This window comes from Streptomyces sp. NPDC028419 (genome assembly GCF_055565515.1).
In genome coordinates this window covers 170,713-226,705 of the sequence record NZ_JBVHUE010000001.1, presented here as the reverse complement: position 1 = coordinate 226,705, position 55,993 = coordinate 170,713, and the positions used below count along the sequence as shown (strand labels likewise).

Sequence of the window (55,993 nt, the reverse complement as noted above, 5' to 3'; positions counted from 1 at the left end):
GCGCGGTCTCGATCACGGCGACGGAGTTGAACTCGGTCGGGAAGAGCGTGCGGTACTTCGGCAGGTCGCCTTCGAGCAGCCGGGTGGTGGTGCGGCGGCCCGCGCCCTCGAAGCCGATCAGGCCCTCGCCCTTGCCGGAGCCGGAGAGCGCCAGGGTGACCGTGTCGCCGCTGGTCAGCGACTTGGCGGTGTCCAGGAGCGTCTTGGCGGGCACCAGGGCCACGGCCGAGGCCTCCGGGTCCTCGGGCTTCCACAGGAACTCGCGGACCGCGAAGCGGTAGCGGTCGGTGGAGGCCAGGGTGACGCGCTCGCCCTCGATCTCGATGCGCACACCGGTCAGCACCGGCAGCGTGTCGTCACGGCCGGCGGCGATGGCCACCTGCGCGGCGGCGGAGGCGAAGACGTCACCGGGAACGGTGCCGGTCGCGGTCGGCATCTGCGGCAGCGCCGGGTATTCCTCCACAGGCAGGGTGTGGAGTGTGAATCGCGAGGAGCCGCAGACCACGGTCGCCCGTACACCGTCTGTGGAAATCTCCACGGGCCGGTTGGGGAGGGCGCGGCAGATGTCGGCGAGCAGCCGGCCGGAGACGAGGACGGTGCCGTCCTCCTCGACGTCCGCCTCGACCGAGACGCGGGCCGAGACCTCGTAGTCGAAGCCGGAGAGGCTCAGGGAGCCTTCCTCGGCCTTCAGCAGAAGGCCCGCGAGAACGGGCACCGGCGGCCGGGCCGGGAGGCTACGGGCGGCCCAAGCCACCGCCTCCGCGAGTACGTCGCGCTCCACCCGGATCTTCACCGGAAACCGCCTCCTGCTGATTGCTGGCCTTCGTCGTCGGCTGGAGGCTCTCTGGCCCCGATGCCGAAGACCAGTCTGACGTACGGCGCCGACAGGCGTCGCTGCTGGCGGTCAAGTCGGGTGGGAGGTGTCGGGAAGCCGCTCTCGACGAGTTGTGCACAGGCCCTGCTTGAAAACCAGACCAGGCCTAACTGTCTATGGGGGTAGTAGTAGGGGCTGTGGATACGGTGGATAACTCCCTTTCCGCAGGTCAGCACCCCTTTTTTGTCCACCGACCCTGTGGGCGGAGCCGGTGGAAAACCCCTGGTGTCTGTGGAGAACAAAAACTTCTGCACAGGCCGTCCCCAGGAGGGCCCTGTTACTCCACAGGTGCGTCCCCAGGTTTCCCCCGGTACTCCACAACCCAAACGTCTACATCGGTGTGACGGCTTTCACTCGGGCCGGTGAGAAGGCCCCTCTTGTTGCCGAACAGTGGACAACGGTGTGGAGAAGCTCCCCGATCCTGTGCACGGCCGGTTCAAACCTGTGGGTTGCCGGTGGACAGAGCCGTGGATGAACCTGTGGACAAAAAGTTGTCCACAGCCTGTGGACAACGATTGCGCACAATTCCACAGGGTCATGACCTGGGCTGATGATCGCTCAGGCGGCGCCCCTGTGGACAGATTGTGGGCGACGGGAGCGGTCCCCAGGCTGTGGACGACCGAAAGTCCCCCGATCTGTGGATGAGTTGGCCCGCCGGGGGCGTATTCGAACAACTTGGGGGCGCACGCACGAAGAAGGGCGCCCCCGGTGTGGTCCGGAAGCGCCCTTCGAGGGTGCTCGCTGGCGGGCCAGAGGCCCGGAATCAGGCGTTCTTGATGCGGTTCGTCAGCTCCGTGACCTGGTTGTAGATGGACCTGCGTTCGGCCATCAGGGCGCGGATCTTGCGGTCCGCGTGCATGACGGTGGTGTGGTCGCGGCCGCCGAACTGCGCCCCGATCTTGGGCAGGGAGAGGTCCGTCAGCTCCCGGCAGAGGTACATGGCGATCTGCCGGGCCGTGACGAGCACCCGGCTGCGCGAGGAGCCGCACAGGTCGTCCACGGTCAGCCCGAAGTAGTCGGCGGTGGCGGCCATGATGTCCGAGGCCGTGATCTCGGGGGCCGAGTCCTCGCCGCCCGGGATCAGGTTCTTCAGGACGTCCTCGGCGAGGCCCAGGTCCACCGGCTGCCGGTTCAGGCTGGCGAAGGCCGTCACCCGGATCAGCGCCCCCTCCAGCTCGCGGATGTTGCGCGAGATCCGCGAGGCGATGAACTCCAGCACCTCCGGCGGGGCGTTGAGCTGCTCCTGGACGGCTTTCTTGCGCAGGATCGCGATCCGGGTCTCCAGCTCGGGCGGCTGGACGTCGGTGATCAGGCCCCACTCGAAGCGGTTGCGGAGCCGGTCCTCCAGGGTGACGAGCTGCTTGGGCGGCCGGTCGGAGGAGAGCACGATCTGCTTGTTGGCGTTGTGGAGCGTGTTGAAGGTGTGGAAGAACTCCTCCTGCGTCGACTCCTTGCTCGCGAGGAACTGGATGTCGTCGACGAGCAGGATGTCCATCTCGCGGTAGCGCTTGCGGAAGGCGTCGCCCTTGCCGTCGCGGATCGAGTTGATGAACTCGTTGGTGAACTCCTCGGAGCTCACGTAGCGCACCCGGGTGCCCGGGTAGAGGCTGCGCGCGTAGTGCCCGATCGCGTGCAGCAGGTGCGTCTTGCCGAGGCCCGACTCCCCGTAGACGAAGAGGGGGTTGTAGGCCTTGGCCGGGGCCTCGGCGACGGCGACCGCGGCGGCGTGCGCGAAGCGGTTGGAAGCGCCGATGACGAAGGTGTCGAAGAGGTACTTGGGGTTCAGCCGGGCCGTGGGCTCCAACGGGCCGGAGGAGGAGCCGCCGGAACCGCCGGTCGAGCCCGACTGCCGGCCGGTGCCGCTCTGTCCGCCGGGGCCACCCGGGCCGCCCGGGCCGGTGCGTCCCGGCGCGGGGCGGGGCGCGGGCTGCTCGTACTGCTGCTGCTCGTAGGAGGACTTGTCGTAGGACTGCTGCTCGTAGCCCTGCTGACGGTTCGACTCGTACTGCTGCTGTTCGTACGAGGGCTCGTAGCCCTGGGGTTCGGGCTGCTGGAGGTAGCCGGGCTGCGGGGAGGCGTACGGGTCGCGCTCCGGGTAGCCGCCGAGGCGGGGCTGCTGCCAGCCGTACTCGTCCTGCTGTCCGCCGCGCGGCCAGGCGCCGGGCTCGGGGCGCTGCTGCTGGTAGTCCGGGTAGGCGGGGCGCGCGGTGGGGAGGTGATCGTCGGTGGGGCCGGTGGGGCCGGAGTGCCCGGTGTGACCGCCGGTGCGCTGGCCGGGGTAGGGCCCCGGCTCGTAGGAGTCGTGCTGCGGAGCCTGCGGCTGGGGCGCGGGCTCGCCCGCCGAGTCGTCCACGGTGATGGCGATCCGGATGGGGCGGCCGCACTCGCGGCTCAGCGCGTCACTGATCAAAGGGGCGAGACGCCCCTCCAGGACCCGCTTTCCCCATTCATTGGGAACGGCGAGCAGCGCGGTGTCGGCGACGAGCGCCAGCGGCTGGCAGCGTTCGACCCACTGCTTGTCCTTGGGTTCGATGCCCTGCTGACCTTCCCCGAGCAGCTTCTCGAGCACGCGCGGCCACACTGCGGCAAGATCGGCAGGTACGTCAGCCACAGAGCACGCTCTCTCACGGGGGTCCCACGAATGTGTGGTTCTTTGGGACGGTCGGGACAAAAAATCAGGGGTCGAGCAACGGTAGTCAGGCCGACGGGTACGGTTCAAGTCGTTGTCCACAGCCTGTGCACAGTGGACCACGTCGCCAGCTCGGTTTGACCGGATGGCGTAGCCGCGCGTACCGTAACGAGGTCGAGTTGTCGATGGCTGCTGCCGCCTGCCTACCGATGGGCGAAGATCACTGATTGTGATCATGTAGCGGTGCCACTCGGGCGAACACGCGAGTTTCCTCGTGGGCGCACGGTGACAGCCAGGCGATGTCCCGCCACAACGATTCATTCTCTGGAGCCCCCGAGTGAGCAAGCGCACCTTCCAGCCGAACAACCGCCGTCGTGCCAAGACCCACGGCTTCCGTCTCCGGATGCGTACCCGTGCCGGTCGCGCGATCCTGGCCAACCGCCGCGGCAAGGGCCGTTCCGCCCTCTCCGCGTAACCAACGCACACAGGTCGTGACGTCGTGCTGTCTCCCGAAAATCGGCTGAGGCGGCGCGAGGACTTCGCGAGCGCGGTACGCCGAGGTCGCCGGGCTGGTCGCCCGCTCCTCGTCGTTCACCTACGTACCAGCGGTGCCACGGACCCGCACGAGCCGGGGGAGATCGATCCCTCGACGCGTGCGGGTTTCGTCGTCAGCAAGGCCGTGGGTGTCGCCGTCGTCCGTAACCGGGTCAAGCGCCGACTCCGCCATCTGGTCCGCGAGCGGCTCTCCGAGCTGCCCGCCGGTAGCCTGGTGGTGGTGCGTGCGCTGCCCGGAGCGGGTGATGCCGACTATGCCGATCTGGCCCGGGACCTGGATGCCGCACTGGCGCGGCTCCTGGGAGGCGTGGCTCGATGAAGTACCCGCTGCTCGCCCTGATCAAGCTGTACCAGTGGACGATCAGTCCGCTGCTCGGACCGGTGTGTCGCTATTACCCGTCGTGCTCTCGCTACGGGTTCGCGGCCATCGACCGGCATGGTGCGGTGAAGGGGACAGTACTGACCGCCTGGCGGATCCTGCGGTGCAATCCGTGGAGTCCTGGCGGTGTGGATCATGTCCCACCTCGTAAACGCCCGCGTTGGCACGAGCAGCTGCGCAGTGCGTTGCGTCGATCTCGCAATGCTCAAGGAGCCTGATTAGTGGACACGATTGCCAGTCTGTTCAGCTTTATCACCTATCCCGTCTCGTGGATCATCGTTCAGTTCCACAAGGTCTACGGCGCGGTCTTCGGTGCGGACAGTGGGTGGGCCTGGGGCCTGTCCATCGTGTCCCTGGTGATCCTGATCCGTATCTGCCTGATCCCGCTCTTCGTGAAGCAGATCAAGTCGACGCGGGGCATGCAGGCGCTCCAGCCGAAGATGAAGGTGATCCAGGAGCGCTACAAGAACGACAAGCAGCGTCAGTCCGAAGAGATGATGAAGCTGTACAAGGAGACGGGTACCAACCCGCTCTCCTCGTGCCTTCCCATCCTCGCGCAGTCGCCGTTCTTCTTCGCGCTCTACCACGTGCTCTCGAGCATCGCCAATGGCACGACCATCGGCGTCATCGACCAGTCGCTGCTGGAGAGCGCCCGCAAGGCGCACATCTTCGGGGCGCCGCTCGCCGCCAAGTTCATGAACAGCGCCGAGGACGTCGCGAAGCTCGGTGCCTCGATCGTCGACGTGCGCATCGTGACCGCGGTCATGATCGTCCTGATGTCGTTCTCGCAGTTCTACACCCAGCGCCAGCTGATGGCGAAGAACGTCGACCTCTCGGTCAAGACGCCGTTCATGCAGCAGCAGAAGATGCTGATGTACATCTTCCCGCTGATCTTCGCGGTGATGGGCATCAACTTCCCCGTCGGCGTCCTCGTCTACTGGCTGACCACGAACGTGTGGACCATGGGCCAGCAGATGTACGTGATCAGCCAGAACCCGACGCCGGGCAGCAAGGCGCAGGACCAGTACCTGACCCGCCTGGTGAAGCACCTCGGTTCGCACGGCGAGGTCAAGGGCCGCGGCAAGAAGAAGATCGTCGCGGCGATCGTGGCCAAGGGCCCGGACCGCAACGACAACGAGCGCAAGTTCATCACCACGCTGGCGAAGCAGGGGCTGGCCGCCCAGGCGGACGGTTCGGTGATCAAGAGCTCCGAGGCCACGGCGGACGCGGACGCGGCGAGCGGTGGTGCCGCGAAGCGGCAGCAGCCGAAGCGGCAGTCGAAGTCGCAGCGGCAGAGTCCGCCCCCCAGCAAGCCCTCCACCAAGAAGTAAGAAGGAGTCCATCCCGTGACGGAAGGCACCATCTCCGCCGCCGCTGCCGAGGGCGGCGACACCCTGACCCGCCTGGAGCAGGAGGGCGAGATCGCGGCTGACTATCTTGAGGGTCTGCTGGACATCGCGGACCTGGACGGCGACATCGACATGGACGTCGAGGCCGACCGGGCCGCGGTGTCGATCGTCAGTGACTCGGCCGGCCGTGAGCTGAGCAAGCTGGTGGGGCGTGATGGTGAGGTGCTGGAGGCTCTGCAGGAGCTGACGCGTCTGGCCGTCCACCGGGAGACCGGGGACCGCAGCCGGCTGATGCTGGACATCGCGGGCTTCCGCGCCAAGAAGCGCGAGGAGCTGGCGATCCTGGGCGCGCAGGCCGCGGCCGACGCGAAGGCCTCGGGCGAGCCGGTGAAGCTGGCTCCGATGACTCCGTTCGAGCGCAAGGTCGTGCACGACGCCGTGGCGGCGGCCGGCCTGAGCAGCGAGTCCGAGGGCGAGGAGCCGCAGCGCTTCGTCGTTGTGCTCCCGGCCTGATCGCAAGCGTGAGTGTTCGGCCCCGTCTGTGTCGCAGGCGGGGCCGAAGTTTGTCAGCCTGACTGTTGAACTACACGATTTTTAGTGCGGTACGGAAGGACGGTCCCCGTGACGGAGACAGCGGAGCTTCCCCCGGCGCCGGAAGAGGCGCACGCGGTATTCGGTGAGTACTTCCCGGAAGCTGTCCGCTACGCGGAGCTGCTGGCTGACGCGGGAGTGGAGCGCGGCCTGATCGGGCCGCGCGAGGTCCCACGGCTGTGGGAGCGGCACCTGCTGAACTGCGCGGTGCTGTCCGAGGTGGTGCCCGAGGGCGTCACCGTGTGCGATGTGGGTTCCGGGGCGGGGCTGCCGGGGATTCCGCTGGCCCTGGTGCGGCGGGACCTGAAGATCACCCTGCTGGAGCCGCTGCTGCGGCGCACGAACTTCCTCCAGGAAGCCGTGGAGCTGCTGGGCCTGGACCACGTGACCGTGGTGCGCGGCCGCGCGGAAGAGGTCCTGGGCAAGGTGCAGCCGGTGCACGTGGTGACGGCGCGCGCCGTGGCCCCGCTCGACCGGCTGGCCGGCTGGGGCGTGCCGCTGCTGCGTCCGTACGGGGAGATGCTGGCGCTGAAGGGCGACACGGCCGAGGAGGAGCTGGTGGCGGCGAAGGCCGCGCTGACGAAGCTCGGTGTGGTGAAGACCTCGGTGCTGCACGTCGGCGAGGGGGTCGTGGATCCGCTGTCGACCGTGGTCCGGGTCGAGGTCGGAGAAAGCCCCGGCGGGGTGAGGTTTGCGGCCAAGCGGGCTAAGGCGGCCCGGGTGTCCCGGACGCGTCGACGTCGCTGACGGGTGGTCCCAGCGGGCTTGCCGAGTCCATCCATGGGTCCGTTGCGCCCTATAGGTATGGATTTCGGAGTGTCGTAGCGGGCTGATGACTCCGTCCGGGCATCGTGTTTCACGTGAAACGTCGCTCTCTGCTGCACGGAATCATCAGCCGCGGCCGCGCGGCCACCTCCCCGCGTGACCGCAAGGACAACCCGAGGGTGATCGAGTTGTCCACAACGGGGGAATCATCCACAGGAGTACGGGCCCCGCTGGTTCGCGACCCCGATGGCATGGCAGGCTCTGTTCATCGCGAGCCTGATGTCGAGGAGAGTGAACCCGTGCGGTCTGACGCCAACCTCGCGGGGCCGATGGCCGACCCGGTCCCCGGTCCCCGCTCAGAGTCGGCGGGCGACGATGTTTCACGTGAAACATCGCCTCCGCCCCTTGTAGACAATGACACCCCCATCGGTCGTGCCGCCCAATTGGCGGTAGAGGCGTTGGGCCGGGCCGGTGAAGGTCTGCCACGACCTGACCAGACCCGGATCATGGTGGTCGCCAACCAGAAGGGCGGCGTCGGTAAGACCACGACGACCGTGAACCTGGCGGCGTCACTGGCACTGCACGGCGCGCGCGTCCTGGTCATCGACCTCGACCCGCAGGGCAATGCCTCCACCGCGCTGGGCATCGACCACCACGCCGATGTTCCGTCGATCTACGACGTGCTGGTCGAGAGCAGGCCGCTGCTGGAGGTCGTGCAGCCGGTGGCCGATGTCGAGGGCCTCTTCTGCGCTCCGGCCACGATCGATCTGGCGGGTGCCGAGATCGAGCTGGTGTCGCTGGTGGCCCGCGAGAGCCGGCTCCAGCGGGCGATCCAGGCGTACGAGCAGCCGCTCGACTACATCCTGATCGACTGCCCGCCCTCGCTGGGCCTGCTGACGGTGAACGCCCTGGTCGCGGGCGCGGAGGTGCTGATCCCGATCCAGTGCGAGTACTACGCGCTGGAGGGTCTGGGACAGCTGCTGCGCAACGTGGACCTGGTACGGGCGCACCTCAACCCGAATCTGCACGTCTCCACGATCCTGCTGACCATGTACGACGGCAGGACCCGGCTGGCCTCCCAGGTCGCCGAGGAGGTGCGCAGCCACTTCGGCAACGAGGTGCTGCGGACGAGCATCCCGCGGTCGGTGCGCATCTCGGAGGCGCCGAGCTACGGCCAGACGGTGCTCACCTATGACCCGGGCTCCAGTGGCTCCCTCTCCTATCTGGAGGCGGCGCGAGAGATCGCGCTGCGGGGGGTCGGAATCCAGTACGACGCCCGGCACGCCCATCTGGGCGCCGGTGTGAACAGCACGCAGAGCATGTCGGAGGGGATCCAGTGAGTGAGCGACGTAGGGGTCTGGGGCGGGGACTCGGTGCGCTGATCCCCGCGGCTCCGCAAGAGAGGACTCCGGCGGCCGTGGGCGCCGGATCGACGTCACCGTCGGCCGTACCGCTGCTGCCGTCGGAGCGGGGGATCGCGGCGGCGAAGCTGGCGTCGCTGGCGCAGGCCGATGTTTCACGTGAAACGGAGCGGGCCGCGGCCGCCGCCGAGCCGGAGACGACCGGGCTGTTGGAAGCGACCCCGGTGGCCGGGGCGACGTTCGCCGAACTGCCCATGGACGCGATCACGCCCAACCCGCGTCAGCCGCGCGACGTGTTCGACGAGGACGCGCTGGCGGAGTTGGTGACCTCGATCCAGGAGGTGGGCCTGCTCCAGCCGGTGGTCGTGCGGCAGTCGGCTCCGGGTCGCTACGAACTCATCATGGGCGAGCGGCGCTGGCGGGCCTGCCGCGAGGCGGGGCTGGAACGCATCCCGGCGATCATCAGGGCGACCGATGACGAGAAGCTGCTGCTGGACGCGTTGCTGGAGAACCTGCACCGGGCGCAGCTGAATCCCCTGGAGGAGGCGGCGGCGTACGACCAGCTGCTCCAGGACTTCAACTGCACCCATGACCAGCTGGCGGACCGGATCGGACGTTCGCGTCCGCAGGTCTCCAACACGCTGCGGCTGCTGAAGCTCTCGCCGCCGGTGCAGCGGAGGGTGGCGGCCGGCGTCCTGTCGGCCGGGCACGCGCGGGCGCTGCTGTCGGTGGAGGACTCCGAGGAGCAGGACCGACTGGCCCACCGGATCGTGGCCGAGGGCCTGTCGGTGCGTGCGATCGAGGAGATCGTCACCCTGATGGGGTCGCAGCCGACGAGTTCGGTGAAGCCGAAGGGGCCGCGGGCGGGGACGCGGGTGGCTCCGGCGCTCAGCGATCTGGCGTCGCGGCTCTCGGACCGCTTCGAGACGCGGGTGAAGGTGGATCTGGGCCAGAAGAAGGGCAAGATCACCGTCGAGTTCGCGTCGATGGAGGACCTGGAGCGCATTCTGGGGACGCTGGCACCGGGTGAGGGCCGCGTACTGGAACAGGGGCTCGCCGGGGAGTGATCCCCGGCCGCCGTGGGGCGGGTCGTGCCGGTGAGAGCCGGTACGGCCCGCCCCTTTGCCGTGCTCCGGTGTTGGAGAGCGGGGCCTGTGGATACGATGCGTTCATGGGTCGCCGGGTCGTACCGCTCACGCTGGACAACCTCCGTGACCTGCCCAGGCGTTGCCGCTCCTGTGTGTTCTGGGAGCTGGACCCCGTCAGCGGCAATGCCGCGGTGAAGTCCGGTACCGCGGAGCAGGAGAAGGAAGCGTGGATCTCCGCGGTCCTGCTGGAGTGGGGTTCCTGCGGCCGGGTGGTCTACGTCGACGAGGTCCCGGTGGGGTTCGTGCTGTACGCCCCGCCCGCCTATGTCCCGCGGTCGATCGCCTTTCCCACCAGTCCCGTGTCGCCCGACGCCGTGCAGCTGATCACGTCGTGGATCATGCCCGGCTACCAGGGGCAGGGCCTGGGCCGGGTGATGGTGCAGACGGTCGCGAAGGACCTGCTGCGGCGCGGGTTCCGGGCGATCGAGGCCTTCGGGGACGCGCGCTGGGAAGGGCCGGCCTGCTTACTGCCGGCCGACCACCTGCTGTCGGTGGGCTTCAAGACAGTGCGGCCGCACCCGGTGCATCCGCGGTTGCGGCTGGAGCTGCGGTCCACCTTGTCGTGGAAGGAAGACGTGGAGATGGCGCTGGACCGGCTGCTGGGCGGCGCGCGCAAGGAACCGGCGCTGCGGCCGTTGTGAGCCGGGTGGTGGAGAACGCGCGGACGGGGCCGCCCCCGCAGGGGCGGCCCCGTCCGTGTTCCCGCAGGTCTCAGCGGGTGGAGGTCTTGGAGCCGAGGCGTCCAGGACGCCATGGGTCCCGGACTGCTCAGGCGACCGGCTTGATGGTCACGAAGGCGTCGAGGTCGCGCAGGATGGCGGCCTTCGGCTTGGCGCCGACGATGGTCTTGACGACCTCGCCGCCCTGGTAGACGTTCAGCGTCGGAATGGACATGACGCCGTACTTGGCGGCCGTGTCCGGGTTCTGGTCGATGTTGAGCTTGACGATCTCGATCTCGTCGCCGTACTCGGCCGCGATGGCCTCCAGGGACGGGGCGATCTGGCGGCACGGGCCGCACCATTCGGCCCAGAAGTCCACCAGAACGGGCTTCTCGCTGGCCAGGACATCTGCGTCGAAGCTCGCGTCGGTCACAGTCTTCAGGGTGCCGGCCACAGCGGCCTCCTTTTTCTTCTGCGGGGTGTGGGGTGTGGGGTGGTGCCGTTGAGAGGGACTCAGACCGCCGCGGCGGCGTGCTCGGCGTCCGTGAGGGCGGCCAGGAAGCGCTCGGCGTCGAGGGCGGCGGAGCAGCCCGTGCCGGCAGCGGTGATGGCCTGGCGGTAGGTGTGGTCCACGACGTCACCGGCGCCGAACACGCCGGTCACGTTGGTGCGGGTGGAGGGGGCGTCGACCTTGAGGTAGCCCTCGCCGTCCAGCTCCAGCTGGCCCTTGAAGAGTTCGGTCCGCGGGTCGTGGCCGACGGCGATGAAGAGGCCGGTGACGGGCAGCTCGGAGGTCTCGCCGGTCTTGGTGTTGCGCAGGGTCAGACCGGCCAGCTTCGGGTCGCCGTGGATCGCGGCGACCTCGCTGTCCCAGGCGAACTTGATCTTCGGGTCGGCGAAGGCGCGGTCCTGCATCGTCTTGGAGGCGCGCAGGCTGTCACGGCGGTGGATGATCGTGACGGACTTGGCGAAGCGCGAGAGGAAGGTGGCCTCCTCCATCGCGGTGTCGCCGCCGCCGACGACGGCGATGTCCTGGTCCTTGAAGAAGAAGCCGTCGCAGGTGGCGCACCAGGAGACACCGCGGCCGGAGAGCGCGTCCTCGTTGGGCAGGCCGAGCTTGCGGTGCTGGGAACCGGTGGTGACGATGACGGCCTTGGCGCGGTGCACGGTACCGGCGGTGTCGGTGACCGTCTTGATGTCACCGGTGAGGTCGACCGAGACGATGTCGTCCGGGACCAGCTCGGCACCGAAGCGCTCTGCCTGGTCGCGCATGTTGTCCATGAGGTCGGGGCCCATGATGCCGTCACGGAAGCCGGGGAAGTTCTCGACCTCGGTGGTGTTCATGAGCGCACCGCCCGCGGTGACGGCGCCCTCGAAGACGAGGGGCTTGAGCGAGGCACGTGCGGTGTACAGGGCAGCCGTGTAGCCGGCCGGCCCGGAGCCGATGATGATCACGTTTCGGACGTCGCTCACGGGTACTTTCCTCGTCTCTGCGGACTGCTTCTTGCCTACCGGGGGGCCGGTGCGGACTCTCACCCCACCCAACGGATCCTACGGCGCGAGCATTCCCGAGTTGTCCTCGTGGCGTCCGTGACGGTTCAGCGTCGCGGGTAGGTACTGGTCAGCAGGACCTTTCCGGGTCCGGCTCCGGGGGTGTCCGCGCAGCCGGATGCGACGAGATAGGCGTCCACCCGGGCGGTGTCCCCGGAGTGCGGCAGGACGACCAGGTAGACCGGGGCGCCCTGGTAGCTGCCCCGCTCGCTCGCGAGCGGCGTATCCGGTCGGCCGGTGCCCTCCTGGACGCACTGCGGCAGGGCGTCGGCGGTCCGGCGGTCCTGGGGGGCGACCGCGCCGTCGGGGGCGACGTTCTGGAGTCCGGGGCTCTGCTGTGTCGTGCTGGCCTGCCCGGTGGTGTCCGCCGCGGTGAGCAGCTGTTCGACGGTGGCGCGCAGGTTCTGGGCGGAGTACTCCCCCGAGGTCTTGGGCTCGGCCAGTGTGCTGGCCGCGTCCGTGCGGGCGCGGTCCCCCGAGGAGGAGTCGGGCAGCGCGGTGAACAGGAAGACCCCGAGGGCGCAGGCGGCTGCTGTGACCAGTCCCGTCACCACGGCGAACCGCCTGCGGGCCCGGCGGCGCCCGGGGCCGGTGGACCCACTCGGACGGCCTTCGGGGGCACGGGTGGCGGGCGGTGTTTCACGTGAAACATCGGGCCCGGAGCGGCGGCCGGGAGTCGAGAGGGGCTGCGGGGCGGGAGCGCGGGAGTCGAGGAGCGCTTCGGCGGCCAGCGCCGCGTCGATGCGGCCCGCGATGCCCACGGGCATCCGGGGTGGCCCGGGCAGCGTGCCGAGCAGGGAGCGGATCTCTTCCAGGGACGCGCGGACGTCGGCGCACAGGGCGCAGTCGGCCAGGTGTCGCCGTACCTCGGACGTCCGTGAGGGAGACAGCAGGCCCTCGGTGAGGTCGGAGATCTCCGAGACGTCCGGGTGTCGGATCGTGCCGGTCGTATCGGTCGCACCGGTGGCACCGGTCGGCGGGTTCATGCGCGTCCACCTCCGCCCTTCACCGAGTCTGGGTCTGGATGCCTTGGGTCTGCCGCTGGTGGGACGGATGTCCCCTGCGTCCGGTTCCTTCCCCGCTCGGCGGGAGTGTTATCCCCGGGATCGGCGCGCAGATGAGTGAGTAGTGGGACGAGTTTTGCCCGGCCACGGGCGCACCGGCTCTTCACGGTCCCGGTGGGGACGTCGAGGATCCGGGCGGCCTCGGCCACGGGATAGCCCTGCATGTCGACCAGGACCAGGGCGGCCCGCTGGTCGGCGGGCAGGGTGGCCAGGGCGGCCAGGAGCTGCCGGTGGAGGTCATGGCGCTCGGCGGGTGCCTCGGCGGACTCGTGGGGCTCCAGGAGCCGCTCCAGGCGGTCCGTGTCGTCGAGCGGCGCCGTCTTGCGCGAGGCGGCCTTGCGGGCCCGGTCGAGGCAGGCGTTGACGGTGATCCGGTGCAGCCAGGTGGTGACGGCCGATTCGCCGCGGAAGGTGTGGGCGGCCCGGTAGGCGGAGACGAGGGCGTCCTGGACGGCGTCGGCGGCCTCCTCGCGGTCGCCGAGCGTGCGCAGGGCCACCGCCCACAGCCGGTCGCGGTGGCGCCGCACGAGTTCACCGAACGCGTCGGGGTCTCCGGCGGCGTGCAGCGCCAGGAGTTCCTGGTCACTACGACCACCGGGTGCGGCGTCGTCCAACGGTGAGCCCCTCCCCTGCCGCGGCCTCAGCCGGAGAACTTCACGTCCGTCACGCCCTGCTTGAAGCCCTCGCCGCTGTACTGGTCGACACCGGACATGGGCATGGCCGTGAACCAGACGAGGACGTAGCGCGTCTTGACGGGCTTCTCCGCCGTCAGGGTCAGGCTGGTCTCCGAGGTGGTGCCCGTGGTGATCTTCTTCATGGAGCCGACTTGAGCCGACGAGGACATGGAGTCGGCCGCGTAGAGCGTGGCCGTGGTGTGGTCACCCGGGTAGCGCAGCCCTATCGAGGCCGCGGAGACCTCTTGTTCGGATCCGAGGTCGTAGATGATCCCGACGCCGGCCTTGTAGTGGGCCTTCAGATCGGGGCCGTCGACGAAGCTCCTGGTGTGCCAGTAGCTGGAGGTGTCCCCGTCGTAGGTGTTGGGGACGCCCGCCGTGTCCTGGGCCTTGCCGTCCGGGTAGTACTCCTGCGCGGTCTTGATCGCGATGGGGGCGGGAGCCTTCTTCGCCGGAGTGTCGTCGCCCTTGGGCTGCGGGTTCTGGTGCTCCCCGGCGCTGCCCTGGTTGCCCCGCAGGAGGGTGTCGGCCAGCTGCCAGCTACCCAACCCGAGCGCGGCGATGAGCAGCGCGGCGACACCCCACTTCAGGGCGCGGCCGGTGCGGCTCTGGAGCGGGGGCGGCGGGGGGAGGGGGGCCAGCGGGGTGGCGGTGGCGACCCCGTTGTGGGTCGCCGGACGGCCGTAGCTGCCCTGCTGGTAGGTCGTGTGCTGGTATTCGGGCGGAGCGGTGAACGCGGGCTCGGGAGGCCGGATGCGGGGCATCGCGGCCACGGCCTTGGCCAACTCCTCCGGGGTGGTGCAGGCGGGTTCCTGGCGGGAGGCGGTGGCCCCGTCGTTGGCGAGCGCCCGCATGGCGAGTTCGCCGAGCCCGCGGTGGACGCCGGCGCGGACCTGGTCCGGGGCGATCAGGCCGACGCCCTTGGGCAGGCCGGTGAGGCCGTAGGCGTCGCTCTCGTAGGGCCAGCGCTGGGTGAGGGAGGCGTAGAGCAGTGCGCCGATCGCCTCGGTGTCCGCTCGCTGCGGGGTGTCGCTGGTGATGCCGCGCAGCGCGGCGTTCACGGCGAGGCCGCGGATGCGGTACTGGCCGGTGGAGGTGCGCAGTATGGCGCTCGGGGTGAGCCGCAGATGGGCCAGGCCCTCGCGGTGGGCCGCCGTCATGGCCTGGGAGATCTGGCTGACGAGCTGGTAGGCCTCGTGGGGCTCCAGCGGGCCCGCGGCCAGCAGGGCCGTCAGTTCGGTGGCGTCGGGCAGCCATTCGTGGACGACGTAGACGAGGTCGTTCTCCTCCACGGCGTCGAGGACCTGGACGAACCGGGGGTCACCGAGCAGGGCGGAGGAGCGGGCGGCGGCCAGGACCGAACGGGCCCTGGGGTGGTCGGCGGGCAGCAGGTGGACGCCCACGGCCCGGCGCAGCTTCTCGTCCATCGCACGCCAGCTGCTGAATCCGTCCAGACGGGTGACGCACTCCTCGAGCCGGTAGCGCCGGGCGAGCTTGTGACCGCTGTGCAGCTCGGGGGCGGCGGTGGGCGCGGTGGCCTTCGCCTTCTTGGGTTCGCCGTCCGATTCGGGCATGAGTCCGTCCGCGGCTCGTCCGTCCTGGATCTCCGCCCCGTCGGCCGTGGCCTTGGCCGCCTCGGCGGCCGGCGGCTCTTCGCCGCTGTTGTCGGCCACGTCGACGGCAGCCGTGCTACGTTCCGCCACCGTCGTTCCTGCCTCCCCATCCGTTACGCGCTGTCGGCCAGTCTGCGAAGCCATGCCAATTGTGCCCACAGTCCGACGCTATGCACGACACGCTAGGGGGGCCGATGGTTGTGCGCATCAGCGCCCCAGACGTCCGCGCACCATTCCGACCATGGCGTTGAGTTCCTCGATCCGCATGCGCTTGGCGGCGATGAGGAATACGGCCGCCAGAGCGATGCCACCGCCGACGAGGGAGGCCAGGGAACCGGTCACTCCGCTGCCGAGCAGTCGGGTGATGCCGAAGGCCACGCCACCTCCCACGACGGCCGCGGGGAAACAGGCTCCGGCGAGGCGGGCGTAGGTCCGCATCACGTGCGCGCCGTCCAGGTCCCCGCCCAGTCGGGTGCGCAGGCGACGCCAGGCCACGCCGACCCCGACCGCGTAGCCGAGGCCGTAGGCGGCGGCCATGCCGACCACGGCCCAGCGCGCGGGCAGGACCAGGAAGGCGGCGATCGAGACCGCCGCGTTGACGCCCGCGACGATGCAGGTGTTGTAGAAGGGGGTGCGGGTGTCCTCGTAGGCGTAGAAGCCGCGCAGGACGACGTACTGCACGGAGTAGGGGATCAGCCCGAGGCCGAAGGCCATCAGCACGTAGCCGATGTTCTGCGCGCCGGCGCCGGAGCCCGCGTAGAGCAGGGTGGCCATCGGCACGCCGAGGGCGAGGAACGCGAAGGCGCAGGGGACGATCGCGACGGCCGAGGTGCGCAGCCCGTAGGAGATGTCGTCGCGGACCGCGGCGACGTCCCCGTCGTGGGCCGAACGGGAGATCCGGGGCAGGACCGCGGTCATGACGGACACGGTGATGATGGCCTGCGGCATCTGCCACAGCAGCAGCGCGTAGTTGTAGGCGGTGATGCCGGTACCCGGGTGGCCCTGCTTCTCGGCGACCGAACCGGCCCAGGTGGCCAGCTGGGTGACGACGACCAGACCGACCTGGTTGGCGAGGACGAAGAAGAACGTCCACTTGGCCAGCCCGGCGGCCTTGCCCAGGCCGTGGCCCTTCCAGTCGAAGCGCAGCTTCGGGGAGAATCCCGCGTCCCGCAGGTAGGGCAGCATCGCCAGGGCCTGGACGGTGAGGCCCAGCAGGGTGCCCAGACCGAGCAGTCGGACGCCGTCGGCGGTGACGGTGGCGGCGTTGACGCCGGAGGTGGTGAAGCCGCCGAAGGCCCAGATGAAGGCGCCGAAGGTGGCGATGACGACGATGTTGTTGAGGACGGGGGTCCACATCATCGCGCCGAACCGGCCGCGGGCGTTGAGGATCTGGCCGAGGACCACGTGCACGCCCATGAAGAACATGGTCGGCAGGCAGTAGCGGGCGAAGGCGACCGCGACGTCCATCTGCTCCGGGTTCGAAGCGATCTTCGGCGACATCATCGTGATGAACAGTGGCGCGGCGAGCACACAGACCGTGGTGATGCCCGCGAGCAGGACCACGACGAGGGTCAGCAGCCGGTTGGCGTAGGCCTCTCCCCCGTCGTCGTCGTTCTTCATGGCCCGCACGAGCTGCGGGATGAAGACCGCGTTGAGGGCGCCACCGCCGACGAGGACGTAGATCATCGTCGGCAGGGTGTTGGCGATCTGATAGGTGTCGTTGAAGGTGCCGACACCGATCGCACCGGCGATGACCAGGGTGCGCAGGAATCCGGTGAGCCGCGAGACGATCGTGCCCGCCGCCATGAGCGCGCTGGACTTGAGCAGGCTCGACGCGCGCCCGGCGGGCTTGCTGGGCGCGGGGGCGGCGACCGGGGCTTCCTCGGTCGCGGGACGGGGGGCCGCCTGCTGGTCCCGGTACAGGTGCGCGAAGGCGTCCGGTTCCGGCTGCTGGTCGGTGGCCTGGGTGACGAGCGAGTCGACGCCGACGAACTGCGTGGTGGTCGCGTGGTCGCCGTACGGCATGTGGCGGGAGGGGCCGTCCGGCTCGGGCGGCGGGGTCTGGGCCCAGACGCGCGGGTCCGGGGCGTAGGCGGGGGTCGCCGGGGCCGCGTAGAGCGGACCGGGCTCCTGGTAGGTGCCGGGAGGCGGCGGCGGGTGCGCGGCCCGGTCGTAGAGGACCTCGGCCACCGGATCCTGCGCCGACAGGTCCTGCGACCGGTACGGGTCGTAGCCGTAGGCGTCCTGGACATACGGGTCGTGCTCCGGCGCGGCGGCAGGCGGAGGTACCTGCCCCGGTACCGGGGTGCCCGGGGCAGTGCCCTGGGCGGGCGCGGGACCGCCGGCGCCCTGCCCGCGGTCACCGTCGTACGGCGCGTTCATCGAAACCCCACCTCATCGTCCCCAGGCCGACCGGCCACGGCGTCGCTCAACGGTCCACTGTCTCACCCGTGCCGGACCCGCTGGTGCTTTGCGGTCCGGTGTCCGGGGTCTCGTCACTCTGCTGCGTGCTCTCTTCGGCAGCGGCGCGCGCGGCGACGCGCTTGCGACTGGCGTACATCTTGATGCCTGCCACGACGAGGAGGAGCACCCCGCCCGCGATGACGAGCATGACAGTCGGAGTGATCTCCGTTGCCTCCACGGTGAACCTGCGTTCCTTGCCGTACGGAACGCCGTCCCGGGTGTAGAGCTGGGCGGTGACCTCGACGGGACCACTGGCGGTGGCGTTGGCGTTGAACTTCAAGGTCTGGCTGTGCTCGGCCTGGACGTTCACTTCTTTCTCGGCCTCGCCGTCCTCGCCGAACATCAGGCGGGTGGGGTTGGCGGACTTCAGTCGCAGGACCAGGCCGCGGACGTCCTGAACGAGGCTGTTCTGGATCGTGACGGGGATCGTCGCGCTGTGCCCCGACAGGGTGGCATCCGATTTGGGGACCAGCTGGACCTGCTCGGTGAGCCCGATCAAGTACTGCTGGACGCCGTCGCGGTAGAGCGCGGCCTCCTCCGGGCGACCGCGCCAGGAGGCGGACATCTCCCGGTTGGTGGTGTTGCCGAAGGGGATCTCGACCCGGTCGGGGGCCGAAAGGATCACCTTGAAGTGGTCGAGGGTGCTCTGGGTGGTGCGGATCTTCTCGAACGCGGACAGCGGGAGCTCCTGCTTGCGCAGGCCCTCGGGGTATTGACCGGCGCCCGGCACCTGCGTGGCGGCGCCGGGGTCCGGCTTGGCGGCCGCGGCCGCCTCCAGGTCCTGCGGCTGGCTCCAGCGGCCCGGCTGGAGACCGCGCAGGGCCGAGGCCATCGTCTGGACCTGGCTGGAGGAGGGCATCCGTTGCGGTGCGACGACGAAACTGCGCTGCTCGTCGGTGCCCTGCTGGTTCAGTACGAGGCTCTGGGCGAGGAACTGCTGGACCGCGAGGACGGAGTTCCCGGCGGTCAGCATGTCGCCCTCGAAGGCGGTGGAGAGCCGTGCGTCGGCGACCACGGCGGTGGCCCCGGCCCCGATCGGGCGGGCCGCCGAGGGGACGTGGCCGAGGCCGACGTTCTCCTGGAAGCTGTCGCTGCGGGTGAGGACGTTGTGGGCGCCGGCCGAGGTGGCGACGTTGACGATCGACGGGTCGATGGCACCGTCCACCGGCCAGGAGAAGTCGGTGGACGGGGTGACGTGCAGGACGGTCTCCACCGCCTGCTTCGCCTTGTCGGTGGCGGGGCGCAGCTGGCCCAGGGTGCCCGAGACGTCCTTGCCGCGGTGTGCGAGGGAGGCGAGGTCCGGATCGGCGAAGGGCAGGGCGACGACCTTCTTGCCCTGCACGGCCGTTTCCAGGGCGCTCAGCCAGTGCTCGGCGACGGCCTTGTTCTTCCCCGGCACCGGCTTTCCACCGGGGACCCGGATCCGGTAGCCCTTGGTCATCGCGTCGACCGTGTACAGCAGGTCCGGGTCGATGACCCAGGTGATCGGCAGGTCCTTGCCGAGCGAGACCATCTGCTCCAGCCGCCCTCCGGGCCGCAGCTCGTCGGCGAGGCTGTCGTCCTCGAAGACGGGGGTCTGCAGTTCGTCGGACCCGGTCTCGGCCGTGAGGTGGACCCGGGAGATCAGTGGCCACACGTAGCTGAGCTGGGCGCGCTTCGCGGCGGCTTCGGGCTGCCAGGGCAGGACCGTGCGCTGGATGCCGAGCACCTGCTCGGTGGGCCGGCTCTCGCTCTCCCCCGACACGGAGACGCCGATCTGGTAGACGCCGTCCTTGTCCAGCCCCAGCTTGTCGACGGGGACCTTCAGGGTGAAGGGCTGGCTGTTCTTCGCGGGCAGGGCGGAGAGCTTCGCGGCGAAGGCGCCGTCGATCTCCGCGGGATCGCTCCCGGACCGGTAGCCGGTCTGCTCCGCGGCATCGCCGATCGCGTCGCGATCGTTCAGCACCGGGCCGACCCGCAGACCGACGTGCGCCTCGGTGATCGTCTCGCGACTGTTGTTGGTCACGGTGCCGGAGATGGTGACGGTGTCGCCCTTCACCGGCGCGCTCGGCGTCAGGGCGTCCAGCTGGACGTCGACCGCCGAGGCGGCGGTGGCGGCGTTCTCGGTGGCCTGCGCGGCTGGGGCGGGGGCGTAGACGAGGGCGGCGAGAACCGGAGTCCCGGTGAGCATGACGATCGCGCGCCGCAGCCAGCGGCGCCTGACAGGGGCAGGTGCCGTCCCCTGGATGTCTGCCGCCTCGGCCACGCGCCCGCCCGTCCTCGAAGTGTCAGTGGTCGTCGTTTATGCGTCCACGCATGGTAACGAGGCCCGCTGTGCGCGAGTGCCGCGCCTTGCTCCACATGATCGGGGCCGCCGGGTGGGGGCGCCGCGTCAGGGTGCCCAATAAGAAGGGAGCCCCGGCCGGGCGGGGCACGTACCCTTTTCTGTTGTGCCGAACGCCAACGAAGACAACCCCAGTGCCCTGAGTCAGGTGCAGCACCGCGCGGTCAGTGAACTGCTGCGGGTCGCTCCTGTCGCCGATGATCTCGGCCGCCGTTTCCAGGAGGCGGGCTTCAGCCTCGCGCTGGTCGGCGGGTCCGTTCGCGACGCGCTGCTCGGGCGCCTCGGCAACGACCTCGACTTCACCACCGATGCCCGGCCCGAGGACGTGCTGAAGATCGTCCGACCGTGGGCGGACTCCGTCTGGGACGTCGGCATCGCCTTCGGGACGGTCGGGGCGAACAAGGGCGGCTTCCAGATCGAGGTGACGACCTACCGGTCCGAGGCCTACGACCGCTCCTCGCGCAAGCCCGAGGTGTCCTACGGCGACTCGATCGAGCAGGACCTGGTCCGGCGTGACTTCACCGTCAACGCCATGGCGCTGGCGCTCCCGCAGCAGCGGTTCATCGATCCGCACGGCGGTCTGGAAGACCTGGAGGCCCGTGTGCTGCGGACCCCGGGCACTCCCGAGGAGTCCTTCTCCGACGACCCGCTGCGCATGATGCGCGCCGCACGTTTCGCCGCGCAGCTGGACTTCGAGGTCGCCCCCGAGGTCGTCGAGGCGATGACGGCGATGTCCGACCGGATCGAGATCGTCTCGGCGGAACGGGTCCAGGCGGAGCTGAACAAGCTGCTGCTCTCGGACCGGCCCCGCACGGGGCTGGGCCTGCTCGTGGATACGGGCCTGGCCGAGCGGGTGCTGCCCGAGCTGCCCGCGCTGCGCCTGGAGAGCGATGAGCACCACCGGCACAAGGACGTGTACGACCACTCCCTGATCGTGCTGGAGCAGGCGATCGATCTGGAGGAGGACGGCCCCGACCTGGTGCTCCGGCTGTCCGCCCTGCTGCACGACATCGGCAAGCCCCGCACCCGCCGCTTCGAGAGCGACGGGCGGGTCTCCTTCCACCACCACGAGATGGTGGGCGCGAAGATGACCAAGAAGCGCATGACGGCGCTGAAGTACTCCAACGACATGGTCAAGGACGTCTCCCGGCTGGTGGAGCTGCACCTGCGCTTCCACGGCTACGGGGCGGGCGAGTGGACGGACTCCGCGGTCCGCCGGTACGTGCGGGACGCGGGTCCGCTGCTGTCGCGGCTGCACAAGCTGACCCGTTCGGACTGCACCACGCGCAACAAGCGCAAGGCCAAGGCGCTCTCGCACACCTACGACGGCCTGGAAGCGCGGATCGCGCAGCTTCAGGAGCAGGAGGAGCTGGACTCGATCCGGCCCGACCTCGACGGCAACGAGATCATGCAGGTCCTGGATGTCGGTCCGGGTCCGGTGATCGGCAAGGCCTACGCCTTCCTACTGGAGCTGCGGCTCGAGAACGGCCCGATGGAGCGGGAGGCCGCGATCGCGGCCCTCAAGGAGTGGTGGGCGGCTCAGAGCTGAGGCGGTCCCGCGTCGATGTTTCACGTGAAACATCGACGCGGAGTGCGGGAGGGGTCAGGGGCGATGTTTCACGTGAAACGTCGTCCCTGCCGTATGAGCAACGCGGCGGTCAGGGCGTAGAGGACGGACACGCCCAGGATCAGCGGGACGGACTTCCCGTCGAGGGGCAGGATCAGCGAGGCCACGGCGGCCGCTCCGACGAAGGCGACGTTGAAGAGCACGTCGTAGACGGAGAAGATCCGGCCGCGATAACCGTCGTCCACCTGTGACTGCACGACCGTGTCGGTGGCGATCTTCGCTCCCTGAGTGGCCATCCCCAGCACGAAAGCGGCGGCCAGCATCGGCGCGGGCGCGAAGAACAGACCCAGACTCGGCACCAGAACGGCCGCTATCGCCGCGCAGAGCGTGATCCAGCCCCGGGTGCCGAGCCGCCCCACCAGCCAGGGCGTGATGACGGCCGCCGCGAAGAACCCGGCCCCCGACACCCCGACCGCGATCCCCAACAGGGCGAGCCCGTCGGACTCGTTGTCCGACCAGGCGTAGCGGCAGAGAGTCAGCAGGGTCACCGTCAGCGCCCCGTAGCAGAAGCGCATCAAGGTCATGGCGGTGAGCGCCTGGGCGGCGTCACGGCGCTCGTACAGGTGCCTCAGGCCCTGGGCCATGCCCCGCACCGTCAGAGCGATCCCCTCGGCCACCGAGGGGTACTGCCGTGCGGGGGTGTGGTCGGGGCCGAGGAGCCGGACGTCGAGCCGGAGCGAGACGAGCGCCGCGCACAGGTAGAACGCGGCGCCGAGCAGGACGATGACGGCATTGGACTCGGCGGCGAGCAGACGCACCAGGAAGGCCAGGCCCCCGCCCAGGGTGGCCGCGAGGGTCCCGGCGGTCGGGGAGAGGGCGTTCGCGGTCACCAGTTGATCGACCCCGACGACCCGGGGCAGCGAAGCGGAGAGCCCGGCGAGGACGAAGCGGTTGACGGCGGTCACCGAGAGCGCCGAGGCGTAGAACAGCCAGTCGGGCACCTGCGCGACGATCAGCATCCCGGTGACGCAGGCCAGGAAGGCGCGCAGCAGGTTGCCGTAGAGGAACACCTGGCGGCGCGGCCAACGGTCCAGCAGGACTCCGGCGAAGGGCCCGATCGCCGAATAGGGCAGCAACAGGACGGCCATGGCCGAGGCGATGGCCACGGGCGAGGCCTGCTTCTCCGGGGAGAACACCACGTAGGTGGCGAGCGCGACCTGGTAGACGCCGTCGGCGGCCTGGGACAGCAGCCGCACCGAGAGCAGGTTGCGGAAGTCCCTCAGGCGCAGGAGTACGCGCAGATCACCTACGACAGGCATGTGGGCAAGCGTCACATACGCCGAGGGTCCCCGGGCGGATTGCCCGGGGACCCTCGGCGGAAGAACAGTCGAAGTCCAAGTGCCGGAAGCCCTTGGTACGTCGTGCTGTGTCCTGTTTAGCGCTCGACCTCGCCCTTGATGAACTTCTCGACGTTCGCGAAGGCCTCGTCGTCGAAGTACTGGACCGGCGGGGACTTCATGAAGTAGCTCGAAGCCGACAGGATCGGGCCACCGATGCCGCGGTCCTTGGCGATCTTCGCGGCGCGCACGGCGTCGATGATGACACCGGCGGAGTTCGGGGAGTCCCACACCTCGAGCTTGTACTCGAGGTTCAGCGGAACGTCACCGAAGGCGCGACCCTCGAGGCGGACGTACGCCCACTTGCGGTCGTCGAGCCACGCGACGTAGTCGGACGGACCGATGTGGACGTTCTTCTCGCCCAGCTCGCGGTCGGGGATCTGCGAGGTGACGGCCTGCGTCTTCGAGATCTTCTTCGACTCGAGGCGGTCGCGCTCCAGCATGTTCTTGAAGTCCATGTTGCCGCCGACGTTGAGCTGCATGGTGCGCTCAAGACGGACACCGCGGTCCTCGAACAGCTTCGCCATCACGCGGTGCGTGATGGTGGCGCCGACCTGCGACTTGATGTCGTCGCCGATGATCGGGACGCCCGCCTCGGTGAACTTGTCAGCCCACTCCTTGGTGCCGGCGATGAAGACCGGAAGGGCGTTGACGAAGGCGACCTTCGCGTCGATGGCGCACTGCGCGTAGAACTTCGCAGCGGCTTCGGAGCCGACGGGCAGGTAGCAGACCAGAACGTCGACCTGCTTGTCCTTGAGGACCTGGACGATGTCGACCGGAGCCTCGGCGGACTCCTCGATCGTCATCCGGTAGTACTTGCCCAGGCCGTCCAGGGTGTGGCCGCGCTGAACGGTCACGCCCTTGTTGGGGACGTCGCAGATCTTGATCGTGTTGTTCTCGCTGGCGCCGATGGCGTCCGAAAGGTCGAGACCGACCTTCTTCGCGTCAACGTCGAAGGCGGCAACGAACTCAACGTCGCGGACGTGGTAGTCGCCGAACTGGACGTGCATCAGGCCGGGGACCTTGGACGCCGGGTCGGCGTCCTTGTAGTACTCGACGCCCTGCACCAGCGAGGCGGCGCAGTTGCCTACGCCGACGATGGCTACGCGAACCGAACCCATTCCGGTTGCTCCCTGTTTGTTCTCGGACGAGGCCTGCGAATGCAGGGCCTCATTTTTCAGTTTCGTCGGACGAGTCGGATCGTCTGCGATCCCGTCCCGCCCGCTCGCTCTCGATCAGCTCGTTCAGCCAGCGCACTTCGCGCTCCACGGATTCCATGCCGTGTCGCTGCAGCTCAAGGGTGTAGTCGTCGAGGCGCTCCCGCGTACGGGCGAGCGAGGTGCGCATCTTCTCCAGGCGCTCCTCCAGCCGGCTGCGGCGGCCCTCCAGCACCCGCATGCGCACGTCCCGTTCGGTCTGACCGAAGAACGCGAAGCGGGCGGCGAAGGACTCGTCCTCCCAGGTATCGGGGCCGGTGTGGGAGAGCAGCTCTTCGAAGTGCTCCTTACCCGCTGCCGTCAACCGGTAGACGATCTTGGCACGGCGTCCTGCGAGTGAAGCGGCGACCGCGTCTTCCAGGGCGTTGCCCGGTTCTTCGATCAACCACCCGTTGGCGACGAGCGTCTTGAGGCAGGGATAGAGGGTTCCGTAGCTGAACGCCCGGAACACCCCCAGCGAGGTGTTGAGCCGTTTGCGCAGCTCATAGCCGTGCATGGGGGACTCGCGAAGCAGGCCGAGGACAGCGAACTCGAGAATGCCTGAGCGCCGGCTCATCCGCCTGCTTCCTCCTCGCCCCTGAGTTCTTTATGCCGAGCTGATGTATCGACTCGATACATCCAGACGATAGAACGGGCGGCCCGTTACGACAAGGGGAGATGTGGTGACCGGCGTCACATCACTAATTCGTAGGAGGCAAGTTGCCTGATTTGGGGTGAACTTCGGCACTGGTTGGGTTTTGAGCGTGCGTAGTCTGTGCGCCGGGGGAACCGGAATACGCCTGCCGCTTCCAGGCCACTCGCCTGCCCGAGGAGTAGTCGTTCGATGAGCGAGCACCGCCGCAAACCGCCGCAGCAAGGCGGTGGACGGGCCGCGGCCCGCCGGGCTGCCCAGCAGCGGCCCGCCCGGGGCGCCACGCCCGGGCATGACGCCCCGACCGCATCGACCGGTGGACCGTACGAGGGACAACCGGTCCACGACGGCCGTGCCGGGGCCCGTAGGGGTGCCCGAGGAGCCGGTGGAGGCCGTGGCGGCAAGGGATCCGGCCGCGGCGACAAGCGGATCATCAACTACCCGCGGTCCGACAGGGACGGCTGGAAGCGTTTCCTGCCCTCCTGGAAGCTCGTCGGGGGTACGGCCCTTGGCTTCTTCGCCGTCATCACGGCCGGCTCGGGCATCGGCATCGCGATGGTGGGCACCCCTGACGCGAACAAGGCCGCCGAGGCCCAGAACAACGTCTTCTACTGGGCCGACGGCACCCAGATGGTCGCGACCGGCGGGTCGACCAACCGGCAGATCGTGCCCATCGACAAGATTCCCCGGTCGATGCAGAACGCCGTGATCTCGGCGGAGAACGAGTCCTTCGAGACCGACAAGGGCGTCGACCCCATGGGCATCGCCCGCGCCGTGGTCAACATGGCCAAGGGCGGTTCGACCCAGGGCGGCTCCACCATCACCCAGCAATACGTGAAGAACACCTTCCTGGACTCCGACCAGACGCTGAAGCGGAAGGTCACGGAGCTGTTCATCTCGATAAAGCTGGGCGTCACCGCGGAGAAGGACACGATCCTCGCGGGCTACCTGAACACGGCGTACTACGGCCGGGACGCCTACGGCATCCAGGCCGCGTCCCGTGCGTACTTCAACAAGGACTGCGACAAGCTGACGCCCTCCGAGGGCGCCTTCCTCGCCTCGGTCCTCAAGGGCCCCAACCTCTACAACCCGGACGGCGGCATCGGATCGGCGGCCACCCCGGAGGCCAACACCAAGAGGGCCCAGAGCCGCTGGGCCTGGGTGCTCGACCGCGAGGTCGCCGTGGGCCGGATGACCGCGACCGAGCGGGCCCAGTACCGCGAGTTCCCCAAGCTGGTCGACTCCGCGCAGGCCCGTTCGCTCGCCGGTCAGACCGGATACCTGGTCGAGACGGCCAAGCAGTACGTGATGAAGGCCAAGGGCCTCACCCCGGAGCAGATGGCACTGGGCGGCTACCAGATCACCACCACCTTCCAGAAGCCCAAGGTGGACGCGCTGGTCAAGGCCGTCGAGGACACCCGCAACGGCTTCCTGGACGAGAAGGCGCGGCCCGACTACGACACCTTCGTCCAGTTCGGCGCCGCTTCCGTGGACGTGAAGACCGGCGCCGTCGTGGCCCTCTACGGCGGGCCCGGCTGGGACAAGAAGCACTTCACCAACAACGCCAACACCATCGGTGTCCCCGTCGGCTCCACCTGGAAGCCGTTCGTCCTGGCCGCGGCACTGGAGTACGGCACCCAGAACTCGCACGGCGAGGGCATCTCGGTCAACAGCAAGTACAACGGCAACGACCAGACCGTCATCAACAACCGGGACGGCAAGCCGCTGCGCGCCGCCGACGGCACGCCCTTCCGGCAGAAGAACGAGAGCCCCACCGCCTACGGGTACGTGACCCTCAACGAGGCGATGGAGAAGTCCATCAACACGCCGTTCGCCCAGCTCGTCTTCGACGTCGGCCACGACAAGGTGCGCGGGGTGGCCAAGGCCTCCGGCATCCTGGACGAGTCGATGGACCCGGCCGACAACGCCTCCTTCGCCCTCGGCACCTCGACCCCGTCGGCCATCCGCATGGCCGACGCCTACGGCACCTTCGCCGACTCCGGCACGCACCACGAGCCCTTCTCGGTCACCAAGGTGCTCAAGGACGGCAAGGAGCTGTCCGGCTTCGAGGCACCGAAGTCCCAGCGGGCCATGGACAACTCCATCGCCGACAACATCACCAAGGTCCTGCGCAACGTCGTGGAGAACGGCACCGGCACCAAGGCCAAGAAGCTGGGTCGCCCCGCGGCGGGCAAGACCGGCACCACCGACCAGAACAAGTCGGCCTGGTTCGTCGGCTACACCCCGCAGCTCTCGACCGCCGTCACCCTGTTCCGCAACGACCCGAACTCGGCGGACAAGAAGCTGATGTCCATGAACCGGGTGGGCGGTGTCGACTCCATCCACGGTGGTGACATCCCCGCGGTGATCTGGACCGAGTACATGAAGGCCGCCCTCGAGGGCTCGCCGAAGAAGGACTTCCCCGAGGCCGAGGACATCGGCGTGACGGCCGACGCCGCGGGCGCTCCCACCCCGACGCCCACCCCGCCGCCCTCCCCCTCGCCGTCCGTGACGGAGTCGCCGCAGGTCTCCCCGTCCCCGACGGTCTCCCCGTCCCCGTCCGCGGGGGGCAAGCCCAGCTGCAACCCGTGGAAGCTGTACTGCGACCCGGACCCGAGCGGCACGCCCACCGGAAGGCCCAGTCCGACCAAGACGGGCAAGCCCGGCCGGCCGGGCAACAGCATCTGGGGACCCACGGGCGCCGAGACCGGCTGATCGGCCGCGTCCGCGCTTGGAGGGCCGTCGCATTCCGATGCGGCGGCCCTCGGCACGTTCACAGCCCCGTACGGCAGGATGAGCGCATGACGAAGGTGCACGAGGACCGCCCCGTACTGCCGACCCAGCAGGACGAGGTCGCGGCGGCCGGCAGCGAGCTGATCGGCGGACCGATGGGCAGGTACGCGCGGCTGGGCGGGCATTGGCTGAGCCCCGTGCGCGTCATCGTCCTGGTGGCGATCGGCATGTTCGCGCTCGGGATGGTGCAGAAGCTGCCCTGCTACGACTGGGCGTGGTTCCGCGGCGCGGGCTCGCAGTACACCCACGCCTGCTACTCCGACATCCCGCACCTGTACGTCGTGCGCGGCTTCGCCGACGGTCTGACGCCGTACTTCGACCGGCTCACCGGCGACATGCAGTACCTCGAGTACCCCGTGCTCACCGGGCTCTTCATGCAGGTCGCGTCCTGGCTCACGCCCACCGGCGGCTCCATGCAGCACCGCGAGCAGATGTACTGGATGGTCAACGCGGGCATGCTGATGGCCTGCGCCGCCGTCATCGCGGTCTGCGTGGCCCGTACGCACCGCCGCCGTCCCTGGGACGCCCTGCTCTTCGCCCTCGCGCCCGCCTTCGCGCTGACCGCGACGATCAACTGGGACCTGTTGGCCATCGCGCTGACCGCCGCCGGGATGCTCATGTGGTCCCGCGGCCGGGCACTGGCCTTCGGCATCCTGATCGGCCTGGCCACCGCCGCCAAGCTCTACCCCGTGCTGCTGCTCGGACCGTTGTTCGTCCTGTGCTGGCGGGCCGGCAAGTGGCGCGCGTTCGGCTTGGCCGCCCTCGGCGCGGTGGCGTCCTGGCTCGTGGTGAACCTGCCCGTCATGCTCTACGCCTGGGACGGCTGGTCGAAGTTCTACACCTTCAGCCAGGAACGTCCGATCGACTTCGGGTCGGTGTGGCTGCTGATCTCCCAGCGCTCCGGGAACCCGCTGGAGGGCGCGAACACCTACGCGACGGGCCTGACCCTGCTGCTCTGCGGAGCCATCGGGTTGCTCGGGCTCACCGCCCCGCGGCGCCCCCGCTTCGCCCAGCTGGTGTTCCTCGTCGTCGCCGTCTTCATCCTGGCCAACAAGGTCTATTCGCCGCAGTACGTGCTGTGGCTCATCCCGCTGGCCGCCCTCGCCCGACCGCGCTGGCGCGACTTCCTCATCTGGCAGGCCTGCGAGGTCATGTACTTCCTCGGGATCTGGTCCTACCTCGCCTACACGACCAGCGGCGAGAAGCACCAGGGCCTGCCCGTCGAGGGCTACCAGCTGGCCATCGCCGCGCACCTGCTCGGCACCCTGTACCTCTGCGCAGTGATCGTGCGCGACATCCTGCTCCCCGAGCGGGACGTGGTGCGCCAGGACGGCTCGGACGACCCCTCGGGAGGTGTCCTGGACGGCGCCGAGGACGCGTTCGTGCTCTCGCACGCCGCGAGGGCGCCGCAGGATGCGACGCCCTCGGAGGGACAGCGGGTCGAGTGGGGCGCCTCCCGGGATTGATCCCGGCGGGCGCCCGTACCCCGAATCAGGCGTCGAGCGCCCGGTCGAACTGGGTCGTGGTGTGCCGCAGGTGGGCCACCAGCTCGTCGCCCACGCGCGGCTCGGTCGCGTCCGAGGGCACGAACAGGATCGACACCTGCATGTGCGGGGGCTCCGCGAACCAGCGCTGCTTGCCCGCCCACACGAAGGGCGACAGGTTCCTGTTCACGGTGGCCAGCCCGGCCCGGGCGACCCCCTTGGCGCGCGGCATCACACCGTGCAGGGCCTTGGGGGCCTCCAGGCCCACGCCGTGCGAGGTGCCGCCCGCCACGACCACCAGCCAGCCGTCCGAGGCGGCCTTCTGCTGGCGGTAACCGAAGCGGTCGCCCTTGGAGACCCGCGTGACGTCCAGTACGGCGCCGCGGTACTGGGTCGCCTCGTGGTCGCCCAGCCACAGCCGGGTGCCGATCCGGGCCCGGAACCGGGTCTGCGGGAACTGCTGGCGCAGCCGCGTCAGCTCCTCGGCCCGCAGGTGGCTGACGAACATCGTGTGCAGCGGCAGCCTGGCCGCGCGCAGCCGGTCCATCCAGGCGATGACCTCTTCGACGGCGTCGGAGCCGTCGGGGCGGTCCAGCGGCAGGTGCAGGGCGAAGCCCTCCAGCCGCACGTCCTCGATCGCCGAGTGCAGCTGGCCCAGGTCGTGTTCGGAGATCCCGTGGCGGCGCATCGAGCTCATGCACTCGATGACGACACGGGCGCCGACCAGGCCGCGCACCCCGTCCACGGAGGACACCGAGCGGATGACCCGGTCGGGCAGCGGTACCGGCTCCTCGCCCCGTCGGAACGGGGTGAGGACCAGCAGGTCCCCGCCGAACAGATCCTTTATCGCCGCGGCTTCGTACGTCGTTCCCACGGCCAGGATGTCGGCGCCCATGCGGGTCGCCTCTTCGCACAGCCGCTCGTGGCCGAAGCCGTAGCCGTTGCCCTTGCAGACCGGGATCAGCCCGGGGAACTGATCCTGAATCTGCTTCTGGTGCGCACGCCAGCGCGCGGTGTCGACGTAGAGCGTGAGCGCCATGCCCGTCCGGAACCTCTCTAGAAAAGAACTGCGCGGTGCAGCGGGGGTGGGGTGGGGATCAGCGGCGGGACATGTAGATGTCGAGCGCCTTGTGCAGCATCTTGTTGAGCGGGAAGTCCCATTCGCCGACGTACTCGACGGCTTCGCCGCCCGTGCCGACCTTGAACTGGATCAGGCCGAACAGGTGGTCGTTCTCGTCCAGCGTGTCGCTGATGCCGCGCAGGTCGTACACGCTCGCGCCGAGCGCGTAGGAGTCGCGCAGCATGCGCCACTGCATCGCGTTCGACGGGCGGACCTCGCGCTTGTGGTTCGCGGAGGCGCCGTACGAGTACCAGACGTGCTGGCCGACGGTGAGCATCGTGGCGGCGGCCAGCGGCTCCCCTTCGTGCGTGGCGATGTACAGGCGCATCCGGTTCGGGTCCTCGGAGTTGAGGGCCGTCCACTGGCGCTGGAAGTAGCTGAGCGGGCGCGGGCGGAACTTGTCGCGCTCGGCGGTGATCTCGTAGAGGTGCTGCCAGGTGGGCAGGTCCTCGTAACCGCCCTGGACGACCTCGACGCCGGCCTTCTCGGCCTTCTTGATGTTGCGGCGCCACAGCTGGTTGAAGCCCTTGAGGACGTCGTCCAGGGAGCGTTCGGCGAGCGGGACCTGGAAGACGTAGCGCGGCTGGACGTCACCGAAGCCGGCGCCGCCGTCCTCGGCCTGCTGCCACCCCATGCGGCGCAGCTTGTCGGACACCTCGAAGGCGCGGGGCTCGATGACCGAGGCCTCCACGTCGCGCAGGCGCTTGACGTCCGGATCCTGGATGCCGGCCTTGATGGCCGTCGAGTTCCAGCGACGGATGACGACGGGCGGGCCCATCTTCACGGTGAAGGCGCCCTGATGCTTCAGGTGCGCCAGCATCGGCTGGAGCCATTCCTCCAGGTTCGGGGCGTACCAGTTGATGACGGGGCCCTCGGGAAGGTACGCGAGGTACCGCTTCACCTTGGGCAACTGCCGGTACAACACCAGTGCGGCACCGACGAGTTCACCGGAGTTGTCGAACCAACCGAGGTTCTCCGAACGCCATTCGTTCTTCACGTCGGCCCACGCCGGAACCTGGCAGTGGCTCGCCGAGGGCAGGCTCTGTAGGTATGCCAGATGCTGCTCTCGGCTGATGGTCCTCAGGGACAGGCTCATGCGGGGCGTCTCCTAGGCGGCTTCGCTGGCTATGGCGCGAAGCCTACTGCGACAAGGGCGCCACCCATCTGGGGGACGGACCCGGTCCGGGCCGAGGGCCGGCCGGCGCCCTGTCGCGGAGGTGCCCGGCTACCCGAAGAGACCGCCGTGCGCCATGGCGAGATAGAACCCGACCGCAGCCGCTCCCAGGCCGACGATCAGTGCGAAGCGCTCGCGTGTCGTGGCCGAGATGAACTGTCCGTAGGCGCCGGTGAGGATGCCGATCAGCCCGGTCCACGAGCTGAGCAGGTGCAGATTGTGGAAGAACGCCGTGACGAACGCCACGATGCCGAGGACCAGGGTGATCGCCACAAGGGTGTCCTGCAGCGGGTGGGGCTTGCCGTCGGTGGAGAAGAGCGAGATGGACGACTGGGGTCGCATTGCCTGTGCCATCGGAAGGCACCTCCTGGCTGACGCAGAGCGGTGCGGCGGAGTAGCCGTCCGGCGGAGCCGGGGGCATAGCACCGAGCACACCCGATGGGTACAGGGTGTGGCCTCCAGGTGCCGGATTTCAACCGGAAGGAGGGGAGCAGGTACTCTGTACGGTCTGCACCTGTGTCCGTTCGCTCGGACCCGGTGCGATTACGCATCACGACCCTCCTGCCACGGAACGACCGTGGCCGCTGAGTCCAAAGGAGGTGGGTTCCACATGCGTCACTACGAAGTGATGGTCATCCTCGACCCCGATCTCGAGGAGCGCGCTGTCTCCCCGCTGATCGAGAACTTCCTTTCTGTCGTCCGTGAGGGCAACGGAAAGGTCGAGAAGGTCGACACCTGGGGCCGTCGTCGTCTCGCTTACGAGATCAAGAAGAAGCCCGAGGGCATCTACTCGGTCATCGACCTTCAGGCCGAGCCTGCGGTCGTCAAGGAGCTCGACCGACAGATGAACCTGAACGAGTCGGTCCTCCGGACCAAGGTCCTCCGTCCCGAGACCCACTGAACCTCCCAGTTCAGCGGTAATCGGGATTTCGAGTAGCACAAGCAGCCAGCAGCAAAACCCGCCGAGAGGTTCATCCATGGCAGGCGAGACCGTCATCACGGTCGTCGGCAATCTCGTCGACGACCCCGAGCTGCGCTTCACCCCCTCGGGTGCGGCGGTCGCGAAGTTCCGTGTCGCGTCCACTCCCCGCACCTTCGACCGCCAGACCAATGAGTGGAAGGACGGCGAGAGCCTGTTCCTGACCTGCTCGGTGTGGCGGCAGGCGGCCGAGAACGTCGCAGAGTCCCTTCAGCGGGGCATGCGTGTCGTCGTTCAGGGCCGGCTGCGCCAGCGGTCCTACGAGGACCGTGAGGGTGTCAAGCGCACGGTCTACGAGCTGGACGTCGAGGAAGTCGGCCCCAGCTTGAAGAACGCCACGGCCAAGGTCACCAAGACCACGGGTCGCGGCGGCCAGGGTGGCTACGGCGGCGGTGGCGGCGGCGGCCAGCAGGGCGGCGGCGGTGGCAACTGGGGCGGAGCCCCCAGTGGCGGCCAGCAGGGCGGCGGAGCACCTTCCGACGACCCGTGGTCGTCCAGCGCGCCGGCCGGCGGCCAGCCGCAGCAGGGCGGCGGCGGGGGCGGCTGGGGCGGAAGCTCCGGCGGCTCCGGCGGTGGCTACTCGGACGAGCCGCCCTTCTAAGGGCAGCTCTACCCCACTTCTTGATCACACAGGAGAGACACAATGGCGAAGCCGCCTGTGCGCAAGCCTAAGAAGAAGGTCTGCGCGTTCTGCAAGGACAAGACCGTGTACGTGGACTACAAGGACACGAACATGCTGCGGAAGTTCATTTCCGACCGCGGCAAGATCCGTGCCCGCCGCGTCACCGGCAACTGCACGCAGCACCAGCGTGACGTCGCCACGGCAGTCAAGAACAGCCGTGAGATGGCGCTGCTGCCCTACACGTCCACCGCGCGATAAGGAAAGGGTGACCGAATAATGAAGATCATCCTGACCCACGAGGTCTCTGGCCTCGGAACTGCCGGCGACGTCGTCGACGTCAAGGACGGCTACGCTCGCAACTACCTGGTCCCGCGTGGTTTCGCGATCCGCTGGACCAAGGGTGGCGAGAAGGACGTGGCGCAGATCCGCCGCGCCCGCAAGATCCACGAGATCGCGACCATCGAGCAGGCCAACGAGTTCAAGGCCAAGCTCGAGGCCGTCAAGGTGCGTCTGGCCACCCGCTCGGGTGACACCGGCCGCCTCTTCGGCTCCGTGACCCCGGCCGACATCGCCACGGCGATCGAGGCTTCCGGTGGTCCGAAGGTCGACAAGCGCCGCGTCGAGCTGGCGTCCCCGATCAAGACCCTCGGTTCGTACCAGGTCTCCGTGCGTCTGCACGCCGAGGTCGTCGCGAACCTGGGCATCGAGGTCGTCGCCGCCTAAGTGCCGCACACGAAGGGCCGTACCCCCCGGGGTACGGCCCTTCGTCGTTCCCGAACGGCGTCGGAGCTCCTCCGGGCAGCGGTGTTTCACGTGAAACGCGCTGTTTCACGTGAAACCATCCGTTTCACGTGAAACAGCGCGGTGGATCGCGGTCAGCGCGAGGCGCCCGTGACCAGCCAGCGGCCGGAGCGGGCCCGCAGCTGGAGCGTGACCATCCGCACCAGCATCATCAGCGTCATCGCCCACCAGAGCGTGGTGAGGCCACCGCCGATGCGGGGGACGAGCAGGGCGACCGGGGTGAAGACGGCGAGCGTCACGACCATCGCGCCGGCGAGGTAGCGACCGTCGCCCGCGCCCATCAGGACCCCGTCGAGGACGAAGACGATGCCGGAGACCGGCTGGGAGACCGCCACGACGAGCAGGGCGGGCAGCAGGGCGTCCTTGACCGTGGGGTCGCCGGTGAAGAGCGGTACGAACAGTGGCCGGGCCGCGACCACCAGGATGCCGAGGACGACTCCCGAGACGATCCCCCACTGCACCATGCGGCGGCACACGGCCTTGGCCCCCTCGGTGTCCCCCGCACCCAGGTACCGGCCGATGATGGCCTGCCCGGCGATCGCGATCGCGTCCAGTGCGAAGGCGAGCAGGCTCCACAGGGAGAGCAGGATCTGGTGCGCCGCGATGTCGGCATCGCCCAACCGGGCGGCCACGGCCGTCGCGATCATCAGGACGGCCCGGAGGGACAGGGTCCGCACCAGCAGCGGTACTCCGGCCTGTGCGCAGGCGCGTATGCCCGCGGCGTCGGGCCGCAGGGAGGCGTGGTGTCGACGGGCTCCCCGGACGACGACGATGAGGTAGGCGGCGGCCATGGCGCACTGGGCGATGACCGTGCCCCATGCCGAACCGGCGATGCCGAGGCCCGCGCCGTAGACCAGGGCCACGTTCAGGCCGCCGTTGAGGGCGAACCCGCCGATGGCGACGTAGAGGGGCGTGCGCGTGTCCTGGAGGCCGCGGATCACTCCGGTGGCGGCGAGCACCACGAGCATGGCCGGGATGCCCAGGGCGGAGATGCGCAGATAGGTGACGGCGTACGGGGCCACGGTGTCGGAGGCGCCGAAGAGCGAGATCAGCCAGGGAGCCGTGGGCAGCACGAGGGCGATGACGGCTGCGCCGAGCAGGAGGGCGAGCCAGATGCCGTCCATGCCCTGCCGGATGGCGGCTTGGAGGTCGCCCGCTCCGACCCGGCGGGCGACCGCGGCGGTGGTGGCGTAGGCGAGGAAGACGAAGACGCTCACGGCGGTCGTCAGGAGGGCTGCGGCGACTCCGAGGCCGGCGAGCTGGGGTGTGCCGAGGTGCCCCACGATGGCGCTGTCGGCCATGACGAAGAGGGGTTCGGCGACGAGTGCGCCGAAGGCGGGAACGGCGAGTGCGAAGATCTCCCGGTCGTGCCGTCTCGGGGCAGCCTTCGGGGGCTCGGTGGCCTGTGTCATGTGCTCAATCTAATCTTCCACAGGTAATAGATGCAAGACCCTTTAGATCCTTACTGGGGCGCTGACTTGGGCGTTCTTCGCACCCCTTTGGAGGCGATCTTGAGGTAGCGGCGAAGAAATTTCTCCCGCACTGCCCGTGGATGACGAAATCCCAGGTCAGCGGGGGTGCTGAGGTGGGTCGGGTGATTTTGTCCACAGCGTCGTCCCCCGGTCCGTACACAGCTTCCGGCGAGTTACCCACAGCATTCGGCTCGTCATCCACATCTCATCCACACAGCCTGTGGATAACAAGATTGGCTGACGTCGCCAGCGGCTCTACCGTGGTGCGTTGCCCGACGCGCCGAGAGCCGATCCGGGTGCCCCAAATGTCAGAGCCGTGTCGTAGAAAGAGTGACACGGCAAGGTCCGCTTTGCGGACGGGAGGAGGCGGCCCGGTGAGCAGTCCCGAGCCCATGGACGACCCTTGGGCCGACAGCGGTCCTGGTGACCGTCTGCCCGCCCGTCCGCGCCGCAACGGTGAAGGCCGCGGCCGCGGGGACGAGCAGTCCGAGCGGGGCCGTGAGGGCGGCTCCTGGGACGGCGGAGGCGGTGGCTTCGAGCGGGTCCCGCCGCAGGACCTGGACGCCGAGCAGTCGGTCCTGGGCGGCATGCTGCTCTCGAAGGACGCGATCGCCGACGTGGTCGAGGTCCTCAAGGGCCACGACTTCTACCGCCCCTCGCACGAGACGATCTACCAGGCGATCCTCGACCTGTACGCGAAGGGCGAGCCCGCCGACCCGATCACGGTCGGCGCGGAGCTCACCCGGCGCGGTGAGATCAGCAAGGTCGGCGGCGCGTCGTACCTGCACACGCTGGTCCAGTCCGTGCCGACGGCGGCGAACGCGGAGTACTACGCGGAGATCGTCCATGAGCGGGCGGTCCTGCGCCGGCTGGTCGCGGCGGGTACGAAGATCACGCAGATGGGCTATGCGGCGGACGGGGACGTCGACGAGATCGTCAACAGTGCCCAGGCCGAGATCTACGCCGTCACCGAGCAGCGGACCTCCGAGGACTACCTGCCGCTCGGCGACATCATGGAAGGCGCCCTCGACGAGATCGAGGCGATCGGCTCGCGCAGCGGCCAGATGTCCGGAGTCCCGACCGGCTTCACGGACCTGGACTCGCTGACCAACGGTCTGCACCCCGGCCAGATGATCGTCATCGCGGCCCGCCCCGCCATGGGCAAGTCCACGCTCGCGCTCGACTTCGCGCGTGCCTGCTCCATCAAGGCCAACCTGCCCAGCGTCATCTTCTCCCTCGAAATGGGGCGCAACGAGATCGCGATGCGCCTGCTCTCGGCGGAGGCCCGGGTGGCGCTGCACCACATGCGCTCGGGCACCATGACCGACGACGACTGGACCCGGCTGGCCCGCCGGATGCCGGACGTCTCCGCGGCCCCGCTCTACATCGACGACTCCCCCAACCTGTCGATGATGGAGATCCGCGCGAAGTGCCGTCGGCTCAAGCAGCGAAACGATCTGTCGCTCGTCGTCATCGACTACCTGCAGCTGATGCAGTCCGGTGGCTCGCGTCGCCCCGAGAGCCGCCAGCAGGAGGTCTCGGACATGTCCCGAAACCTCAAGCTGCTCGCGAAGGAGCTGGAGGTCCCGGTGATCGCGCTCTCCCAGCTGAACCGTGGTCCCGAACAGCGCACCGACAAGAAGCCGATGGTCTCCGACCTTCGAGAGTCCGGCTCCATCGAGCAGGACGCCGACATGGTGATCCTGCTGCACCGTGAGGACGCGTACGAGAAGGAGTCGCCCCGCGCCGGTGAGGCGGACCTGATCGTGGCCAAGCACCGTAACGGTCCCACGGCGACGATCACGGTCGCTTTCCAGGGCCATTACTCACGGTTCGTGGACATGGCCAACACCTAGAGTCTGATCATGAGTTCCGTAGACGCAGTTGACACAGCAGGCACGGCCGAAGACCGGGAGCTGCTCCCCTCGACCCGGCGGGCGCTGCGCCACCGCCTCGCCGTCGCGCAGAGCGAGGGACGGGCTCCGTCGATCGTGGCCGCCGTGGCCCGTGGCGGGGAGATCGTCTGGGAGGGCTCCCGTACCTGTGTGGACGGGCACGGACCCGACGGCGACGTGCAGTACCGGGTCGGTTCGATCAGCAAGACCTTCACCGCCGTGCTCGTGCTGCGGCTGCGCGACGAAGGCCTGTTGAGCCTGGACGACCCGCTGGAGAAGCACCTCCCGGGTACGGCCGCCGGCGAGGTGACCATCGCTCAGCTGCTCGCCCACACGGGCGGGCTCGCGTCGGAGACCCCCGGGCCGTGGTGGGAACGCAGCCCGGGCTCGCTGAGGCCCGAACTGGCCGACGTCCTGGGCGAGGAGCCGTTCCGACACGTGCCCGGGCAGCGCCACCACTACTCCAACCCGGGCTACACCCTGCTGGGATCGCTCGTGGAGGCGGTCCGCGGCAAGGCGTGGGCCGAGGTGCTCCGGGCCGAGGTGCTGGAGCCGCTGGGGCTGGAGCGCACCACCGTGCTGCCACAAGCGCCGCACGCGGGCGGCTGGGCCGTCCACCCCTGGGCCGACGTGATGCTGCCGGAGCCGCTGGAGGACCTCGGCCTCATGGCGCCGGCCGGGCAGCTCTGGTCCACGACGCGGGACCTGGCCCGCTTCGCGGTGTTCCTCGCCCGGGGCGACGAGCGGGTACTGGCCGCGGACACGGTGCGCGAGATGCGCACGGCGGCCTCGCCGCCCGAGCCGGGCGTCGCGGAGGGCGGGTACGGGCTGGGCATGCAGCTGATGACCTCCGGCGGCCGCTCCCTGGCCGGGCACAGTGGTTCGCTCCCGGGGTTCGTCGCCTGCCTGTGGGTGAGTGAAGCGGACGACCTCGCCGTGGTCGCCCTGGCGAACTGCACCTCCGGCCTGCCGATCGCGCTGGTCGCCTCCGAACTGCTGGGCATCGTGGCGGAGGCGGAACCGCGGATCCCCGAGCCCTGGAAGCCCTTCCGGGAAGCCGACGAGGTGGCCCTGGAGCTGACGGGGCCCTGGTACTGGGGAGCGGCCCCGTTCGTGCTCCGGCTGACCGCGGACGGGACCTTGGCGCTCGGCCCGGTCGCGGCGACCGGACGGGCGGCCCGGTTCCGAGCGGCGGGGGACGGGACCTGGACCGGGGTGAGCGGTTACCACGCGGGCGAGACCCTGCGCGTGGTGCGTCGCGAGGACGGATCCCTGAGCCACTTGGACGTCGGTTCGTTCGTGTTCACCCGTGCGCCCTACGACTCGTCCGCGCCGGTCCCCGGGGGCGTCGATCCCCAGGGGTGGCGCGGCGTCGGCTGATCGAGCGGCCGGCGCGCCGCGCCGGCCGCCCGTGGTCAGAGTTGGTACTTGAAGCCGACGTGCGAGGCGACGAAGCCGAGCCGCTCGTAGAACCGGTGGGCATCGGTACGGGTGACGTCCGAGGTGAGCTGCACCAGCTGGCAGTTCTCCGCCCGGGACTTTTCGATCGCCCATTCGATGAAGAGCGTGCCCAGTCCGCTGCCCCGTTCGTCGGCGTGCACGCGGACGCCTTCGACGATGGAACGGGTGGATCCCTTGCGGGACAGGCCCGGGATGATGGTCAGCTGGAGGGTACCGACCACCCGGTCCCCGCGGACGGCGACGACGACGTGCTGGTTCGGGTCGTCCGTGAGTCGCTTGAGGGCCGCGATGTAGGGGGTGAGGTCGTCCGGGGACTCCCTGGTGGCACCGAGCACGTCATCGGCGAGCATCGCGACGATGACGGGAAGGTCGGCCTCGGTGGCGGGCCGGATGTCCAGCTGGGGCAGGTCGTTCATGGAAGGTGTTCCTTTCTCAGCCCGCGGCCACGGTGAGCGGGGCCCAGCGGCGGGTCCAGTCTCCGGGCAGGTCGGGGAGGTCCCGGGTCATGACGGTGTTGAAGGTGATCGAGTCGAGACCGCGGTCCTTGAGCCAGTCGCGCAGATCCTCGTGGCGCACGTCGATGTCCGTGCGCAGGGGGCGGTCGGTCGTCGCCGCGAGGGCCGTGATGAGGGCCTGGGCGCCCGCGGTGTCGCGCGCGATCAGGGGGCCGACGACATGGGTGTCCATGTTCGGCCAGATGGCGGCGTATCCGACGAGGTCGCCGGTGCGGTCCTCGGCGACGACCAGCCGGTCCGCGAAGGCGGGCAGTCGGGCGAGGATGTGGGTCCGGTCGGTGCCGAAGACCTCCGCGTCGAGCCGCAGGATCCGCGAGAGGTCCTCCGCTGTGGCCGGGCGGACCGGGATGGTGTCGGCTGCGGGCACCGCGGGGTCGGGCCGGAAGGCGCCCTTGAGCATTTCGCCCCGACCCGTGGTGGCGAAGCCGAGTTCCTCGTAGAGAGGCCGGCCGTACGGGGTGGCGTTGAGGGTGAGCGGGACGCCCTTGAGGACGTCGTCACAGACGTACCTCATCAGGTGGCGGCCCAGTCCCCGACGGGAGTACCGCTCGGCGATGAGGACCATGCCGATGGCGGCCAGCTCCGCCGTGTCGTACGTCTGTCCGTACCGGGTGACCACGCACGCGGCGGCGAGGCCCTGCCCGTCGGGAGCGTCGACCCCGTAACCGCTTCCGGCGGCGAGGAGCAGGCCCCACTTGTGGTCCTCGCGAGGCCACCCGCGGTCTTCGGAGAGGTCAGCGCAGCGCCGGAGGTCGTCCAGGGTCAGTGCGCGGATCGGTAGATCGATGAGCTGTGGTGGTGTCACCGGCCCAGCCTGGATCACTGACCGGGGAGCGTCCAGAGGTTTTGGAGGCGGATGTTTCACGTGAAACCAGCCGCTGTTTCACGTGAAACGCGCTGTTTCACGTGAAACGAACGGACTAGCCTGACCTCTCATGACTCGCCTGCACCTCTTCGACCTCGACGGCACGCTCATGTTCGGCTCTGCGGCGCCGATCGAGATCTCACGGCAGCTTGGCCTGGGTGCCGAGATCGCGGAGCTGGAGCGGGCCTTCGGAGCGCGGGAGATCGGGCCCCAGGAGTTCTCCGTGGGAGTGCACACGCTGTGGACGGAGCTGAAGCCGACGCACGTCCGGGCGGCATTCGACGGTGCGCCCTGGATCGAGGGCATTCGCGAGGTGTGGCAGGAGATCCGCGCGGCCGGGGACTACTGCGCGGTGGTCTCCCTGTCGCCGTCGTTCTTCGTGGAACTCCTGCTGGAGTGGGGTGCGCACGCGGCCCACGGCTCGGTCTTCCCGGAGGTGCCGTTCACCCGACCCGTGGACGTGACGGGGATCTTGACCCCGGAGGGCAAGCTGGAGGTGGCGGACCGGCTCTGTGCCCAGTTCGGAGTGAGCCGGAACGACTGTGTCGTCTACGGGGACTCCATGACCGATGCGGTGTTGTTCGGTGCGCTGCCGGTCTCGGTGGCGGTCAACGCGCGGCCCCAGGTGGCAGCCCTGGCGACGTACGTCTACGAAGGAAGGGACCTTCGCGAGGCCTATCGGCTCGCCGGGACGCTCGCCCCGAAGGTCGAGGCATCTTAAGCGGAGGGTCGGCGAGAACCGCGGATTTTCCGCATTTCCCCGCAAGCCGCTCCCTCGGCTGGCATGCTGCGAAGCCCGGAACCACGGATTCGAAGCCGTGGCGCGTGCAAACCGACCGAGATGCTCGAAGCGAGGCACCGCATGGACGCTCCGCCCACCAGATCGGCCAGATGGGGGACCGACGGGATACCCACCGGGGGCGGCGCGACCGAGCCTTCCCCCGATGCCGTGCTCATCCGCAAGACCCTCGCCGAGGTCGGCCCCGTGGCCGACAAGGTGACTTCGTACTTCTACGCCCTGCTCTTCACGGGGCATCCGGAATTACGGTCGATGTTCCCCGTGGCCATGGACGTGCAGCGGGAACGGTTGCTGAAGGCCCTGCTCACGGCTGCCGAACACATCGACAATCCGCAGGTGCTCGCCCCGTATCTCAGCCGACTGGGCACCGGCCACCGCAAGTACGGCACGATGGCCGGGCACTACCCGGCCGTGGGCGAGGCCTTGATCGGCGCGCTGGCCCGGTTCGCGGAAAGCACATGGGGCCCGGAGGCGGAAGCCGCCTGGGTGCGGGCGTACACCGCGATCTCCCAGATCATGATCGACGCCGCTGCGGCGGACGAGCAGAAGGCCCCCGCGTCCTGGCAGGCCGAGGTGGTCTCCCACGAACTGCGCACTCCTGACATCGCCGTACTGACGGTCCGCCCCGACCAGCCCTACCCCTTCCTGGCGGGCCAGTACACGAGCCTGGAGACCCCGTGGTGGCCGCGGGTATGGCGGCACTACTCCTTCGCCTCGGCGCCACGCTCGGACGGCCTGCTGTCCTTCCACGTCAAAGCCGTCCCCGCCGGCTGGGTCTCCAACGCCCTGGTGCGCCACGCCCGCCCGGGCGATGTCCTGCGGCTGGGACCGCCGGCGGGCTCGATGGTGGTCGACCACACCACGGACAACGGAATGCTGTGCCTCGGGGGCGGCACGGGCATCGCCCCGATCAAGGCGTTGATCGAGGACGTCGCGGGACACGGCGAGCGCCGGCCGATGGAGGTCTTCTTCGGAGCGCGCAGCGACGGGGACCTCTACGACAAGGACACCCTGTTGGGCATGCAGCGCTCGCACCCGTGGCTGTCGGTGCGTCCGGTGGTGTGCGACGGTCTGGCCGGGCAGTTGCCGCAGGCGGCCGGTGAGCACGGACCCTGGAACTCCTACGACGCCTTCATCTCGGGTCCGCCCGGAATGATCCGTAGTGGTGTGGACGCCCTGAAGCAGATCGGGATCCCGGGCGACCGGATCCGGTACGACTCGGTCGAGGAGCCGGTGGGGGTCTCCGGCTGAGCCGCAGACCCCCACCGGGCCCGGCTCAGCCCAGATCGGGAGCGTGCATGGCGCGGACTCCCTCGATGTTCCCGTCGAGGTAGTGGCGCAGGGACAGCGGGACGAGGTGGACGGCGGCGATGCCGACGCGGCTGAACGGCACCCTGACGATCTCGTACTCGCCTTCGGGCTGATCGACCTCGGGGCCGTGGCGCAGGCCGGGGTCCATCGATTCGAGGTGGCAGACGAAGAAGTGCTGCACCTTGACGCCGGTCACCCCGGCCTCGGCGATGTGCTCGACGGTGTCGACGAAGCAGGGCACCACATCGGTGATCTTGGCCCCGAGTTCCTCGTGGACCTCTCGGTGCAGGGCGTCGACGACGGTGGCGTCCGTGGACTCCACTCCGCCGCCGGGTGTGAGCCAGTACGGATCGACGCCGGGCCTGGTGCGCTTGATCAGGATCAGATCGTCACCGTCGAGCAGGATCGCGCGAGCGGTGCGTTTGACCACAGGACGTTCGGTCATGGATGAAGCGTGGCCCAGTACTCCGCTTCTGAAACGCGACACCGCGAATCGGGTCACCAGCGCGCCGCGGCGCGCAGGAGGTGGTCGTGGGCTCGCGCGAGGTGGGCGAGGGCGAGACTGCCCGCGCGCACCACGAGGAACCAGGTGCGCAGCGGCGGTACGACGGGCTCCAGGAGGGCGACGACCCGCCCGCTGTCGAGGGCGTCCTGGCACAGGTAGCGGGGCAGTACGGCCAGTCCGCCGCCCGTGGCCGCGCACTCCAGGACCGCCCGCAGGTCGGGAGCGACGACGGTGGCCGCGGCCGTGGGGAGGGCGTCGAAGACCGCTGCCCAGTAGCGCGTGATCAGGGGCAGGGACTCGTGCACCTCGACGAGCGGGATTCCGTCCATGGCGGCCGGGCCCTTGGCGCGGAGCAGTTCGGGGTCGATGAGCGCGGCCCAGTAGGGAGCCGCGACCAGGACGTGTTCCTCGTCGCACAGAGCGGTCGCGGTGAACATCGAGCCCCGGGGGCGGGTGGTGGTGATCCCGAGGTCGAACTGGCAGGCGGCCAGTCCTTCCAGCACTTGAGCCCCTTCTGTGGGCAGGGAGGCGCGCAGGCTCTGGCCTTGGCCCACGAGCGGCGCCAGGGCCGGGAGCACGCGCAGGCACAGGAACTCCGGCGGCCCGGCCAGGTGAAGGGTGCGGACCGCCCCGGCCGCTTCCTGTTGGGTCCCGGCGATCTCCAGCAGGGCGTCCAGGTGCGGGGCCGCCTTGCGGGCCAGCTCGTCGCCGATGGCGGTGGAGGTGACTCCGCGGGACTGGCGGTGGAACAGCGGTCTCCCGAGCTGGCGTTCGAGGGTGCGGATCTGCGAGGTGACGGCGGGCTGGGAGAGCCCCAGCAGCGCGGCGGCCCGGGTGAAGGAGCCGGCCCGGTGCACGGCGACGAAGGTGCGCAGCAGCGCCAGGTCCATGGCCGCCCCTCTCGGTGAGGCCATCCACTATAAATATGTCGATAGCTACCTGTCGCTACCGTGATTGGACTCTGACAGAGAGTCAATTAGCCTTGTCCGTGTGGTTCTTCACGCGGGAACCCGGGGCGGTCCGAGCCACCAGGGGGGAGGCTCGGACCGCCTGCGCGCGCTGGTCAGGCCCCGCAACCGGCGGCGTCAAGGGCCCGCAGGACGTCCGCGACGAGGTCTTCGGTGTCCTCGGCCCCGGCGGAGAAGCGGATGAACCCCTCCGACACGGCGTCACCGCCCCATCGGCGGCGCCGCTCGGCCGTCGAGCGGACCCCACCGAAGCTCGTGGCGTCCTCCACCAGCTGCAGAGCGCTCATGAACCGTTCGGCACGGGCCCGGTCCGCCAAGGTGAAGGAGACCACCGAGCCGTAGCCCGCCATCTGCCGGTTGGCCGTCTTGTGGGACGGGTCGTTGGGCAGTCCCGGGTAGCGCAGGCCGGTGACGTCGGTGCGCTCGGCCAGCGCCTCGGCGACCGCCAGGGCGTTGTCCCACTGGCGGTGGGTCCGCAGTTGCAAGGTGGCCAGGGAGCGGTGGGCCAGCCAGGCCTCCATGGGTCCCGGGATGGCACCGACGACCTTGCGCCACAGGCGGACCCGGGCGGCGAGCTCCGGGTCGCGGCAGCTGACGTAGCCGAGGAGCAGGTCGCCGTGGCCGGTGAGGCCCTTGGTCCCGCTGGCGACCGAGAAGTCCGCGCCGAGTGCCAGGGGGCGCTGTCCCAGGGGGGTGGCGAGGGTGTTGTCCACGGCGACCAGGGTGCCGCTCGCGCGGGCCGCCTCGACCAGCCGCCGTACGTCGCAGACGTCGAGCCCGGGGTTGGACGGGGTCTCGATCCAGAGCAGCCGGGCCCCGTCGATCACGGCGAGCTGTGCTTCCTCCGCGGTCGGGGCGGTGCGCACGTGGACTCCGTACGCCTCCAGCTGGGCCCGGACGAGCGGCAGGGCCTGGTACCCGTCGTCCGGCAGGACGACGGTGTCGCCGGCGCGGGTCTGGGAGAGCAGGACGGCGGACACCGCCGCCATGCCGGAGGCGAAGACGACCGTCTCCACCTCCTCCCCCGGGGCTTCGAGTTCCCCCACGGCCCGTTCGAGCAGGGTCCAGGTGGGGTTGGTGTCGCGGCCGTAGGTGTACGGCCCCTCGACGTCGCCGGGCAGGTGGAAGTGCGCGGCGAAGACCGGCCCCGGCAGGGTCGGTTCGTTCTTGACCGGCTCGGGCAGCCCGGCGCGCACCGCGCGGGTGCCTTCGCCGATGCGGGGTCGGTCCTGGGGGTTCACGGTGTGTGCTCCTTCAGCGCGGTGCGGACGGCTGCCAGCAGGCCGGGTCCTGCCGCTTCGACCAGCTCCAGGCACGCCTCGAACCCGTCGAGGGATCCGTAGTACGGATCCGGTACGTCCAGGTCGAGGCCGTCGGCGGCCGGATCGTAGGACCGCAGGAGCCGGACCTTGGCGGCGTCCTCCCGGGTCGGGGCCATCCTGCGCAGGTCGCGCAGGTGTCCCGTATCGAGCGCGATGACGAGGTCGAGGCGACCGAACCACGAGGCGCGGAACTGCCGGGCCCGGTGCCCGTGCCCGTAGCCGGCGGCCGCCAGCACGGAGACCGTGCGCGGGTCGGCGCCGTCGCCCTCGTGCCAGCCCCCGGTGCCGGCGCTGTCGACCTCGACCAGGTCGCTCAGCCCGGCCGCGGCGACCTGGGCGCGGAAGACCGACTCGGCCATGGGCGAGCGGCAGATGTTGCCGGTGCAGACGAAACACACGCGGTACACGGGCAGCTCGCTCAGTCCTTGTCGGGCAGGACCATGTTCACGGCCCAGGAGACGACGGAGATGATCAGGCCGCCGATGACCGCGGTCCAGAAGCCCTCGACGTGGAAGGACAGGTCGAGCTTTCCGGCCAGCCAGGAGGTCAGGAGCAGCATCAGGGCGTTCACGACCAGGGTGAACAGGCCGAGGGTGAGGATGAACAGGGGCAGCGAGAACAGCTTCACCACGGGCTTGACGATCAGGTTGACCAGGCCAAAGACCAGGGCGACCAGGATCACGGTGAGGGTCCGGTGACCCATGCTGCTGCCGTCGTCGAGGGAGATCTTGGGGACCAGCCAGATCGCCACGGCCAGAGCCGCGACGTTGGCGATCGTCTTGACTACGAAATTCGTCATGTGTCTGATCGTTGCAGAGAAGATCCGGCTGGGACATCAGCACGACAGCCGAAGCCAGGGCACGAAAGAGCGCGAGGGGCGTAAGAACGATGAAGGCATTCCGGCTGGACGAGCTTGAGGCCGAGCGACTGGCCAACGACGGGGCCTACCTCCAGTTCCTGCGGGAGCGGAACATGTCCGTCGGTCTGTACGCGTTGGACGCCGGGCAGAGCGACCCCCAGCAGCCGCACGCCCAGGACGAGGTCTACTTCGTTGTCAGCGGTCGGGCCTCGATCACCGTCGGGGACGAGACGACGACGGTGGCGCGCGGGGGCGTGGTCTACGTTCCGGCCGGAGTCGCGCACCGCTTCCACCACATCACCGAGGACCTGAAGGTGCTGGTCGTCTTCTCGCCGCCGGAGGGCTGACCCGCTCCCGGAGCCGGTGGACCCCTGACTCCCCGGTGGTCAGGGCGGTGGGGGCCCCTAGGGGTCGGGTCAGGGGACTCCAAGGGATCTGGAGCCCCCATCGCGTTTCACCGCCTCCTAGCATCGGAGTCAGGAAGTCACGCATCAGGAAGAGGTTGAGGACATGGACGGCATCCGGGAGACATTCGCAGGTATGCCCTGGTGGGTTAAGTGGGTCGGGGTTCCGCTGCTGGCGCTGTTCGTCTTCGGCGGCCTGCTCACCGCCCTCATCGGTTTGATCTTCAAGGTGCTGCTCTTCGTCGGCCTCGTCGGCGGTCTGATCTTCGTCGTGAAGAAGTTCAGCGGCGGCGGTGCGAAGTCCTCGTCCAGCGACTGGTAGGAGCGGCTCCGCAGCGGATTAACCCAGGTGGGCGAACATGGCGCCCTGGACCGCTCGTTCCCCGGGAAGCCGCCGATACAGTGGCAATCTGTGCATTTTCCTGGGTACCGACGCCGGTGATCCGCCCTGACCCGCGGTGCCTTCACACACCAGCCGCGTACGACCCCCAGGAAGCGCGGACACGCGGGGGCGGCCCCCGCGAGCGGGCCGGCCCCAAGGTCCGCCGCCACGCCTGGGGGTGAGCTTTGGCATCGGTTCACAATGCCGGTGTGCCGACTCTGATCGGCTCCGTGCAAAGGGCCCTGAGGCTGCTCGAAGCGGTCGGCTCCCATAGCGAGGGAGCTCCGGCGAAGCAGCTGGCGCGCGAGGCCGGGCTCCCGCTCCCCACCGCGTACCACCTGCTGCGGACCCTCACCCACGAGGGCTATCTGCGCCGCGAGGACGGGGTGTTCATCCTCGGGGACGCCGTCGGGCGACTGGCGGGCGTGGGACTCCAGCAGAAACGTCGCACCATGATCCTCGACTCCCTCGCGCACTTCCGCGAGACGGTCGGGGCCCCCGTCTACTTCGCGGTCTACCGCGAAGGCGAGATCGAGGTCGTCGGCGTCTCGGACACGCCGACCGGCCCGGCCTGTGAGGAATGGGCCGCCTTCCGCGAGACCGGCCACGCGCACGCCATCGGGCAATGCCTGCTGGGACAGCTAGACGAGAAGGCCCGCAAGGACCACTACGCCCGCCATCCGGTCCAGCCCGTCACCCCGTACACGGTTTCGGACGTGCACGCTCTGGAGCAGAAGATCGGAACGCTGGGCAAGATGCAGCCGGTTACGGAGAGTCAGGAATATTCTCTCGGGACGGTGTGCGCGGCCATCCCCATTACGGCCGGAGACACCGCCGCGACCATGGCCATTTCCCTTCCGCTGCACTTGGAAGGCCGGTTGCCCTATGCGCTCGAACGGCTACGGAGTGAAGTAGGCGCGCTGTTGAGCTCGCTTTCGTTCTCTATCAGTATCTGAAAACTCACTCCTTGTGATCTCCCGGCGCTTACACCACTCTTGTCAAGAGGGCCTTGGGGCACCATTCCTGGCCACTTCCACAACAGCGGGGTAGTCAATGCGCGAGTCGGTACAGGCAGAGGTCATGATGAGCTTCCTCGTTTCCGAGGAGCTCTCGTTCCGGATCCCGGTGGAACTCCGGTACGAGGCACGGGACCCCTACGCGGTGCGTCTGACGTTCCACCTCCCCGGCGATGCGCCCGTGACCTGGGCGTTCGGCCGGGAACTGCTTCTCGACGGCATCAACAAGCCGTGCGGTGACGGCGATGTGCACATCGCTCCCAGTGATCCGGAGGAGCTGTCGGACGTGCACATCCGACTTCAGGTCGGCACGGACCGGGCCCTGTTCCGGGCGAGTGCGGCGCCCCTGGTGGCGTTCCTCGACCGCACCGACCGGATCGTGCCGCTCGGTCAGGAGCGCAACCTCGGTGATTTCGAGGAGAACTTGGAGGAGGCGCTGGACAAGATCCTGACCGACGCCCGGCAGAACGAGCAGAACGCCGGCTGAGCCACCGTCACGCCGTCACACCGAGTCACCGCTTCCGGCGACGACCGCGCCCTTTGCGGCTCGGCCCCGAGGCCGCTCCAGCGGCCGGGGACCCCGGCCGGTCGGCGGAGACGACGAGTGCGGCCAGGGCCGTGGTCACCGGGACCGAGGCGACGAGACCGATCGAGCCCACGAGGGTCCGTACGATCTCCTCCGCCACCAGCTCGCTGTTGGCCACCGCTCCCACACTGCTGTTCGCGATGGAGAACAGCAGCAGCAGCGGCAACGCCGCGCCCGCGTAGGCGAGTACCAGGGTGTTGACGACGGACGCGATGTGGTCGCGACCGATCCGGATGCCCGCCCGGTACAGCGCCCGCGGCCCCATCGACGGGTCCGCCTGGTGGAGTTCCCAGACCGCGGACGTCTGGGTGACCGTCACGTCGTCGAGCACGCCGAGCGATCCGATGATCACGCCTGCCAGCAGCAGGCCGCTCATGTCGATGTGCGGGTAGAGCCCGTGGATCAGTCCGGTGTTGTCATCGGTGTTGCCGCTGAGGAAGGCCCAGCCGATGAACACCGACCCCAACAGCCCGATCAGCAGCAGCGAGGCCAGGGTCCCCAGCACGGCGACCGAGGTCCTGGCGGTCAGGCCGTGGCACATGTAGAGCGCGATCAGCATGATCGCGCTGGCGCCGACCACCCCCACGACCAGCGGATTCGAACCCTGGAGGATGGCGGGCAGGATGAAGAGCGTCAGCACGGAGAAGCTGACCGCGAGGGCGATCAGCGCGAACAGCCCGCGCAGCCGGCCGACCACGACCACGGCGACGGCGAAGATCCCGGCCAGCAGCGCCAGCGGGAGCTTGCGGTTCACGTCGATCACGGAGTACTGAAGGTCGCGCGGAGCAGCCGGTGCGTACGCCACCACGATCCCCTGGCCGGTCTCCAACTGCCGTGGTGCGCCCGGCTGGACGATCTCGACGAACCGGTGTCCTCGATCGGGCCCGGTGCCGATCTCGACCGTGGCCTTCTTGCAGTCGCCGGACGGCGCGGTCTTGCCCCCCTGGGGAGCGGATGTGCCACTGGACGGCGGAACCTGGGCCGCGTTGACGGACTTGCAGTCGACCAGCTCGATCGAGACGACCTTGCCCTGCTGGGTCTGTCGGTCGAAGCCGACTCCGGTGCGCTCGTGCGCCGGGGCGCCTCCCGGCCACAGGACGATCATGCCGACGAGGACGGCGGCGGCGAAGGGGATCAGGACCGCCGCGATGACCTTGCGCAAGTGCTTCGAGACGGGGGCAGCCGGGCCGTGGCTGTGGGAGTGCGAGTGCCCGTGGGCCACGCCGGCGGACGGTTCGTGCGAGGACCCGCGGGGAGGGTGGGCATGGCCCGAGTGATCCGTGTGATCCGTGGGCTCGGTGGGGGGCTGCGGCGAGGACGTCACCGAGTGATCATCGCAAGAGATGAGGGGGCCCACTGTTCAGCACGCCAAGGATGACGCTAGCGTGGGGGCACCTTTGCACAACGCGGGAGCTCGGAGCACCGGGCTGAGAGGGCGCTGATCACCGTACGTGGACACGTACGGGAAGAGGCTGCGCCGACCGCCGAACCTGTTACCGGGTAATGCCGGCGTAGGGAGATAGGTCTCATGACCATTCAGGACGCACACACGCCTGCCGTCAGCCAGGACAGCAACGGCCAGGAAGGGCGCCAGCCTGGCTGGCACAAGGGGTACGTTGCGGGCTCCCGCCCGGACCTCCGCGTGCCGGTTCGCCAGGTGCACCTCACCAACGGCAAGGACGTGACGCTCTACGACACGTCCGGCCCGTACACCGACCCGCAGATCGAGACCGACGTCCGCCGGGGCCTCGCGCCGCTGCGCGAGAACTGGATCATCAGCCGCGGTGACACCGAGGAGTACGCGGGTCGCCCCGCGCGCCCCGAGGACGACGGCATCAAGCACACCTCGCCCCGCGGCGGACTCAAGAACCTCGACGCGGTCTTCCCGGGCCGCCCGCGGCTGCCCCGCCGGGGCCGCGACGGCCAGGCCGTGACCCAGCTCGCGTACGCCCGCCGCGGTGAGATCACCCCGGAGATGGAGTACGTCGCGATCCGCGAGAACGTCTCCCCCGAGGTCGTCCGTGAAGAGATCGCGGCGGGTCGTGCCGTCCTCCCCGCGAACGTGAACCACCCCGAGATCGAGCCGATGATCATCGGCAAGCGCTTCCTGGTGAAGGTCAACGCCAACATCGGGAACTCGGCCGTCACCTCCTCCATCGAGGAGGAGGTGGACAAGATGACCTGGGCCACCAAGTGGGGCGCCGACACGGTCATGGACCTCTCCACCGGCCGCAACATCCACACCACCCGTGAATGGGTGCTGCGCAACTCCCCCGTCCCGATCGGCACCGTGCCGCTCTACCAGGCGCTGGAGAAGGTCGACGGGCGGGCCGAGGAGCTGACCTGGGAGATCTACAAGGACACGGTCATCGAGCAGGCCGAGCAGGGCGTCGACTACATGACCGTCCACGCGGGCGTGCTGCTGCCGTACGTGCCGCTGACCGCGCGCCGCAAGACCGGCATCGTGTCCCGCGGCGGCTCGATCATGGCCGCCTGGTGCCTCGCGCACCACAAGGAGAACTTCCTCTACACGAACTTCGAGGAACTCTGCGACATCCTGGCCACCTACGACGTCACGTACTCGCTGGGTGACGGCCTGCGCCCCGGTTCCATCGCGGACGCCAACGACGCGGCGCAGTTCGCGGAGCTGAAGACCCTGGGCGAGCTGAACACGATCGCCAAGCGCCACAACGTGCAGACCATGATCGAGGGCCCGGGCCATGTCCCGATGCACAAGATCAAGGAGAACATCGACCTTCAGCAGGAGATCTGCGAGGAGGCCCCGTTCTACACCCTGGGCCCGCTGACCACGGACGTCGCCCCCGCCTACGACCACATCACCTCGGGCATCGGCGCCGCGATGATCGCCTGGTGGGGCACCGCGATGCTCTGCTACGTGACGCCCAAGGAGCACCTGGGCCTGCCCAACCGCGATGACGTCAAGACCGGAGTCATCACCTACAAGATCGCCGCGCACGCGGCCGACCTGGCCAAGGGGCACCCCGGTGCACAGGAGTGGGACGACGCGCTCTCCGACGCGCGTTTCGAGTTCCGCTGGGAGGACCAGTTCAACCTGGCGCTCGACCCCGACACGGCGCGCGAGTTCCACGACGAGACCCTGCCGGCCGAGCCGGCGAAGACCGCGCACTTCTGCTCCATGTGCGGTCCGAAGTTCTGCTCGATGAAGATCAGCAGAAGCATCACAGAGCAGTTTGGCGGCGATGACTCGGCCACGGACGAGGAAATCCAGGCGGGGATGCTCAGCAAGTCGGCGGAGTTCGCGGCCACGGGTAACCGGCTGTACCTCCCGCTGGCTGACTGAGCCAGCCGCACCGGCCGGCCCGCGACCTCATGGGGGGAGTCGCGGGCCAGTGCCGTTACAGGGGTGCGCCTGTTTGCTGGGCTGCGCGGAGGCGCTCGACCTGCTTGGTGATGAGGTCGGCTGGGAACGAGGATGTTCCGCCCACGTTGAGTGCCGAGAAGGATGCGATGGTGTTGCCGGTCCGCACGACGACGAACGTCTCGTTGCGGTCTCCCCCGCGTTCGGCACCCAAGGGGATCGTCTCCGTGTAGCTGACTGCCTCGTCCCCGAAGGATGGATTCGGCGCTGGCGCAACCGTGGAGGTGAACTTTCCGGTCCGCCCCTCGCCGTCGTAGGTCCGGCAGGAGGAGAGCGACTGCCTCAGATCCGCGAAGCGCTGCTCGGCTATGCCGTCCTCATAGGAGGCGAGGGTCGAGGTACCGGCCCAGATGTCGTCCTTCCAGTTGAAGGTCTGGAAGACATGAGCCTGTGAACTCTTGGCGTTGAGTACGTCACGGAGGGTTTGGCAGGCGGGGACCGAGACCGGGGGGAAGGAAGACCCGCTGCCCTCTGGCTTGGGTTCGCGCACTTCGATGAGGCCGTCGCGTACCTGCGGAACTTCGCCGTTCTTGAAGGCGACAGCCTTCAGCTGCGCCAGCGTCAGAGGTGCCACCGCGGTCTTGGCCGAAGGGACGTGAGACGGTGTCCCATTCGAGGACGCCGACGAGGGTGCTGTGGTGCAACCCGATGCTGTGAACAGGGCTGTGACGGCAGCTATAGGCAGCAGCCATCGCGTGCGGGATTGCATGGGTCCCCCGGACTCGTGTGGGTGAGAGATCGACGCTAGCGAGTGAGGTACCCGCTCACCAGCACTTTCCGATGAAGAATGCCGGCTGGAGATCTGCTCGATGAAGATCTCCCAGGACATCCGCCGCGAACACGGCGGGGACCTGAAGGCCGACGAGATCCAGGCGGGCATGGCGGAGAAGTCCGCCGAGTTCGCGGCCGCGGGCAACCGCGTCTACCTGCCGCTGGCCGACTGACACCGGCGCCGTCGCGTCGCTTCCGGGGGCCGTCCCCCTCGGGAGCGACGCCGGGCGAGGGCGGTGGGTCGCAACGGTGCGCGCTGTTTCACGTGAAACAGCGCTCCCTCGACCCTGGCGGCCTCACTCCGGCTCGGGCTCCGGCCCGCCGAAGTCGGGGCTGGTGAAGTCCGGCGGGGAGTAGCCGGGGCGGGGGCCCTGCCCACCCGTACCCCCGGGGCTGGTGAAATCGGGCGGGGTGTAGCCGAGTTGGGGGATGCGTCGGGGCTGCCGGCGCGGCGCCGGGAAACCGCCACCGGCGCTGGGATCCGCCAGCGCGTCCCGCAGGAACGGCATGATGCCCCGCTCCAGCAGCGCGTGCCGCCAGGCCTCCCGGGCACGCGAGACCTCGTCGGGGACCGCCTCGGCCACGTTCACCGTCACTTCGGTGGAACTGTTGCGGATGGCGGTGACCAGCAGGCCTATCGCCGCGAAGAGGATCGCCGCCGCGGTGAGGGCGCCGAAGAGCCAGCCCGCCGTCAGCATGGTCTCGGCGAAGGCGGGCTCCGGTTCGATCATCTTCAGGATGTATCCCACCAGCAGGAAGATGAGCATGGCCGTGCCGGCCAGGACCGGCGCGAGGACCGCGACCACGGCGCTCACTCCGGCGCCGCCGCCGCCCGGATCGTCGTCCGACGCCGTCGCGGGGGTGGTGGCCGTCCCATCCCGCAGCTCACCGCGGATCTTCACGTAGTGGTCGTACTCGGCCGCGGCCGCGGCCGTCAGCAGCGCACTGGCGTCGAGAGCCATGGTGCGCAACTGTTCGGCGTTCAGCCGTTCGCCCAGACTCGCGAGTTCGGGCCGTTCGTGTGCGGTGCGCAACGCCTCGTCGAGGAGCCGATCGAACTCCGGTCGGTCTTCGGTCAGCAGGTGCGGAGCGCTGGTCATGTGCATCCCCCGATGCTCCGTGGAGACCGGTTGGCCCGCGTAGACCGGGCACCGGCACAAACGGAGGAGAGCCTGCTACGGACAGTGCGATGGTAGAGCGCCCACGCCATACGGTGACAGGGGCTTTCCGGAAATACCCCGCTCCAAGAACACTCAGTCGTTCAACGGGAGTTGTACGACCAGCAGTTTCCCGGCCATGGTGACCCCGCCGTCCATGGCGATCGCGAGGCCGTCCGCGTAGACGTGGGGGCCGTCGATGGACTCCGGCCCGTGGGTGTGCTCGCCGTCCTCGGCGCCCACTTCGCCCAGCAGGTACGGGATGGGACTGTGCCCGTGCACCACGCGCCCGCCCCCGTAGGTACCGAGCAGCTCGCGCACGGCCTGCGGTCCGGTCTCCTGGTCGCGGAAGGCGAAGCGCTTGGTGAACTTGCGGAACAGGTCCCAGGTCTCGTCCGCGTCGTGCTGGTTGAGCAACTCGTGGACCTTGTCGTTGACGTCCTCGATGGAGTCGCCGTAGTCCAGGTAGGCCGTGGTGTCGGAGTGCAGCAGCAGGTGCCCGTCCTCCAGGGCGGCCGCGTCCAGCCGGGACATCCACTGCAGGTGTACGTCCTCCAGGCGCTCCATGTCGGTGCGCTGGCCGCCGTTGAGGAGCCAGGCGGCCTGGAAGGTCGCGGTGCCCGCGCCGGACATGACCGGGGTGTCGCCGAACCTCTTGGCGCCGATCAGGAGCAGCTCGTGGTTGCCCATGAGCGCCTTGCAGTAGCCGCCCGCGGCGGCGGCCTCGGCGGAGAGCCGCATGACGAGGTCGATCACGCCGATGCCGTCGGGCCCGCGGTCCGTGAAGTCGCCGAGGAACCAGAGCCTGGCGTTGCCGGCCGACCAGTGTCCGTCGGCGTCGATCAGACGCTGGGCCTGGAGCTCGGTGTACAGCTCGTCCAGGTAACCGTGCACGTCGCCGACGACGTAGAGCGGCCCGGGTCCGTCGGCGGGCGCGTCCTGGTGGACGTACTGGACCTGGACGGTGTCGCCCGGTCCGCCGCGGCTGATGACGGGGAGGTCGCGCTGGGTCGGCGTGTAGTCCTCGGAGTCCGCGCCCTGATCGTCGTGGTCGTGCTGCTCGGGCAGCACCGCGGCGAAGGGCACGTCGGGACCCGGAGCCGGGTGCGGGCCGGGGCCGTGCACGGGGGCGGGGGTGGGAGCGTAGGCGGGCCGTGGCGGCGGCACGGGCGCGCCGTCGGCGTAGTACGCCGGGTACTCGCCGTAGACGGGGACCTCGCCGGGCATCGCGGCCGCAGCTGTGTCCGTGCCGTACGCGACGGGCGGGGCGGCCGGCACCCGGAAGTCCCGCAGCGTCTCCGTCCGCATCGCGGGTCCCTGACCGGCCCCCTGAGTCATCGACCCCTCCACCACCGTCGCGCTGCCGTACATCTGCGGACCCTCCTGACCTCCGGGGTCGGAGGGTCCGTGATGTCGTGCGCCCATCATAGGAATGTGGCTCGCGCTCTGTGACGCACCAGGGGTGGTGAATCCTGGCCGGAGCGGATCGTTCCTACCGTTTTCTTCCGATATGTGCGTTGCGGGATGGCGCGGGAATCCTCGAAGGTCAGTCTCCGGCCGGGGATCGGGGCGGACTGACGGTGGTGCGCGGTTGCCTGCGCTGTGAGGAGGTTCTGACGATCAGTTCGGTCGGAACCACCTGTTCGACGGGTCGTCCGGTGTCCACTCCCTCGATCGCGTCGATGAGCAACTGCACGACGGCCGTGCCGATGCGACGCGGTTTGAGGGAGAGGGTGGTGATGGGCGGTTCGGTGGTGGCGTACACGGTGGACTCGCTGCAGCAGACCAGCAGGAGGTCCTCGGGGACCCTCAGGCCGTACCGCCGGGCGGCCGCCAGCAGGTCGGTGCCGTTGGGGTCGAACAGCCCGTAGACGGCATCGGGGCGGTCGGGGCGCGCGAGCAGCCGGTCGGCGGCCACGGCTCCGGCGCACGGGTCGTGGGCGGGGTAGGACTCGTAGACGGGATCCTGTCCGACCCGCTCGCACCAGCTGAGGTAGGCGGTGGTCGAGAGCCGGGTGTAGGTGTCGGTGGTGGTGCCGGTGAGGAGTCCGATGCGACGGGCTCCCGCGGCGGCGAGGTGGTCGAGCAGGTTGAGGACGGCGGCCTCGTGGTCGTTGTCGACCCAGGCCGTGACGGGGAGCGACCCCGCGGGGCGGCCGTCCGACACCACCGGCAGGCCCTGGCGGACCAGCTCGGTGACGACGGGATCGTGGTCGGAGGGGTCGATGACGACGGTGCCGTCGAGGGCGACGTTCGACCAGACGTCGTGTCGGGAGGTGGCGGGGAGGATGACCAGGGCGTAGCCGCGGGCGAGCGCGGCGGAGGTGGCCGCCCTGGCCATCTCGGCGAAGTACGCGAACTCGGTGAAGGTGAAAGGTTCATCCCCGTACGTGGTCACGGTCAGACCGATGAGGCCCGACTTGCCGGTACGGAGGGTGCGGGCGGCGGCGGAGGGGCGGTAGCCCAGCCGGTCGGCCACCTCGCGGACGTGGCGGCGGGTGGCGTCCGGGAGCCGCCCTTTG

The 55,993-nt window shown here is 69.3% G+C and carries 54 protein-coding genes (2 of these 54 running past the window's edge); 26 read left to right on the top strand and 28 right to left on the bottom strand.

Annotated elements, in window-relative coordinates:
- Both dnaN and dnaA read right to left on the bottom strand, forming a co-directional pair.
- On the bottom strand, positions 1-793 hold the 5' portion of the coding sequence (gene dnaN / locus ACZ4UB_RS01085) for a DNA polymerase III subunit beta (RefSeq protein WP_354378837.1). 338 nt of this gene lie to the left of the window's left edge; only the first 793 of its 1,131 coding nucleotides appear in the window; the start codon lies at positions 791-793; the stop codon falls past the left edge of the window.
- A gap of 844 nt (positions 794-1,637) precedes the next feature.
- Positions 1,638-3,485, bottom strand: a complete 1,848-nt coding sequence (gene dnaA, locus ACZ4UB_RS01080; protein WP_354378838.1) for a chromosomal replication initiator protein DnaA — start codon at positions 3,483-3,485, stop codon at positions 1,638-1,640.
- Between the two features lie 355 nt (positions 3,486-3,840).
- Here dnaA and rpmH point away from each other — a divergent pair, with 355 nt between their 5' ends.
- The 9 genes from rpmH to ACZ4UB_RS01035 all read left to right on the top strand — a co-directional run bounded on the left by rpmH (position 3,841) and on the right by ACZ4UB_RS01035 (position 10,292).
- A complete protein-coding gene (gene rpmH, locus ACZ4UB_RS01075) occupies positions 3,841-3,978 on the top strand; it encodes a 50S ribosomal protein L34 (RefSeq protein WP_112448007.1) in 138 nt (45 codons plus the stop codon).
- Positions 3,979-4,002: 24 nt separating this feature from the next.
- A complete protein-coding gene (gene rnpA, locus ACZ4UB_RS01070) occupies positions 4,003-4,377 on the top strand; it encodes a ribonuclease P protein component (protein ID WP_354378839.1) in 375 nt (124 codons plus the stop codon).
- Positions 4,374-4,655 (top strand): membrane protein insertion efficiency factor YidD, encoded by a 282-nt coding sequence (gene yidD / locus ACZ4UB_RS01065; RefSeq protein WP_385773742.1) that lies wholly within the window; start codon positions 4,374-4,376, stop codon positions 4,653-4,655. The genes rnpA and yidD overlap by 4 nt, the downstream gene beginning before the upstream one ends.
- Positions 4,656-4,658: 3 nt before the next feature.
- Positions 4,659-5,768, top strand: a complete 1,110-nt coding sequence (yidC, locus tag ACZ4UB_RS01060; protein WP_468067441.1) for a membrane protein insertase YidC — start codon at positions 4,659-4,661, stop codon at positions 5,766-5,768.
- Between the two features lie 15 nt (positions 5,769-5,783).
- The gene (locus ACZ4UB_RS01055) at positions 5,784-6,299 is read left to right on the top strand and encodes a Jag family protein (protein WP_467968085.1); all 516 of its coding nucleotides are present in this window, start codon (positions 5,784-5,786) and stop codon (positions 6,297-6,299) included.
- 108 nt (positions 6,300-6,407) lie between these two features.
- Positions 6,408-7,124: a 16S rRNA (guanine(527)-N(7))-methyltransferase RsmG gene (gene rsmG, locus ACZ4UB_RS01050; RefSeq protein ID WP_354378842.1), complete on the top strand. Its 717-nt coding sequence runs from the start codon at positions 6,408-6,410 to the stop codon at positions 7,122-7,124.
- Positions 7,125-7,393: 269 nt separating this feature from the next.
- The gene (locus tag ACZ4UB_RS01045) at positions 7,394-8,482 is read left to right on the top strand and encodes a ParA family protein (protein ID WP_354378843.1); all 1,089 of its coding nucleotides are present in this window, start codon (positions 7,394-7,396) and stop codon (positions 8,480-8,482) included.
- Positions 8,479-9,570 (top strand): ParB/RepB/Spo0J family partition protein, encoded by a 1,092-nt coding sequence (locus tag ACZ4UB_RS01040; protein ID WP_468067439.1) that lies wholly within the window; start codon positions 8,479-8,481, stop codon positions 9,568-9,570. Before ACZ4UB_RS01045 ends, ACZ4UB_RS01040 begins: the two co-directional genes overlap by 4 nt.
- A 104-nt stretch (positions 9,571-9,674) precedes the next feature.
- Positions 9,675-10,292 (top strand): GNAT family N-acetyltransferase, encoded by a 618-nt coding sequence (locus ACZ4UB_RS01035; RefSeq protein ID WP_354378845.1) that lies wholly within the window; start codon positions 9,675-9,677, stop codon positions 10,290-10,292.
- Positions 10,293-10,419: 127 nt separating this feature from the next.
- Here ACZ4UB_RS01035 and trxA read toward each other — a convergent pair whose 3' ends face one another.
- The 7 genes from trxA to ACZ4UB_RS01000 form a co-directional block, all read right to left on the bottom strand.
- Positions 10,420-10,764: a thioredoxin gene (gene trxA, locus ACZ4UB_RS01030; RefSeq protein ID WP_354378846.1), complete on the bottom strand. Its 345-nt coding sequence runs from the start codon at positions 10,762-10,764 to the stop codon at positions 10,420-10,422.
- Positions 10,765-10,823: 59 nt separating this feature from the next.
- Complete coding sequence (gene trxB / locus ACZ4UB_RS01025; protein ID WP_354378847.1) at positions 10,824-11,783, bottom strand: thioredoxin-disulfide reductase; 960 nt, start codon at positions 11,781-11,783, stop codon at positions 10,824-10,826.
- Positions 11,784-11,908: 125 nt separating this feature from the next.
- Positions 11,909-12,847, bottom strand: coding sequence for an anti-sigma factor (locus ACZ4UB_RS01020; RefSeq protein WP_468067438.1), 939 nt, complete (start codon positions 12,845-12,847; stop codon positions 11,909-11,911).
- A complete protein-coding gene (gene sigM, locus ACZ4UB_RS01015; protein WP_354378849.1) occupies positions 12,844-13,539 on the bottom strand; it encodes an RNA polymerase sigma factor SigM in 696 nt (231 codons plus the stop codon). Before sigM ends, ACZ4UB_RS01020 begins: the two co-directional genes overlap by 4 nt.
- A gap of 26 nt (positions 13,540-13,565) precedes the next feature.
- Complete coding sequence (locus ACZ4UB_RS01010; RefSeq protein WP_468067437.1) at positions 13,566-15,302, bottom strand: protein kinase family protein; 1,737 nt, start codon at positions 15,300-15,302, stop codon at positions 13,566-13,568.
- 117 nt (positions 15,303-15,419) lie between these two features.
- Positions 15,420-17,594, bottom strand: a complete 2,175-nt coding sequence (gene murJ / locus ACZ4UB_RS01005) for a murein biosynthesis integral membrane protein MurJ (protein ID WP_468067436.1) — start codon at positions 17,592-17,594, stop codon at positions 15,420-15,422.
- A 46-nt stretch (positions 17,595-17,640) separates the two neighbouring features.
- Positions 17,641-19,920 (bottom strand): DUF6049 family protein, encoded by a 2,280-nt coding sequence (locus tag ACZ4UB_RS01000; protein ID WP_468067434.1) that lies wholly within the window; start codon positions 19,918-19,920, stop codon positions 17,641-17,643.
- 184 nt (positions 19,921-20,104) lie between these two features.
- On the opposite strand from ACZ4UB_RS01000, the gene ACZ4UB_RS00995 reads away from it, so the two are divergent.
- Complete coding sequence (locus ACZ4UB_RS00995) at positions 20,105-21,547, top strand: CCA tRNA nucleotidyltransferase (RefSeq protein ID WP_468067432.1); 1,443 nt, start codon at positions 20,105-20,107, stop codon at positions 21,545-21,547.
- 68 nt (positions 21,548-21,615) lie between these two features.
- On the opposite strand, the gene ACZ4UB_RS00990 is transcribed toward ACZ4UB_RS00995, so the two are convergent.
- From ACZ4UB_RS00990 to ACZ4UB_RS00980, 3 genes are all read right to left on the bottom strand, one after another.
- Positions 21,616-22,884 carry an MFS transporter gene (locus ACZ4UB_RS00990; protein WP_468067431.1) on the bottom strand — a complete coding sequence of 423 codons (1,269 nt, stop codon included), beginning with the start codon at positions 22,882-22,884 and terminating at the stop codon, positions 21,616-21,618.
- Positions 22,885-23,000: 116 nt separating this feature from the next.
- Complete coding sequence (locus ACZ4UB_RS00985; RefSeq protein WP_468067429.1) at positions 23,001-24,083, bottom strand: inositol-3-phosphate synthase; 1,083 nt, start codon at positions 24,081-24,083, stop codon at positions 23,001-23,003.
- Positions 24,084-24,132: 49 nt separating this feature from the next.
- Positions 24,133-24,735: a PadR family transcriptional regulator gene (locus tag ACZ4UB_RS00980; protein WP_354378856.1), complete on the bottom strand. Its 603-nt coding sequence runs from the start codon at positions 24,733-24,735 to the stop codon at positions 24,133-24,135.
- A 267-nt stretch (positions 24,736-25,002) separates the two neighbouring features.
- Here ACZ4UB_RS00980 and ACZ4UB_RS00975 point away from each other — a divergent pair, with 267 nt between their 5' ends.
- Positions 25,003-27,525, top strand: a complete 2,523-nt coding sequence (locus tag ACZ4UB_RS00975) for a transglycosylase domain-containing protein (RefSeq protein ID WP_468067428.1) — start codon at positions 25,003-25,005, stop codon at positions 27,523-27,525.
- An 86-nt stretch (positions 27,526-27,611) separates the two neighbouring features.
- A complete protein-coding gene (locus ACZ4UB_RS00970; RefSeq protein ID WP_468067427.1) occupies positions 27,612-29,069 on the top strand; it encodes a glycosyltransferase family 87 protein in 1,458 nt (485 codons plus the stop codon).
- Positions 29,070-29,094: 25 nt separating this feature from the next.
- Here ACZ4UB_RS00970 and ACZ4UB_RS00965 read toward each other — a convergent pair whose 3' ends face one another.
- From ACZ4UB_RS00965 to ACZ4UB_RS00955, 3 genes are all read right to left on the bottom strand, one after another.
- Positions 29,095-30,126: an alanine racemase gene (locus tag ACZ4UB_RS00965; protein WP_354378859.1), complete on the bottom strand. Its 1,032-nt coding sequence runs from the start codon at positions 30,124-30,126 to the stop codon at positions 29,095-29,097.
- Between the two features lie 58 nt (positions 30,127-30,184).
- Positions 30,185-31,303 carry a lipid II:glycine glycyltransferase FemX gene (locus ACZ4UB_RS00960; protein WP_354378860.1) on the bottom strand — a complete coding sequence of 373 codons (1,119 nt, stop codon included), beginning with the start codon at positions 31,301-31,303 and terminating at the stop codon, positions 30,185-30,187.
- Positions 31,304-31,432: 129 nt separating this feature from the next.
- Positions 31,433-31,735: a hypothetical protein gene (locus ACZ4UB_RS00955; protein ID WP_468067426.1), complete on the bottom strand. Its 303-nt coding sequence runs from the start codon at positions 31,733-31,735 to the stop codon at positions 31,433-31,435.
- Positions 31,736-31,991: 256 nt separating this feature from the next.
- On the opposite strand from ACZ4UB_RS00955, the gene rpsF reads away from it, so the two are divergent.
- From rpsF to rplI, 4 genes are all read left to right on the top strand, one after another.
- Entirely contained in the window at positions 31,992-32,282 is a 291-nt protein-coding gene (gene rpsF, locus ACZ4UB_RS00950; protein WP_004950685.1) for a 30S ribosomal protein S6, read from the top strand.
- A gap of 76 nt (positions 32,283-32,358) precedes the next feature.
- Positions 32,359-32,961 carry a single-stranded DNA-binding protein gene (locus ACZ4UB_RS00945; RefSeq protein ID WP_354378862.1) on the top strand — a complete coding sequence of 201 codons (603 nt, stop codon included), beginning with the start codon at positions 32,359-32,361 and terminating at the stop codon, positions 32,959-32,961.
- Between the two features lie 42 nt (positions 32,962-33,003).
- Positions 33,004-33,240 carry a 30S ribosomal protein S18 gene (gene rpsR / locus ACZ4UB_RS00940; protein ID WP_003956534.1) on the top strand — a complete coding sequence of 79 codons (237 nt, stop codon included), beginning with the start codon at positions 33,004-33,006 and terminating at the stop codon, positions 33,238-33,240.
- Between the two features lie 18 nt (positions 33,241-33,258).
- Positions 33,259-33,705, top strand: coding sequence for a 50S ribosomal protein L9 (gene rplI, locus ACZ4UB_RS00935; protein ID WP_354378863.1), 447 nt, complete (start codon positions 33,259-33,261; stop codon positions 33,703-33,705).
- A 152-nt stretch (positions 33,706-33,857) separates the two neighbouring features.
- Here the strand turns inward: rplI and ACZ4UB_RS00930 are convergent, their stop codons facing one another.
- Positions 33,858-35,195 carry an MATE family efflux transporter gene (locus ACZ4UB_RS00930; RefSeq protein ID WP_468067423.1) on the bottom strand — a complete coding sequence of 446 codons (1,338 nt, stop codon included), beginning with the start codon at positions 35,193-35,195 and terminating at the stop codon, positions 33,858-33,860.
- Between the two features lie 452 nt (positions 35,196-35,647).
- On the opposite strand from ACZ4UB_RS00930, the gene dnaB reads away from it, so the two are divergent.
- Together dnaB and ACZ4UB_RS00920 are read left to right on the top strand one after the other, a co-directional pair.
- Positions 35,648-37,111, top strand: coding sequence for a replicative DNA helicase (gene dnaB, locus ACZ4UB_RS00925; protein WP_468067724.1), 1,464 nt, complete (start codon positions 35,648-35,650; stop codon positions 37,109-37,111).
- Between the two features lie 9 nt (positions 37,112-37,120).
- Entirely contained in the window at positions 37,121-38,530 is a 1,410-nt protein-coding gene (locus ACZ4UB_RS00920; RefSeq protein ID WP_468067422.1) for a serine hydrolase domain-containing protein, read from the top strand.
- Positions 38,531-38,565: 35 nt separating this feature from the next.
- On the opposite strand, the gene ACZ4UB_RS00915 is transcribed toward ACZ4UB_RS00920, so the two are convergent.
- Both ACZ4UB_RS00915 and ACZ4UB_RS00910 read right to left on the bottom strand, forming a co-directional pair.
- Entirely contained in the window at positions 38,566-39,018 is a 453-nt protein-coding gene (locus tag ACZ4UB_RS00915) for a GNAT family N-acetyltransferase (RefSeq protein WP_468067723.1), read from the bottom strand.
- Between the two features lie 25 nt (positions 39,019-39,043).
- Positions 39,044-39,931: a GNAT family N-acetyltransferase gene (locus ACZ4UB_RS00910; RefSeq protein ID WP_468067421.1), complete on the bottom strand. Its 888-nt coding sequence runs from the start codon at positions 39,929-39,931 to the stop codon at positions 39,044-39,046.
- Positions 39,932-40,061: 130 nt separating this feature from the next.
- Between ACZ4UB_RS00910 and ACZ4UB_RS00905 the strand changes: the two genes are divergently transcribed.
- Together ACZ4UB_RS00905 and ACZ4UB_RS00900 are read left to right on the top strand one after the other, a co-directional pair.
- Positions 40,062-40,712 (top strand): HAD family hydrolase, encoded by a 651-nt coding sequence (locus ACZ4UB_RS00905; RefSeq protein ID WP_468067420.1) that lies wholly within the window; start codon positions 40,062-40,064, stop codon positions 40,710-40,712.
- Positions 40,713-40,940: 228 nt separating this feature from the next.
- On the top strand, positions 40,941-42,041 hold the full coding sequence (locus ACZ4UB_RS00900) for a globin domain-containing protein (RefSeq protein WP_468067418.1): 1,101 nt from the start codon (positions 40,941-40,943) through the stop codon (positions 42,039-42,041).
- A 25-nt stretch (positions 42,042-42,066) separates the two neighbouring features.
- Here the strand turns inward: ACZ4UB_RS00900 and ACZ4UB_RS00895 are convergent, their stop codons facing one another.
- The 5 genes from ACZ4UB_RS00895 to ACZ4UB_RS00875 all read right to left on the bottom strand — a co-directional run bounded on the left by ACZ4UB_RS00895 (position 42,067) and on the right by ACZ4UB_RS00875 (position 45,695).
- Positions 42,067-42,546, bottom strand: a complete 480-nt coding sequence (locus tag ACZ4UB_RS00895) for an NUDIX hydrolase (RefSeq protein WP_354378869.1) — start codon at positions 42,544-42,546, stop codon at positions 42,067-42,069.
- A 53-nt stretch (positions 42,547-42,599) separates the two neighbouring features.
- Positions 42,600-43,496 (bottom strand): LysR family transcriptional regulator, encoded by an 897-nt coding sequence (locus tag ACZ4UB_RS00890; protein ID WP_468067722.1) that lies wholly within the window; start codon positions 43,494-43,496, stop codon positions 42,600-42,602.
- A 173-nt stretch (positions 43,497-43,669) separates the two neighbouring features.
- Positions 43,670-44,815, bottom strand: coding sequence for a cystathionine gamma-lyase (locus ACZ4UB_RS00885; RefSeq protein ID WP_468067417.1), 1,146 nt, complete (start codon positions 44,813-44,815; stop codon positions 43,670-43,672).
- Positions 44,812-45,255 (bottom strand): low molecular weight protein-tyrosine-phosphatase, encoded by a 444-nt coding sequence (locus tag ACZ4UB_RS00880; protein ID WP_468067721.1) that lies wholly within the window; start codon positions 45,253-45,255, stop codon positions 44,812-44,814. The genes ACZ4UB_RS00885 and ACZ4UB_RS00880 overlap by 4 nt, the downstream gene beginning before the upstream one ends.
- 59 nt (positions 45,256-45,314) lie before the next feature.
- Positions 45,315-45,695 (bottom strand): phage holin family protein, encoded by a 381-nt coding sequence (locus tag ACZ4UB_RS00875; RefSeq protein ID WP_354378872.1) that lies wholly within the window; start codon positions 45,693-45,695, stop codon positions 45,315-45,317.
- 89 nt (positions 45,696-45,784) lie between these two features.
- On the opposite strand from ACZ4UB_RS00875, the gene ACZ4UB_RS00870 reads away from it, so the two are divergent.
- The 4 genes from ACZ4UB_RS00870 to ACZ4UB_RS00855 all read left to right on the top strand — a co-directional run bounded on the left by ACZ4UB_RS00870 (position 45,785) and on the right by ACZ4UB_RS00855 (position 48,044).
- Positions 45,785-46,102: a cupin domain-containing protein gene (locus tag ACZ4UB_RS00870; protein ID WP_467960224.1), complete on the top strand. Its 318-nt coding sequence runs from the start codon at positions 45,785-45,787 to the stop codon at positions 46,100-46,102.
- Positions 46,103-46,265: 163 nt separating this feature from the next.
- Positions 46,266-46,481, top strand: coding sequence for a DUF5326 family protein (locus ACZ4UB_RS00865; RefSeq protein WP_468067416.1), 216 nt, complete (start codon positions 46,266-46,268; stop codon positions 46,479-46,481).
- Between the two features lie 278 nt (positions 46,482-46,759).
- Positions 46,760-47,497 (top strand): IclR family transcriptional regulator, encoded by a 738-nt coding sequence (locus ACZ4UB_RS00860; protein WP_468067720.1) that lies wholly within the window; start codon positions 46,760-46,762, stop codon positions 47,495-47,497.
- A gap of 97 nt (positions 47,498-47,594) precedes the next feature.
- Positions 47,595-48,044, top strand: a complete 450-nt coding sequence (locus ACZ4UB_RS00855; RefSeq protein ID WP_468067415.1) for an SsgA family sporulation/cell division regulator — start codon at positions 47,595-47,597, stop codon at positions 48,042-48,044.
- A 25-nt stretch (positions 48,045-48,069) separates the two neighbouring features.
- Here the strand turns inward: ACZ4UB_RS00855 and ACZ4UB_RS00850 are convergent, their stop codons facing one another.
- Complete coding sequence (locus tag ACZ4UB_RS00850) at positions 48,070-49,500, bottom strand: YibE/F family protein (protein ID WP_468067414.1); 1,431 nt, start codon at positions 49,498-49,500, stop codon at positions 48,070-48,072.
- Positions 49,501-49,671: 171 nt separating this feature from the next.
- Between ACZ4UB_RS00850 and thiC the strand changes: the two genes are divergently transcribed.
- Entirely contained in the window at positions 49,672-51,465 is a 1,794-nt protein-coding gene (gene thiC / locus ACZ4UB_RS00845) for a phosphomethylpyrimidine synthase ThiC (protein WP_468067413.1), read from the top strand.
- Between the two features lie 55 nt (positions 51,466-51,520).
- Here thiC and ACZ4UB_RS00840 read toward each other — a convergent pair whose 3' ends face one another.
- On the bottom strand, positions 51,521-52,117 hold the full coding sequence (locus ACZ4UB_RS00840; RefSeq protein ID WP_468067411.1) for a hypothetical protein: 597 nt from the start codon (positions 52,115-52,117) through the stop codon (positions 51,521-51,523).
- A 235-nt stretch (positions 52,118-52,352) separates the two neighbouring features.
- On the opposite strand from ACZ4UB_RS00840, the gene ACZ4UB_RS00835 reads away from it, so the two are divergent.
- Positions 52,353-52,487 (top strand): hypothetical protein, encoded by a 135-nt coding sequence (locus tag ACZ4UB_RS00835; protein WP_468067410.1) that lies wholly within the window; start codon positions 52,353-52,355, stop codon positions 52,485-52,487.
- Between the two features lie 123 nt (positions 52,488-52,610).
- Here ACZ4UB_RS00835 and ACZ4UB_RS00830 read toward each other — a convergent pair whose 3' ends face one another.
- From ACZ4UB_RS00830 to ACZ4UB_RS00820, 3 genes are all read right to left on the bottom strand, one after another.
- The gene (locus ACZ4UB_RS00830) at positions 52,611-53,420 is read right to left on the bottom strand and encodes a hypothetical protein (protein WP_468067409.1); all 810 of its coding nucleotides are present in this window, start codon (positions 53,418-53,420) and stop codon (positions 52,611-52,613) included.
- Positions 53,421-53,567: 147 nt separating this feature from the next.
- A complete protein-coding gene (locus ACZ4UB_RS00825; protein ID WP_468067719.1) occupies positions 53,568-54,824 on the bottom strand; it encodes a metallophosphoesterase in 1,257 nt (418 codons plus the stop codon).
- A 193-nt stretch (positions 54,825-55,017) separates the two neighbouring features.
- Positions 55,018-55,993, bottom strand: the 3' portion of a protein-coding gene (locus ACZ4UB_RS00820; RefSeq protein WP_354378879.1) for a LacI family DNA-binding transcriptional regulator. 140 nt of this gene lie beyond the right edge of the window; 976 of the gene's 1,116 nt are visible here — the last part of the coding sequence; its start codon lies off the right edge, out of view; the stop codon is at positions 55,018-55,020.

Coding starts and splice junctions, on each gene's coding strand:
- ACZ4UB_RS00980 (WP_354378856.1), bottom strand. CDS start 24,735: ATGAGCCGGCGCTCAGGCATTCTCGAGTTCGCTGTCCTCGGCCTGCTT.
- ACZ4UB_RS00960 (WP_354378860.1), bottom strand. CDS start 31,303: ATGAGCCTGTCCCTGAGGACCATCAGCCGAGAGCAGCATCTGGCATAC.
- ACZ4UB_RS00990 (WP_468067431.1), bottom strand. CDS start 22,884: ATGCCTGTCGTAGGTGATCTGCGCGTACTCCTGCGCCTGAGGGACTTC.
- ACZ4UB_RS00865 (WP_468067416.1), top strand. CDS start 46,266: ATGGACGGCATCCGGGAGACATTCGCAGGTATGCCCTGGTGGGTTAAG.
- ACZ4UB_RS00880 (WP_468067721.1), bottom strand. CDS start 45,255: ATGGCCGAGTCGGTCTTCCGCGCCCAGGTCGCCGCGGCCGGGCTGAGC.
- yidD (WP_385773742.1), top strand. CDS start 4,374: ATGAAGTACCCGCTGCTCGCCCTGATCAAGCTGTACCAGTGGACGATC.
- ACZ4UB_RS00930 (WP_468067423.1), bottom strand. CDS start 35,195: ATGACACAGGCCACCGAGCCCCCGAAGGCTGCCCCGAGACGGCACGAC.
- ACZ4UB_RS01045 (WP_354378843.1), top strand. CDS start 7,394: ATGGCAGGCTCTGTTCATCGCGAGCCTGATGTCGAGGAGAGTGAACCC.
- thiC (WP_468067413.1), top strand. CDS start 49,672: ATGACCATTCAGGACGCACACACGCCTGCCGTCAGCCAGGACAGCAAC.
- ACZ4UB_RS00920 (WP_468067422.1), top strand. CDS start 37,121: ATGAGTTCCGTAGACGCAGTTGACACAGCAGGCACGGCCGAAGACCGG.
- rpsR (WP_003956534.1), top strand. CDS start 33,004: ATGGCGAAGCCGCCTGTGCGCAAGCCTAAGAAGAAGGTCTGCGCGTTC.
- ACZ4UB_RS00855 (WP_468067415.1), top strand. CDS start 47,595: ATGCGCGAGTCGGTACAGGCAGAGGTCATGATGAGCTTCCTCGTTTCC.
- ACZ4UB_RS00965 (WP_354378859.1), bottom strand. CDS start 30,126: ATGGCGCTCACGCTCTACGTCGACACCGCGCGCTGGCGTGCGCACCAG.
- ACZ4UB_RS00905 (WP_468067420.1), top strand. CDS start 40,062: ATGACTCGCCTGCACCTCTTCGACCTCGACGGCACGCTCATGTTCGGC.
- ACZ4UB_RS00895 (WP_354378869.1), bottom strand. CDS start 42,546: ATGACCGAACGTCCTGTGGTCAAACGCACCGCTCGCGCGATCCTGCTC.
- ACZ4UB_RS00835 (WP_468067410.1), top strand. CDS start 52,353: ATGAAGATCTCCCAGGACATCCGCCGCGAACACGGCGGGGACCTGAAG.
- ACZ4UB_RS00955 (WP_468067426.1), bottom strand. CDS start 31,735: ATGGCACAGGCAATGCGACCCCAGTCGTCCATCTCGCTCTTCTCCACC.
- ACZ4UB_RS00870 (WP_467960224.1), top strand. CDS start 45,785: ATGAAGGCATTCCGGCTGGACGAGCTTGAGGCCGAGCGACTGGCCAAC.
- ACZ4UB_RS00945 (WP_354378862.1), top strand. CDS start 32,359: ATGGCAGGCGAGACCGTCATCACGGTCGTCGGCAATCTCGTCGACGAC.
- ACZ4UB_RS00970 (WP_468067427.1), top strand. CDS start 27,612: ATGACGAAGGTGCACGAGGACCGCCCCGTACTGCCGACCCAGCAGGAC.
- rplI (WP_354378863.1), top strand. CDS start 33,259: ATGAAGATCATCCTGACCCACGAGGTCTCTGGCCTCGGAACTGCCGGC.
- ACZ4UB_RS00975 (WP_468067428.1), top strand. CDS start 25,003: ATGAGCGAGCACCGCCGCAAACCGCCGCAGCAAGGCGGTGGACGGGCC.
- dnaB (WP_468067724.1), top strand. CDS start 35,648: ATGGACGACCCTTGGGCCGACAGCGGTCCTGGTGACCGTCTGCCCGCC.
- ACZ4UB_RS00890 (WP_468067722.1), bottom strand. CDS start 43,496: ATGGACCTGGCGCTGCTGCGCACCTTCGTCGCCGTGCACCGGGCCGGC.
- ACZ4UB_RS00985 (WP_468067429.1), bottom strand. CDS start 24,083: ATGGGTTCGGTTCGCGTAGCCATCGTCGGCGTAGGCAACTGCGCCGCC.
- ACZ4UB_RS01035 (WP_354378845.1), top strand. CDS start 9,675: ATGGGTCGCCGGGTCGTACCGCTCACGCTGGACAACCTCCGTGACCTG.
- ACZ4UB_RS00830 (WP_468067409.1), bottom strand. CDS start 53,420: ATGCACATGACCAGCGCTCCGCACCTGCTGACCGAAGACCGACCGGAG.
- murJ (WP_468067436.1), bottom strand. CDS start 17,594: ATGAACGCGCCGTACGACGGTGACCGCGGGCAGGGCGCCGGCGGTCCC.
- ACZ4UB_RS00875 (WP_354378872.1), bottom strand. CDS start 45,695: ATGACGAATTTCGTAGTCAAGACGATCGCCAACGTCGCGGCTCTGGCC.
- ACZ4UB_RS01020 (WP_468067438.1), bottom strand. CDS start 12,847: ATGAACCCGCCGACCGGTGCCACCGGTGCGACCGATACGACCGGCACG.
- rpsF (WP_004950685.1), top strand. CDS start 31,992: ATGCGTCACTACGAAGTGATGGTCATCCTCGACCCCGATCTCGAGGAG.